The sequence below is a fragment of the Streptomyces doebereineriae genome (genome assembly GCF_031845645.1).
In the GTDB taxonomy this organism is placed as follows: Bacteria; Actinomycetota; Actinomycetes; order Streptomycetales; family Streptomycetaceae; genus Streptomyces; species Streptomyces canus.
The window spans coordinates 1-55,722 of the sequence record NZ_JAVREZ010000026.1 but is presented as its reverse complement, the minus strand read 5'-3'; the positions used below and the strand labels follow the sequence as shown (position 1 = coordinate 55,722).

Genomic DNA, 55,722 nt, shown 5'->3' with positions numbered 1-55,722 from the left:
GATCGCCTCCTTCCGCAACGTCGAAGTCGAGACATCGACGTTTGAGGAGTGGGACAACCGCGGTCGACACTTCGATGTCCTCGTGGCTGCGTCGTCGTGGCACTGGGTCGACCCCTCGATTGGCTGGCAGCGGGCGCACGACATGCTCCATCCCGGAGGCTGGATGGCGCTGCTCGGCCACGTCGTCGTCCGTCGGCCGGGAGAGCCGGAGGTGTATGCCGAGACCGCAGATCTCCACGAGCGGTTCTGCCCCGGGAACCCTGCTTGGGGTCATCCGCCACTCGAAGAAGACGTGCGCGGTACCGATGAGGGCTGGGGGTTGGTCGAAGATCCCGGAGAATTGTTCGGCCCAACGATCGTGCGCTGGTATCCGACCGTTCAGTGGTTCGACGGGGACGGCTTTGCCGATCTCCTTCGCTCGCAGTCGCTGTACCGGACCCTTGACCGCGATGTTCGCGAGCCCCTGCTCGACGCCGTCGCCGAGCGCATCCGCACGCGGCTGGGCGACCGAGCATCACGCCGTTACCTGAGCGTCCTCCGTGTCGGACAGCGCGCCCAGTGAGGTCACGGACCTGCCGCTTAACTGCTGATCTCTTCGGATTGATGTCGGGCGGCGACGCGTGGGTGGTTCCTGCGGTAGGCCGGTGGTCTCCCGCAGGCGCAGGGCTGGCGGGCTGACCGCCGAGCATGGCTGGGAAGACCAGCAGTGGGCCCTAAGTTGCGGATCGACTGCTCGTCGGCCGGAGTGTGGCGGCTGATACGTCGGCGCGGCTGGTCCTGGCAGTGGCTGGCCCAGCGGGCACTGGAGCGTGACGAGCACGCGGTCGAGCTGTGGAACAGGGAAAGATGAGGCGGGGTTCTCGATGACGCCGCCGCGGACCTCCCTGGAGTCGACGTGGCCACACGCCCGTGGTGCGGGTGCGCGGACGGTACCGGCGCCGCTGGTCGATCGCCGCCGTGGTGCTACAAGCAGGGAGAAGCATCGCGGATGATGTACCGGCCGCGCCGCCACAGCAAGCACAAGGGCACGGACGCGAGAGTACGGCGCGACCCGCCCAGCCACCCGGTGATGGTTACATCTCCCAGCGGCCGTCACGAGGGGGCCACAGAGTGAGGCGCCATGCGAGGCCTGGACCGTCTGCCGAAGGCCGATTGCCATCTGCATCTCGAAGGTGCGATGCGTCCTGCCACGCTCGAGGAGCCGGCGGGCGAGCGTGGCGAACGACCGCCGGATTCAGGCTGCTTCACCACCATTGATCAGAGTTGGTGTTCCATCCACACGAAGATCAGGCCGACGGCTCCGGTCCCGGCGCCGTAACAGGCGCCACGCAGCAGATGCGCGAGAGCGGTGCGGCGCCGTCGCGCGATCCACTTCCCGGCGGCGATCAGCCGTTCCCGGCCCGTGCGGGGCGTGTGGGGGCTAGGGTTCATGGCAGACGTCCCTTCTGTATGGCGTCCTGACGGGGAGTCCGTCCGGCCGGTGGCCTCGGAACCGGTGGCCGGGTCAAGGACTCCCCTTCTCGTTGTCGTACGAGGCCTTCAGTCAGCGGCCTTCGGTGAACTCCTGAAGGCGGGCCACGAGTTGGCGGTCGGGCCGGGCCACGATCACGGAGGAGTGCGGGGTGCGGGCGGCGAGCCGGTCGACCTCGCTCTCCAGGCGGCCGGTGGGCGCGTGGGCGCCGGATCCGTTGGCTCGCACGTAGCGGGCGAAGATCTCCAGGCCGTCGAGGAAGGCGGCGTCCGGCGGGGCGGTGTCGGCCATGGAGTGGGTGAGCTGGTGGAACCAGTGCCGGGCCCGCCGGGATTCGCCCAGGCACAGGTGGTGCAGGTGCAGGCAGTACGCGGCGGCCCGGCTGCCGGCGCCGGCGGCGAGCTGCCACCAGAACTGGGCGGACTCGGGGTGCCCGGTCAGGGACAGCAGGCAGGCGTAGACGAGGGCGCCGTCGACGTCGAGTTCGTCTTCGGTCAGCGGGCCGCGGTCGGGGCCTTCGGCGATCTTCGCGACGTGGGCGGCGGCGTCGGGTTCGTTGAGGACCCACCGGCACACCACCGCGAGGCGCTGTCCGGCCTGGGCGGCGCGGGTGACCTCGGTCGTGGGGGTGCGGCGGGAGGCGTCGGCGGCCAGCCGGCGCAGCCCCGAGGCGACGTCGGCGCCGCTGCGCGGGGCGACCGGGAGGCGGGCGCCTTCCAGGAGGTCGTTGATGGTGGTGCTCACGCTCCCACTCCCTTGTGCTTGGACTTCTTCGGTGTCTCGGGCAGGCCGAGCTTGAGGCGCAGTCGTTCCTTGGCGCGGCGCAGGTGGTGGCCGACGGTGCGGTCGTCGATGCCGATGTACCAGGCGACCTTGGCCGTCGGGTAGCCGAGCACGTAGCGCAGCACGATCACCTCGAACTGACGGTCCGGGAGTTCGGCGATCGCCTCGTACAGGCCGCTGGTCGACTCCATCTTCTGGAGCTTGTCGCGGGCCGTGACGAGCGCCGTGTCGAGGGCCTGGGCGATGGGGCCGTTGATGACGAACGCCGGCCCGCGACCCTCCGCATCGAGGCGGTTGTGGACGATCCGTCGCACGATCGCCCACGCGCCCTGTTCGAGGTTGCCCGCGCTCAGCAGCTGCGACCAGCCGGCGTGGATCTCCAGGAAGACCTCGTGGATGACCTCTTCCGCGGTCTCCCGGTTACCGAAGTGGACTTCCGCGTAGGCGTGGAAGACCTCGTGGTGCCCGAGGTAGAAGGCCTCGAAGTCCACTTCCAGGTCCAGGGGGACGAACATGGACTGCGAGAGCCCGGCGTGGCGCTCCGTCGGCGAGGCGCCCTCCGGGGCGTCGTCGTACTTCACGACCGGCTCCTGTCGGCAGGGGACATGAGCAAAGATCCTCTCCATCGAGGTCATAGGGACCCGGCGCCAACTCGCACGCGCCGAAAGGCCGTTGGGCCTGGGACCTAGCTAAGTGATTTGCCCGGCGGAACACTCACGCCCGTTTGAAAAAGACACCCAGCGTGCCCGCGCACAGGCACTGTGCAACCTTCAACAAGCGCCGCTAGTCACCCTCCGTAGCCCTCTGACCAGGCGTAACCCACCCGAAGTACGTACCGAACACGTTTACGCACACACACGGTGTTCTGCATCACACCTCACCGCGCCACCAGGGCCCGTTCTCGCGTACGCAGCCATCGGACGCTGCCCGACCTGTTCGGAGCGCGGAAGATGTGCTCGGTGAAAGTCGCCGTCTGCGGTCGACCGGGGCATCGCGCTGGACTCCCCCGCCGGAAGGCAAGACGCTTCGACGGTCATCGAAACGTTGGCACTTCACTCTGGCCGAGTCCTACGTTGAAGCCCTCCTCCGACGAGAAACGCTGAACTCGGACATCGATCCGCCACGCCCACGAGCCCCGTCCGACATCGTGGATGCGGTGGTCGTCCAGCACGATCTACCGCTTGGCTTCTACAGGGGGTTATTCCAACGTGCGCTCTCAACGCTCCCTCCTCATCTTCGTCAGTGCCCTGTCCTGTCTGTTGGCGGCGCTGTTCGCCACCGGCGGGCCGGCGCTGGCCGCCGTTCCCTCCGCCGACGGGCCCGCCGCTCGGATCGTCACGCTTCCTCCGGCGCCCGAGGGAGTAGGGCCGGCAGCATTGGCCAAGGCCGCGGTCGCGGCTTCGCCGACGACGTCTCCGGCAGTCCGGACCGAGCACGGGCCCCCAGGGTCCACGTACGCCTGTGACGCGGGCACTCTGTGCACCAACGTCTGGGATCCGACGACGAGCGACTGGAAGACCTTTTTCTTCTACAGCTGCAACCGTTACTACCTCTCCGACTGGAACGGCGAGGGCGACTACGTGAACAACCAGACCGGCAATGTGACGTCGTACTTCTACGGTCAGAGTGGCAACGTGCTGACGTCCTTCCAGCCCGGTGGCGAACCGGTGCCCTACAACTGGGATCCCGTCTGGTCCATCCGCAACTGCTGATCTCCTCCTGACACGCGGGCACGCCCGATCGCGCGAACGGAACCGCTCGGCCCGGACGGTTTGTCCGGGCCGAGCCGCGTTCGCCGCGCGGTGTCGTGGAGGCCGACGCCACAGCGGCGCACCAGCTCTACCGTCTCCGTCATCCCCTCGGGCACCGAGCCCCGTCCTCGGCCCACGGTTGGTCTGCGCGAAGCCGGCCTCCCAGCGCGACGACAGGGCGTCTCGAGTGCCCTGCTCGTCCACATCCGGGCCGCGGGGCGCGTCCGCGTGCATGCGGCGAGGGTGCCGGGCGACGTTCCGCGGGACGTCGCCCAGGCCCCTCTCGTACCGGGCGGAAGAGACGCCGGTCCGCGGGCATGCGTCGCATCACCATGGGGGGCGGCTGTTCCGGCGGCCAGGCTGCTGCATTCGCCCAGGCCCGGATGGACATCGGGGGCGAAGCGGCGGTTGAGAGCGACTCCGCGTCAGCACGCGTCCTGGCGCGCCGCGCGCGAGGTGGAGTCCAGGAATCCCACGTCCACCGGTTTCTTGACCTTGTCGGCGCGGTCTCCGGCGAAGAACACGATCGCGGTATGCGTCTCGCACACCTCCGCGCGCGGGGGCGGTGGCCCGCGGTGGCCGAGCTCAGCCATGAGGGACGACGGCGACGGGGGTACGCCCGTGATGGATGGCCGCATGGGTCACGTGGCCCAGGTGGGGTGCCGCGTCGTGCCGGTGTGCGCGCCGGCCGACGATGAGCAGCGCGGCGCCTTCGGCAGCATGCACGACGGCCTTCGCGGGAGTCTCGAGCCGGATGGCGAGGTCCGCGTCCACCTGCGGGTACTTCTCGCGCCAGCGGTGGAGAGCCTTGCTCAACTCCTGCTGCGCGTCCCGTGTCATCTCTTCGGTGACGGCGTGATCAACGCCCCAGGGCACGCGCGCGTGGAGCGGCACGCTTCGGCCGTGCACAGCCAGGAGCGGAACCTCCCTGACCGCGGCGGTGTGGAAGGCGAAGTCGAGCAGTTCGTCGGTGGATCCGTGGAGTTTCAGTGCCACGACCACACGGTTCGCCGACGTCTGCTGCGCTGTCCCGTATCCGGTACGGACCAGGACCACAGGCCGCCCCGTCCGGGCAACGACCGGCATGCTGACGTCACCCAGGAAGTAGCTCCCGACGGAGTCCATCCCCCGTGAGCCGAGCACGATCAGCTCGGATTCCGACGCCGCTTGGAGCAGAGCCTTCCGGGCGTCGTCGGCCACCAGGCTCCCGATGATGGTCAGACCCGGGTGGCTGGATTCCAGTTCCGCGCGCGCGGTGTGGACGAACCGCTTCGCCCAGTAGTTCTGATCGACTTCCGAAGGGACGCGGGCCGGTTCCGGCACCAGCAGTGGCCACGCGTGCAGCAGGCGCAGCGTGAGATTGCGCTTGTCGGCCTCGTCGGCGGCCCAGCGGGCGGCCGCGAGGCTCTCGGGTGAGCCGTCGAGGCCCACGGTGATGACTGGCTGCATGGCGGCGGCCTCCGTCTCGTACGAAGCTGGATACGACGGTGGGTGATGGTGAACGAGTCCGATGGCGTGCATGCTGCGGACGTCGCCGACATGCCGAGCGCGGTGCTTCTCTCCTTCGAGGAGTACCCCAATATCCTCCCCGGCGCATGTGGAGCCGTAGAGGGGAGGGAGAACAGGCACGTGGCACCCGCCACGAGAGGAGACAGGTGCGGTGGCGATTCCCTTGGTGGTCGGCATCGACGGATCCGAATCGAGCCTGAAGGCGGTGGACCGGGCCGCCGCCGAGGCGGCCCGGCACAGTCACGCAAGGACAAGAAATCCCACGGTGCAGCTGTCGAGCGAGGTGCTGCACGAGGACGCCGCCGCAGCCCTCGTCGACAAAGGACCCAGCGCCTTCGCGCCGGCTCTCGGGTCCAGAGGACTCGGAGAGCTCGCCGACATGCTCTCGGGCGCGGTCAGCCTGGCCGTGGCCGCCCGGACGGACTGCCCGGTCGTCCTGGTGCGCGGTGCCGCAGAGCACGGTAACGGCCGGTTGGGGAACATCGTGGCCCGGAACCCGTCGTCCAGGGCTCTCACCCCTCGGCCGGCTCCGTCGTGGTACGCCCTCGAGGCCCATCGGCGCCCGCCGTCCCAGGTGCTCGACGACGCCCTGCGCGGCATGACCCGGCGCTATCGCGACGCCCGGGCGAGTCCCCAGGTTTTCGCGTGCCCGGCGCGCCGAGCATTGCTGGACGCGGCGTCGGCGGACCTGCTGGTCGTCGGCGCACGCAGGAGACAGAGGCAGCTGGGGCCGCAGCTGGGTCTGACCAATCACGCGCTACTGCATCACGCGCCGTGCCCGTCGGGGTCGCTCCCCAGATATGGCCGACGGGACCGCGGCCTGCGGGGCTGGACCGTTTCGGCCACCGGTGGACGGGGACCGAAAGCCGGTCCGGCAGGGGCCGTCGGCCCTGTGTCCCGATCCCACTGCCGTTCGACGGTGGGAGCAGGTGGTGCGGGGCGGCCGGCGAATTGTTGGAAGGCGGGTCATGAGCACACAAGGTTCGCCGTACACACCCGGTCCGCCGCCGAGGCGTGGCGATCACGCGGCCAAAGGCAGGAACTCCCTGAGGCGTGCGTCCGACACATTCGAGTGCTGGTTGCGCCGTGTTCTGATGCTCGTTCTCGTCCTCGGGCTGCCGGCAGCAGCCGTCAGCGCGGGACTGACGGCGTACGAAGCGTCGATGCGCACTGTGCGGACCCAGGCGGCGGAACGGCACCAGGTCACAGCCCGGCTGACGTCGACCGCCAAGGGTGGCGACTGGGTGAAGCGACCGGCGCCGGTTCGCTGGACCGACCTCAACGGTGTCGTGCGGACGGGAGCGGCCCTGGTGAAGCCGGGAACTCCCAAGGGCTCCACCGTACGTGTGTGGGTGACCCGCGACGGAAAAGTCACCGATCCGCCGACGACCACGCTCAACGCGACGACCAGTGGCTGGCTGGTGGGCAGTATGGCGGCGTTCGGCGTGGCCGCCGGATCCTACGCGGTCGGGGCGGGCATGCGCCTGCTCCTGGACCGGAGAAGGTACGCGCATTGGGAAGCCGAATGGGGTCTGGTGGAACCCCGGTGGTCCGCGCGCTTCCGTCCGTGACGGATCTGTACGACGTCGACAGCGATGTCCTGCCTACGGGAGGGGATGACCGGCCCAGCCGCCTTCAGCCGATTCGTCCGCGACCAACAGGGCCGGAGGGGGCGGATCGTGCTCGCGGGTGAGCCGCTGCTGGAGGTGACCGACTCAGCCATCGGACGACGTTCGCTTCGAAGGCGCGCGCTGTCTGGTCGCGCCGGCCGGTCACCCGGTCATCGACTTCACCATGCGCCGCTCCCACGGGCCGATCATCGTCGTTGGATGCATCGCCAACTCCCCACGGAGCGCACGCGGATGGAGTTCTGCTTCCACGTGACCCTCGTCGATGACGCGACGGCAACCTTCTCCGAGGTCGGCATGGAGGCAGCAGGCCCCAACGGACCGATGTACACGCACGCGATCCTCAGCACTGGCAGCGTCATCGACCTACTGGCACAGGCCATCGTCTCGGTCTGACCGATCCGGAGCATGCCACCAGCGGGGCCCGGTGGCAGGTCACTGGCGACCCGCGGCCACGGTCCAGGCGGGCCTGCCACTCAGCGGTCGAGGCCGCGCGTCGGGTCGATCCCGCCGACGGCCGGCAGCAGTGACAGCGCGATCCGCAGCTCGAGGCTGTTCTCGTCGATGTCGCGTCCGAGCAGCTCCTCGGCCTGACGGACCCGATAGCTGACGGTGTTGGGATGGACCGACAACCGTTTGGCAGCTCCGGCGCGGTTCCGCCTGGCACTGAGGTACACCGACAATGTCTCCGCGAGACGGGCCGCGTGATCGTCCGGCTCGGCCAGCCGGCCGAGCGTCCGCGCTGTGAAACGGGCGGCGTGCTCGGGGTCGGCCGTGCACAGTGCCAGGACCGCCACGTCCCGATAGGTCGTGACCGCGGTCGCCTCGCTCGACAGGAGAGATGCGACGCGCCGGGCATGTCCCGCCTCAAGATGGGAGCGTCGGAACCCGTCCAGACTCTGACCCGGTTCACCCAGCGAGAGACAGACCCCGTCGGGCAGACCCGCTGCTGAGGAGTCGAGGACCTGGCGGGCGACTGTGTCCGCGTCGAGGGGGCGACGACCACTCGCCCAGCCGGCAACGGCCGATGATCCCAGCGGATGGGTGACACTGGACTCGACGCCGACCGAGCGGCCGACACCGGCCACGACCTCGCTCAGATACGACAGCGTGTCATGGCGGTCCGACGGACGGTCGAGCCACGCGATCATGCCGAGGTGATGACGCCCGAGGTCGTATCGTGCCCGCGCCGAGGCGGCGCCGACGTCACGCTCACGACCGGCGAGGACATCGTCGATGGTCGCCGCCCGCGAGGCCGCGGCACCCTGCAACCAGGTGTTCCGCTCGGCCTCGTGGACCTGGTCGGCGATCATGAGGGACCGGTCGACGAAGTTCATCAGGAGAATCGTGAGCAGGTCGACGGCAAGGACCAGATCCGCCGAGGAGGGCGCGGTCGCCACGACCCTGTTGAACATCCACTGCCACACGTCCTGGTGCGCGCGACGGTAGTTCTGTGTGTGGAAGGACAGCGGGACGTGCCGCCACACCGCACCCCGGATCATCGCGGCGAAGGCCGGGGGGAGCTCGATCCGCGAAGGGTCGGCACCGGTCAGGATGATCTGGGCCAGGAGACGAAGAATCTCCTCCGAGCTCGACATCGCCTCCTGCGTGTCCGGCACCTCAGTGAACAGGCCGGCCCCCTCGGCCCGGACCTTGCGGACGATCTCCTCGGACAGGAATGCCGACGACTCACGCAGCTGAAGGGCGACAGGCCGCAGCACCTCGTGCCAGACCCGCTTCGCATCGGCGTCGCGCATCGGTGCCCACTGCGGTTCCAGCTCGCTCATGACACACACCACCTGTTGTGACCACTTCACAAAGCCTTCGAAGATGTTTGGCACGTCCGGACGAGCGACCCGGAGGAAACACATCCTAGATTGCGGTGCGCGTCGCAGCCGTTCCCAGCCAGAAGGCGCACCGTACCCCGCAGCGTCGCGGCAAGGACATGCCGGGGCCGCGAACAGCCATTGAAGAGAGAGCAGCCCCGTGTCCGCATTGAACAAGGTCGTTCTGCTTGGTTCTGGGGTCGTTGGCGGCCAGATCTCCTTCCACAGCGCCTACGAGGGCAAGGCCGTCACCGTGTATGACATCAGCGCCGACGCGCTCGGTGCCCGCCGCGAGGACCACAAGACGTACGCCGCGGTCTATTCAGACCGACCTCGCAACTGCCGACGCCGGCCTGGTCATCGAGTCCGCCCCCTAGGTGCCCGACATCAAGACGGCCGTCTCCACGGACATGTCGTCGCTGCTGAAGCCGAGCGCCGTGATCGCGACGAACAGCCCGATCCCCGTGCGCAAGGAGGTGAACGGGTACATCGTCAACGCCTGGTTCATCGCCCTGGTCAACGCCGCGCAGACCCTGGTGACCGACGGCATGGGCCCGCCCGAGGACGTCGACCGCAGCTGCCTCAAGAGCGGTGCGACGAGGGGACCGCTGTCGATGATCGACCGGGGCGGCATGCAGACCAACCGCGTCCTGCCGCACCACCACCTCGACGAGGCCCGACGCTCCCTGCTCGGTGCGTCCAGCCATCTGTTCGCGAACGTGGGTCACATGCCCCGGATCGAGACGCCCGACGCGTTCGCCGACCTGGTGCGCGAGTTCCTCGGCACTGTCCCGACCGGGGGCTCGCCACGGACGCCCGCCCGCCGTCCCGGGGCGCGCCGCGCCACGCGGTGTTCGGTCTGAGGCCCCGGTCGGAGCCGCGCGACTATCAGGCGACCCGCCAACAAGTCGCCGGTGGCAAGGACTCCCACGACGAGGGCATGGAGTGTCGGTTCTTGCGGCCCTGACCATGAGGGACGCCGGCGTTCAGGTGCGCTTCATCACCTCGTGAGAGCCCTTGCCACCCCTCCATTCGGCCTATATACATTACAGACGTAAGTTAAATGACCGTAATATAACTACCCGGAGCCGCGGTCCTCGCGCCGTACCCAGTGAGGTCAGATGAAAGCGACAGAGAGCATGAAGTGGATCGACGTACCCACCCGCACGATCGACGTCGGCGGGGTGCCGTTCGCCTACCGCGAGCTCGGTCCGACCGGCGGTGTACCGGTGGTGTTCCTGCACCACCTGATGGCTGTCCTTGACGACTGGGACCCGAGGATCATCGATGGCATCGCCGCCCACCGCCGGGTGATCGCGTTCGACAACCGCGGAGTCGGCGCGTCCGGAGGATCCGTGCCGCCCGACGTCGCGGACATGGGCCGCGACGCCGTCGCCTTCATCCGTGCGATGGGGCTCGAGAAGGTCGACCTCCTCGGGTTCTCGCTCGGCGGCGGAGTCGCACAGATGGTGGCCCTGCAGGCACCCGAGCTCGTGCGCCGGATCATCCTGGCCGGGACCGGTCCGCGCGGAGGCGGCGGCATCAAGGAGATCAACAAGGTCGCGGCCGGGGCGTACGTCAAGTCCGCGCTCACCCTGCAAGACGCCCGGACATTCCTGTTCTTCCCGCGCGACGCCGAGGGCAAGCGGGCCGCGAAGGACTACCTCGCCCGACTCAAGGAACGCACCCAGAATCTCGACGAAAAGATCTCTCTGCAGGCTCGACGCGCGCAGCTGAAGGCCATCCGCGCGGCCGGACTGCACGCACCCGACGACCTCTCGGTGATCACCCAGCCGGTCTTCGTCGCCAACGGTGATCACGACCTCATGGTCGCGAGCAGCAACTCGGCCGACATGGCCCGCCGGATCCCGAACGCCCGCCTGAAGATCTACCCGAACTCCGGGCACGGCGGCGTCTTCCAGCACCACCGGGACTTCGTCCCCGAGGTTCTCGAGTTCCTCAATGACTAGGTCCGACAGGTCGATCGCCGGAAAAGTCGCCCTCGTCACCGGCGGCGGCCGGGGCCTGGGCGCGGCGACCGCACGGTCCCTGACCGCCGCCGGTGCTCGGGTCTTCGTGATCGATCTGCACCGCCCGGCTGCGGGCGAGGCGATCGACGAACGGGTCACCTACCTGACCGGCGATGTGACCGACCTCGGCGACATGACCCGAGCGGCGGAGACCGTCGTCAGGGAGGCCGGCCGCCTGGACATCGTGATCGCGAACGCAGGTGTGCTCGGGCGGGGCGTGACCCTGCGGGCGTCGTCGACTCCGCTGGTCGATCGACTCTTCGACGTGAACGTCGGGGGTGCGCTCAACACGGTCCGTGCTGCCCTTCCGGGCCTCATCGAGAACCGTGGTCGGCTCGTACTGATCTCGTCGGTCTTCGCCTTCGTCAACGGGGCCGGCGCCATCCCGTACGCGATGAGCAAAGCAGCGGTCGAGCAGCTTGGCCGTGGACTGCGGGTCGAACTCGCCGCTCATGGCGTCAGCGTCACGACCGCGTACTTCGCGGTGATCAACACAGACATGACCCGGCAGGGCCTCGACGAGGATCCAGTGGCCCAGGCGCTGCTCGACACCCAACCGAGGTTCCTACGCAAGCGCATCAGCCCCGAAGAAGCGGCGAAAGCCGTCGTCGAGGGCCTGCGTCGCCGCGATGTGCAGGTCTTCCGTCCGCGCAGATGGACCGTGGTCTCGAAGGTCCGCGGCATCATCGCACCCGGGATGGACTCCGGCCTGGCCCGTGATCGCACCATCCAGAGCATCCTCGGACGCCTCGACGCGCGTGAGGGCGAGGACTTCCTGACCACCTGATGGCTGGAACAGCAGGGTGCCCCGACTACGCACAGACCAGGAGCCTTTGATGACGAGTTCGACCCGGAACGTGTCCGGCCTACTGACCCGCACCGCGTCGGAATACCCGGCGCGCACGGCGATCGTCTTCGGTGGCGATCGGATCTCCTACGCGGAACTCGACGCGGCGTCGAACCGGGTGGCGAACCTGCTGATCGAGCGCGGCGTTCGCCCCGGCGAGAAGGTCGCCCTGTCCTGCACGAACATCCCGCAGTTCACGACGATCTACTTCGGGATCCTCAAGGCCGGCGCGGTAGTCGTGCCGTTGAACGTGCTCCTCAAGGCGCGCGAGATCGCCTACCACCTCAACGACTCCGACGCGACGGCGTACTTCGCCGTCGAAGGCAGTCCAGAGCTCCCGATCGGGCGCGAGGCATGGTCGGCCTTTCAGGCCGCCGATCGGGCCGCGCACTTCTTCCTCATCGGGAGCGGCGCAACTGTGGACGGCGTCGCCCCGGACCAGCTCTATGCTCCCGCTGTCGCCGGGCAGCCAAGGGCGTTCGAAAGGCTCGAGCGTGCCGACGACGACACTGCGGTCATCCTCTATACGTCCGGGACCACCGGGCAGCCCAAGGGCGCAGAACTCAGACACCGGAACGTGTACGACATCGCCCGAGCCGGTGTCCAGCTCTTCGAGTCGGACCCCGCGACACCCGATGTCTACCTGTGTGTCCTTCCGCTCTTCCATGCCTTCGGCCAGATGGTCATCCAGAACGGTGCCATCGGGTTCGGCGGCACACTCGTCCTGCAAGCGAGGTTCTCCGCCCGAGAGGCGCTGGAGCTCATGCTCGACCATGGCGTGACGTTCTTCGGCGGCGTACCGACCATGTACTGGGGCCTGCTGGAGGCACTCGACGACAGCGTCGACGTCGCCCGGCTGGCCGCCAACCTGCGCATCGCCGTGTCCGGTGGTTCCGCGCTTCCCGCGAAGATCCACCAAGAGTTCAAGAAACGTTTCGGTGTGACGATCCTCGAGGGCTATGGGCTCTCGGAGACGGTGGCCATCGCGTCCTTCGCCACGTACGGCGAGGAGCCCTGTGTCGGATCGATCGGCCGGCCCATCCCCGGGGTCCGGATGAAGCTCATCAACGATGACTGGTCGGAGGTGGAGGACGATCCCGGCGCGGTCGGGGAGATCGCGATCAAGGGTTACAACATCATGAAGGGCTATCACCAGCGCCCCGAGGCGACGTCGGAGGCCATCAACCAAGGATGGTTCCGCACCGGAGATCTGGCTCGCAAGGACGCGGACGGCTTCTACTTTGTCGTCGACCGGTCCAAGGACATGATCATTCGCGGCGGGTTCAACGTCTACCCGCGCGAGCTCGAGGAGGTGCTCATGGAGCACCCCGCGGTCTCCCTGGCCGCTGTAATCGGAGTTCCGCACCCAAGTCACGGAGAAGAGATCAAGGCCGTCGTCGTCAAGAAGGCCGGCGACAGTACGACTGAGGCGGAGCTGACAGCCTGGGGAAAGGAGCAATTCGCGGGCTACAAATACCCGCGCATCGTCGAGTTCGTCGACGCGCTGCCCATGACCGCCACCGGGAAGATCCTCAAGCGCGAATTGTCCTAGACGGCAGGGCCGTCTCCGGCGCCACGGGTTCCCTGCGCACTCCACATGCCTCGCGGTGTCATCCAGCCGCGTCGGTCGTCGTTCCACGGCTGCGAGGACAGCTCAGTGCTGATCCGCTGCCGTCGGCCTGGCCGCGGCCACGCTGGTGCAAGCTACTTCTCCGACAGTTCCGTGCCCGGAGTGGCCAGGCGCATACCGCGGCGGACCAACCGGGACCGAGCTGGTCATCGTGCTCGCATGGCAGGTAGAGGTCGACCAGGGCTCCGCACGAGGTGTCGTGATCGCCGTGAGTCGTGTCGACCTGCGCCAGGAGGGCATTGCCGAGAGGGACACTTACGGAGCTGTATCCGGTACTCGTACACGCCCTCGCCGCCACACTGAGCCCCGTGCCGGCCCCGGACGCCGCGCAGCCGGCAGAGGTCGCCCCGCTACCTGCTGGCCACCGAAGTACCCGCCCACTGGTACCCCTTGGTGCTGCAGCACCTCGCCGGCGAGGAGTCCGTCCGCTTCCGTCCGACCCGCTTGGCCCGCGACGACGCCTCGCTCGAGGCTCTGCTGGGCCGGCTCCTCACCGAGACGGCTGGCCTCTACGAGGAGGAGGTGCCGCGCTCCGGCTTCCGTGTCGAGCGCGGTCGGCAGTTCAGGCGGTGGCAGGACGGCTCGGCACAGGCGTGGACCACACGCCGCAAGGTGAGCGGGATCGGGGCGGGTCGAGCGGGCTGCGGTTCGATGTGCTGAATGACCTACTTCGATGTGTCTCAGGAGTCTTCGAACAGCAGGTCCTCGGGCGAGTGGGTCATCCGCACGGTCTCGCCGTTCGTGGTCTCCACGATTCGGTGCAGTCCCACGCAGCGCTCGCCCGTGGACAGGATGGAGAACCGGTCCCCCACGCCTGCCAGAAAGGCGGGGAAGCAGGCGAGCGGCAGCGTGCCGAGGTTCAGGTAGTCCACCAGGCGGCGGAACAGCTTGGGCAGGAGCACGGCGTCGTCCGTCAGTGAGGACAGGCCGGTTACCTTCACCCCGGTGAGGGTGACGTCGCTCGGCCACAGGCCCCGGCCCGCTGCCCGGGCCCCCTCGGCCGTGGTGGCCAACTCGGCGCGCAGGCTGGTGAACAGGCTGCGATAGAACGTCGGGTAGGTCAGGCCCGCGGTGACCATGTGGTGGTTGAGCGTCGTCCTCAGCAGGGCGGGGTCGACGTCGATCTCCCGGCCACTGGCCCCCGGGGATGCGCCGCGCCCCGCCAGGGCGATGCACCGGCCGTGGACGTCGGTGCCTCGGGTGAGGACGAAGCCGGGGACCGTGTCCGGGGTGGTGGCGATCACGTTCTCGCCCTCACGCTGGACCGCGGTGAAGCCGATCCAGCTCAGCAGCTCGTCGCGCGCGGCGTGGGCGAACTGCAGGGGCTGATGGACCCGGTTGGCGCCGTAGTGCGTCTCCAGTGCGTCGATCGCGTCCAGCCGCAGCTTCGCGCGGCCCGTGGCACTGTGCTCGACGGCGCGGCCGAGCCCACCGCCCACGAGGTCCCACTCGGCCGGGTCATCGGGGGTGAAGGCCACCGTGTCCCCGTCCGGCTGGGAGCCCTTGACGTCGTAGAAGCCTTTGATCAGAAGCATCGGCATGTCGACTCCTCAGGATGCCCCCCTCCATTCAATTATGCGATCGAATAGGGCATTTCGCCTTTTGTGGAGGCAGCGAACCGTCGCCGTGCCGTCAGTTGAGCGAGCCTCGACGGCACCTCCGCCCAGGGTGTCCGGGCCCGGTCGGGCAGCCGCGGGCCGGGGCGTCGGTGAGGGCGCGCAGGGCAGTGGTGAGGTTGCCGACGTCGGGGGCGTTACCGAGGCACTGGCGGAGCGCGCGCGGGACGGGCTGGTACGTGGCGCTGAAGTACAGCGTGGGCCAAGGGCACGGAGCCGAGTGCGGCTGTGGTGTACTCGCAGTCGGTGAAGGCGGGCGCCACCGTCGCCCTCCACGGACCGGTTACTCACCCGCAGATCCTTCGCGATCACCGCTGTCCTCTCACCACGGGCGAACCGCATTTCGCCGGCCTACGCAGGGATCAGCAACCGACGACAAGCCGAAGCGGTCAGTAGGACTGGTCAAGCTCCTGGCCGACGGGACCGCAGTGGCAATCCTTGCCGACGCCGGCTATCAGGGACTGGGCGCCCAGAACGGCGGCAGGATGGTGACACCACCACACCGCAAGTTCTAGCAGAACGCCCCTTCGTGGTGCGAGGAGATGCACGAGCGCCAACGCAAGGCACACTCCTCACGCCTCATCCGGCTCGAACAGGGCATCGCACGTCTGAAGAACTGGCGGGCACTGGCTCGCCTCCTCGGCCGCCGCGAGCACATGAGCGGCACCATCCAGGCAATCGCCGGACTGCTGTCCCACCAGCAGACCATGGACCTGAGCTCGACACGACAGATGTGAACACCGGCCACACCAAGTCCGCGGCGTCCCACCGCCAACCGTGCACGAGCTCGTTGGCACTCTGTTTGCCCCATACCAGACATTGCCATATGGTGGAAATAACCGATCTTTAACGCCTCGCAAAGCCGCTCACACCCCACAGAGGCGCGGCTAAGAGGATCCTGATCTCTTTGCGCATACCTGCCATTTAGGGGAAGCTCGCAGCGGGTTTTCACCCCTTACCGCAGGTGCAGTTACCTGATTCCAGCAATGTCTCCTCCGTTGAGAATTCCTGATCAACAAGTGAGAGAGGCGTCGGGAATGAAAATGAGCCTGACCGAGCTGCGCGCCCTCGCGACACAGGCAGGGTTCACCGGCAGCGACATCAAAATCGCGGCGGCCGTCGCCATGGCAGAGTCCAAAGGCGACCCAGTCGTCATCGGAGACCAGAAACTGGTCGACCACAAGTGGGGGCCGTCCATTGGTCTCTTCCAGATACGCTCGCTCAAGCACCCAGAGCAGTTCTCCCCACCGGACACACTCAGGGTTACGGCAAAGCTCAAGGATCCGCTCTACAACGCCAAGACGGCAAAGGCCATCAAAGACGCACACAACTGGAAGCAATGGTCCACGTTCACGAGCGGGGCCTACAAGCAGTACATGGACGGCGGCCCCGCCAACTTCGAGCCGTTCCCTGGTGCGTCCTTCTTCCACCCCGGAAAGAAATCGCCGATCGTCGCCGCAACGCACCGCCGGCTCGTCGCCGAAGGCTGCAACCGGTACCAGTCGAGCGCCAACGCCGACGTATGGGGCCCGGGCGATGTGAAGTCCTACGCCGCCTGGCAGCATAAGCTCGGATTCGAAGGCGCTGATGCCAACGGCTTCCCCGGCGAGACCAGTTGGGACAAGCTACATGTCCCCAACGTCTAAGACGTGAGCATAACGCGAATTGCCGTGTCGACAAGCAGCACTATCGGCCCCCACAGCGCGATTCCCTACGGCGACGTGAGAGTTCCTACCCCGGCCGAGTCGTCGAACGTAGGGCTGGCGACACAAAATTGTGGCATCTGAAAGGACTTCTTCATGCCCGAAAAGAACTTCGACCACGGGGACGTGAAGGCGGCCCTCGAGAAGACCGACACCGCCGACGGACCCGGCACCGACAGCCTCGATGCCCTTCCGGAAAGCGACTTCGTCGCCTTCGCCGAGGACGGCGTCGAGAACGACGCGGAGGCCCTCAAGTGACCGCCACCATCGCCTACGACCGTCAGGTCTCGAATCTCATCGACAAACTCAGCGCGACGGGCCACGTCACCCACAAGTCGTACAAGAAGACGTCGGTCACGCTGCACCACAACGGCGGCCGGCTTTCGCACCAGGGTGTGCTCAACGTCTGGAAGACGCGACCGGCTTCGGCCCACTTCGACGTGGACGCCGCGGGTGCCGTCGCTCAGTACGTCAAGGTGAACGAGTACGCCTGGGCCGTCGGCAACATGGCCGGCAACCAGCGCTCGATCAGCATCGAAATGGCGAACGCAACGCTCGCGCCCACCTGGACAGTCGCCGAGGCCACCTGGAAGAACTCCGCACGTCTCGCCGGCTGGCTCTTCGCCAAGGTGATCGGCGAACGCCCCAGCAAGAGCAACCTCTTCTACCACCACCACTGGTCCTCGACCGCCTGCGCCGGCCCGCACATGGACAGGATCTACGCCAAGGTCCTCGCGGCGGCTCAGGAGGCGTACGACCACTTCAAGGGTTCACACCCCGTCCCCCGGCCGGATATCGAGCCGTTCCCTGGTGCGTCCTTCTTCCACACCGGAAAGAAATCGCCGATCATCGCCGCAACGCACCGCCGGCTCGTCGCCGAAGGCTGCAACCGGTACCAGTCGAGCGCCAACGCCGACGTATGGGGCCCGGGCGATGCGAAGTCCTACGCCGCCTGGCAGCATAAGCTCGGATTCGAAGGCGCTGATGCCAACGGCTTCCCCGGCAAGACCAGTTGGGACAAGCTACATGTCCCCAACGTCTGACTGTCCTCGCTGATGGCCTTATCGAGCAGTAGCGGCTCTCGTCCACATTGCGTGGTGCAATCACTCTCCGTGCCGGCACCGTCCTGGCAGCGCCTCAGCGCGGTGACCAATGCATGTCCTGGCCGTCACGCTGGAGCTGACCCGCGAGCCAGTTCGTAGGCGAAGTCGACCGTTTCGGTGAGGCGAGCATTGGCCGTATGGCGGCCGAGTTCGGCAATGAGGTCGGCGTCGAACTCGGACGCATGATCGGCGAGCACTGAGGGCGGTAGGAACGAGGTAGACCGGATGTGGCCGGCGAGTTCGGGAATCGTCCAGTGGTACTCGACCGAGAATTCGTGGCGTCCGGCGACGTCGAACCCCGCACGGGACAGTACTTCGTGGTCTGGGTCATGCTGCCTTGCCCGGTCCCAACCGGGCGGGATGCGACCGGATGCGCCGAGGGTGTTCTGCCACGAGCGCAGCACCCTGTCGAGCGCCTGCTGCCAGTCCCGGGGTCCGACCCATGGCGAGGTTGACCAGCACAACGCGAGGCAGCCGCCGGGCTTGAGCCAGGTGCAGGCGCGCTGGGCCACCAGGGAGCGGTTCAGCCGGTGAAAGGCGTTGCCGATGACGATGAGCTCGAAGCCGCCCGGCTCGGCAGCCAGATCTTCGGCACGGGCGGTGACCACCCGGATGTGGGCTGCGCCGACGGCGTCTGCCTTGGCGCGGACCACCTCGGTCATGCCCGGTTCGGCGTCTACGGCCCAGACGTCCGTGAACCAGTCGCGCAGGGGGAAGGCGAGTTGGCCGGTGCCGCAGGCCAGATCCAGCAGGCGTCCGCGCCCTGAGGGGGCGGCTCGGCGTGCGAGGTCGGCGATCATCGCGTGGGGGTAGGGGAGCCGGAACTGCTCGTAGTATCCGGCCGTCCCCTGGTAGAGGTCGGGGTCGAATCTCACCTGGCTGTCCACGCGACCACCATGACATGGGGCAGCCCGGCCCAGGAACGTGGCCGGGCGGAAGGACCTGCCTCCGTAGGCCGTTCGTTTGTGCTTCGGTAACCCTTCGTCACGCCAGCAGGACGCGTTTCCGCAGGAGCTCGAACCCGTCGCGCCCGTACATCTGGCGCTTGAGCGTCGAAATCACGTTCGATGTGCTGGCCGAAGTGCCGGAGGCTGGGCAGTTCGGTAGTGGCGGTGGCCGCTTCGATCCAGGTCGGCAACTTGTCGCCGGGGCAGTTGGCCAGGACGGCCTTGAGATGGAGCCCGTCGCCTTCGGACAGGAACCACGACGAACCTTCCCGCCGTCAGCAGGTCACGGGGGGAGCACAGGTAGAAGCCAGGTATTCGACCTGCTCGGCACCCGCACCCCGAGCAGGCGACCCGCTCGACCGTCGTCCGAGCCTCAACCCGGACGACCGTGAACTCACCTCGCCTCGTCGAACGCCCCGAGACCGTGGCAGCGTGTCCACCCCGAGACGTCCATGGGAGGCTTCCACCATGTCCGACCTCGACAGCCAGACCGCTTATTGGGACGCCGCCGCGGCGACGAAGCGATTCACGCATCCGCTGCACACACCGTGGCTGGACACCGTCGAACGAAGCGCCGCGATCCTCGACTACGGCTGCGGCTACGGCCGAACGCTGGACTCGCTGGAGCAGCAGGGCTTTGACAACCTCTCCGGCGTCGACACATCACCGGGGATGATCGCCCGGGCCCGCAGCCTGCATCCCGCGATGCGCTTCGCGGTGCTGGACACGCCGCCGGCGCTCGCCTGCCCGGACGCGAGCATCGACGTGGTCGTGCTCTTCGCGGTGCTGACCTGCATCCCGAGCGACGACGCACAGCGGCTGCTGATCGGCGAGCTCCATCGCGTGCTCATGCCCGGCGCGCTGCTCTACCTCAGCGACCTACCGCTACAAGACGACCAGCGCAACCGTGACCGCTACGCGAGGTTCGCCGAGTCCTACGGCACCTACGGGGTGTTCGAGACCGGCGACGGCGCAGTGTGCCGCCACCATCCGAGCGACTGGTTCACCTCTCTGCTCGCCGGGTTCGAGACCATCGACACCCGACGAACCACGGTGAACACCATGAACGGCAACACATCGGCGGGTCTTCAGATCCTGGCCCGCAAGCCGGCCTCACGTCACCAGGCTCCTACCTGCTGACGCTTCAGAAGTCTCTTCTTCTCAGCGCAGTTGCTCGGCCAGTCCGACGATGATGCCCTCAGGGCCGCGGAGGTAGCAGAGCAGATAGCTGTCCTCGAACCGGGCGATCTCGCCGACGAGTTCGGCGCCGTGCGGGCGCAGGCGGGCAACGGTGTCCTCGAGGTCGTCGACGGCGAACATGACGCGGTGCGTGCCCAGAATGTTGTGCGGCCGGTTGCGCGGTCCGGCGCTGATCACCGCGGGGCTGCGGTACTTCGCCAGCTCGAGGCGGCTGTGACCGTCCGGGGTCCGGACCATCGCGATGTCACAGTGGACGCCGTCGAGTCCGGTGCACTGGTCGGCGACGAGGCCCTCGACCTCCGCCCTGCCCTCCAGCTCCATACCGAGCTCCACGAAGAACGCGATGGCGGCATCCATGTCCTCGACGACGATGCCGACGTTGTCCATCCGCTGAATCGCCATGCTGGTCTCTCTTTCTTCCTCGTGCGGCCGGGCGTGGCCGCTGATGTCCCTGGGACGGAGCCGGTGGCACGTTCTCGACATCCTCAGACCACTGCCTTCGCCGTCAAGGACCTGCCGGCCGCGCCGTATAGAGGCGCCTCGCCGTCATCCCCGTCATACGTCACCGGATCCCCCGACACGGTTGCGTCAGGGCAGCGACCCCGGCTCCTTCCCCGCCGACCTGCCGCCGTGCGGGCGCGCTCCCGCGATGCGCAGGGCGATGTCGCCGTACTGGTAGGCGAGTTGGTCGACGGAGAACTCGCCGCCCTCGTGGAACCAGCTGGCGACGCCGATGCCCATGTCGAGGATCGAGTACGAGGCGATGCGGGCGGACTGTACGTGGAAGGCGCCCTCGGCGGCGCCCTGCTCGATGAGTTCGCGGAAGCGGCGCTCGTAGTCGCTGCGGCGGCCGAGCACCCGGTCCTGGTCGGACTGGTCCAGGCTGCCGATCTCCCGGTTGCCGACGAAGGCCTCCAGGCGGTGGCGGGCGTGGTAGCGGATGTGCGCCTCCACGGAGCGGCGTAGCTGTTCCCGGACGTCGTCGGTGCCGGAGACGGCCACGATGTTGTCGGCGATGAGCTGTTCCATCGTGCCGATCATGATCTCGGCCAGCAGTTCGTGCTTGGAAGCGACGTGCTTGTAGAGGCTCGGGCCTCGGATGCCCACGGCGGCTCCGATGTCGGCCATGGTGGTGGACCGATAGCCCTGTGCGGCGAAGAGGCGAAGCGCGGCCTGCCGGATCGCCGACCGGCGGTCGGTGACGGGCGTGCCGTCGGCCCGGGCCGGCCGGTGCGGCCGCTCGTACGACCCGCTGCGGGATGCGCTGTGCGACCTGCCGTGCCCGTCGCTCTGGGCTGAGCTCACGCGAACTCCTGAAGCTACCGACCATTAGCCGTATCCGTCTGCTGTAGTGGCCAGTATAGCCGGGACTCTTGACATGCCACCCCCTTCCCCCATGTGATGGCTAATGCTCAGTAGCCAAACTCGGGAGTGAACATGCCCATCGGGTTCGAGATCGACGAGAGGCTCGCCGCCATCGCTCGGCGCACCACCGCGTTCGTACAGGACGTGGTGATACCCGAGGAGCTGGCGTGCGACGGGAACGTCCACGCCGGTCCGGAGCCACTGCGCCGCCGACTCCAGCGGGCAGCCCGCGACGCGGGGGTGTTCGCACCCCACATCGGCACGGAATGGGGCGGGCTCGGGCTCGACCTGTGCGGCCAGGCCGTGGTGTTCGAGGCGGCCGGGTACTCGCTGCTCGGGCCGCTGGCCCTGAACTGCGCGGCACCCGACGAGGGCAACACGCATCTGCTCGAAGTGGTCGCCACGGAGGAACAGAAGGAGCGTTACCTGCGGCCGCTGGCAGCGGGTGAGGTCCGGTCCTGCTTCGCGATGACGGAGCCTGCGCCCGGCGCCGGTTCCGATCCGCGCGCCCTCGCCACCACCGCGGCCAAGGTCGACGGCGGCTGGCGGATCGACGGACGCAAGTGGTTCATCAGCGGCGCCGACGGGGCCGCCTTCGCCATCTGCATGGCCCGCACCAGTGGCGGACCGGGCGACGCGGGCGGCGCGACGATGTTCCTCGTCGATGCCGACAACCCGGGCATGAAGATCGTCCGCAACATCGACACGCTGGACCAGGGGCTGTTCGGCGGGCACAGCGAGATCGTCTTCGAGGGCTGCGAAGTCGCCGACAGCGCCGTCCTGGGAGAGGTGGACCAGGGATTCACCTACGCGCAGGTCCGCCTCGGGCCCGCTCGGATGACGCACTGCATGCGCTGGCTCGGCGTGGCGCGACGGGCGCAGGACATCGCCCTGGAGCGGGCGACGGAGCGTTCGGCCTTCGGCAAACCGCTGGCCGAACTCGGCATGGTGCAGCAGCTGGTGGCCGACTCCGAGATCGACATCGAGACCAGCCGTGCGGTGCTGTGGCGGGCCTGCTGGGAACTGGACCAGGGCCGCTCGGCCGCCCAGCACACCTCGATCGCCAAGACGTACGTCTCCGAGGCGGTCAACCGGGTTGTCGACCGCTCCGTGCAGGTGTGCGGCGCGCTCGGCATCTCGGGGGACGCCCCGCTGTCCCGGCTGTACCGGGAGGTGCGGCCCTTCCGGATCTACGACGGTCCTTCCGAGACCCACCGGTGGGCCATCGCCAAGCGTGCGGTACGGGCGGCGCGGGAGCGGGTGGCCGTACGGTGACCGCGGCCGAGGCTGCCGTGGTCGGCGTCGACCTGCCCGCGCTGCAGCGGTACTTCGACCACCATGTCCCCGAGTGCGCCGGTCCGTTGAGGATCCAGTTGCTCCAGGGCGGGCGCTCCAATCTGACGTACGAGGTGACCGACGGGACGCACCGGTGGGTGCTGCGCCGGCCCCCGCTGGGGGTGCTGACCCCCACGGCACACGACATGGACCGCGAGTACCGCGTCGTCGCCGCCCTCGGCTCCACCGGCGTACCTGTCGCGCGCGCCGTGCTGTCGTGCCGGGACCCAGGGGTCATCGGCGCGCCGTTCTGCGTCGTCGACTTCGTGGAGGGGACGGTACTGCGCGACGGCGACGACGCTGCCGTACTGCCACCCGCGGAGGCACGACGGGCCGCCGACGCGCTCGTGGACGCGCTGGTGGCACTCCACTCCGTCGACGCCTCCGCCGTAGGGCTCGGTGACTTCGGTCGGCCTGACGGCTATCTGGAGCGTCAGGTGAGGCGGTGGCGCGGACAGTGGGAGAAGGTCGCCACCCGTTCGCTGCCCGAGGTGGACGAACTGCACGGCAGGCTCGCCCGCGCCGTGCCCGTGAGTGGCGCTCCTGCGATCGTGCACGGCGACTACCGCTTGGACAACACCATCCTGGCGCCGGACGGCTTCGGCCGGATCGCGGCGATCGTCGACTGGGAGATGGCCACGCTCGGTGATCCCCTCGCCGATCTCGGAATGCTCCTCATGTACTGGGATCCGACCTGCGAGCCGGTCCTCGCCGCACGCCACGTCCCGACGGCCAACCCCGGCTTCCCCACCGGCCCCGAACTGGCCGCCCGGTACGCCACCAAGTCCGGCCGCGACATCGACACCCTGCCCTACTACCAGGCCCTGGGCTGCTTCAAGCTCGCCGTCATCGCGGAGGGCATCCACGCCCGCTACCTCGCGGGACAGACCGTCGGCACCGGATTCGAGCGGGTCGGGTCCGCGGTCCCCGCGCTGCTGAGCTCAGGGCTGGAGCTGCTGCCATGACCGCAACCGCGCACACACCGAACCGAGGAGAGCCCGTGGGAGACCGACTGTCCGGACAGATCGCCCTGGTCACCGGTGCGACCGGCGGCATCGGACAGGCCGTCTCGCACCGGCTCGCCGCGGAGGGCGCGACGGTGGTGGTGACGGACGTGGACGCCGGTCGCTGCGACGACCTGGCGAAGGAGCTGACGGGTGACGGGGCGCGGGCGCTCGGACTCGCGCTGGACGTCAGCGACGAGGGGGCGTGGCGCGGCGCGGTCGAGCGGGTGGTCGCCGAGCTGGGCGGCCTGTCGGTACTGGTCAACAACGCGGGCATCGCCGAGATGCGGACGGTCGAGACGGAGACCCAGGAGTCCTGGGACAAGGTCATCGCGGTCACCCAGGGCGGTGTGTGGCTCGGCATGAAGCACAGCGGTCCCGCGATCGAACGCTCCGGCGGTGGCTCGATCATCAACATCGCGTCGATCTTCGGCACCGTCGGCGGCTTCGGCAGCCAGTTCTCGTACCACGCGGCGAAAGGCGCGGTCCGCCTGATGACGAAAAACGCGGCACTTCACTGGGCCACGCGCGGCGTCCGCGTCAACTCGATCCACCCTGGTTTCATCGAGACGCCCCTCTCCCGGGAACTGTGGCGGGGCACGCCCCGGCACACCGCCATGATCGAGGGCACCCCGATGGGGCGGCTGGGCAGGCCCGACGAGGTCGCGGGCGCGGTGGCGTTCCTTGCCTCCCAGGACGCGACCTTCATCACGGGATCCGAGCTGTACGTGGACGGCGGCTGGACGGCCCGCTGACGAAGGGTCCGTGGAAAGGTCCTCCGAAAAGGAAGGAGGGGCGCGGCGATGACCGAGCCCCTCCCCCTGTGCACGTGCCGTGTCAGCGCACACGCGTGTACTGGTTCACCCCGCCCACGAACGCCACCGTGGCGCGTCCGCGCAGCACCAGGACGTCCAGGTGGGCCGCCGTCTCGTTCACGGCGAGCATCTGGTTGAAGGCGTTGAGGTCGCCGAACGGCACCTCGCGGCGCGTCCAGCCCAGCTTGCGCGCCACCGCGTGCGCGTCGAGGGTGTCCTCGCCCAGCGCTGTCAGGCTCTTGGACAGCCGGTCGTCGTGGTGGGTGAGCAGTTCGGCGACACGGGTGTGGGCGCTGTCGGTGACCGGCCCGTGCGCGGGCAGCAGGCGGGTGTCGGCGTACCGCGTCATCAGCCGCAGCGAGTCCAGGTAGTCGGCGAGGGGGCGCCCGCCCGCTTCGGTCAGCTCGAAGCCGATGGACGGGGTGATGTGCGGAAGGACGTGGTCGCCGGCGAACAGCAGTCCGCGCTGTTCGTCCAGGAAGACCACGTGTCCCTTGGTGTGCCCGGGGGTCGGTACGACGCGCAGCTCGTTGTCGCCGAAGCGGAGCGTTTCCGCGCCGAGCCACTGGTCGGGGGCCTCCCACACGCTGGGATCGTAGCCGCCGTGGTCCATCTCCTGGATCTGTTCGGCGAGTTCGGCCGCTCCTCCCCTGCGCAGCGTCTCCAGTGAGCCGGCGGGTTCGTCGCTGCGCAGCCTGTCGAGCATCTCCAGGCCCGGCCGTTCGCCCGCGCCCAGGTAGACCCGCGAGCCCAGCAGGCGGCGCAGCTCCACGGCGTTGGTGTAGTGGTCACGGTGGATGTGGGTGACCAGGATGTGGCTGATGTCGCCGAGGTCGCGCCCGATGGCGGCCAGCGCCTCCTCGAGCGCTTTGCGCGCCTCGGGGATCGCCCAGCCCCCGTCGATCATGACGATGCCGTCGTCCTCGGCGAGGTTCTCCAGCAGATAGACGTTGACGGCGTGCAGGCCGTCGTTGGGCAGTGGCAGGGGAACGCGGTGCACTCCGGGCTGGACGGTCTGGACTCCGGCTGCGGCCCATGGGCCCTGGTCGAACCGCGCTGTCATGATTCTCCAATGCTGCTTCTGTTTCGCTGGGGATCGGACCCGGCGGGGGGTGCGGGGGTGCGACCCCGCCGGGTCTGTCCTCTGATCAGGCCGGATCGCCTTTGATCAGGCCAAGTCGGGTGTGCCCGTCCGTAGCCGTTGGGCGAGTTCGCGGGCCCCGCTGCGGTCGAGTTTGCCGACCTTGGTCTGGGGCAACTCCTCGACGTCGTACACGAACTCGGGCCACTTGGCCTTGGACAGCCCGACGCTCTCCAGGTGTCCGGTCACCTCGGCCAGGTCGATGCCGTGTCCGTCCTCGGTGACGACCAGCAGCGCGACGCGCTCGCCGAGCACCTCGTCCGGGACCGCGGCGACACAGGCCCTGGCCACCCTCGGGTACCCGGCGACCGCCCGCTCGATCTCGGTGATGTCGATGTTGCGGCCTCCGCGGATGATGATGTCCTTCTCGCGGCCCATGATGCTGACGGTGCCGTCCTCGTGGGTCAGCAGCAGGTCACCGGTAGGGAAGAAGCCGTCCTCGGTCAGTGCCGGCCGCTCGACCCGGCCGTCGCGTGCATAGCCGACGAACAGGGAGGGGCCGCGGACCTCTGCCCGGCCGGTGACGCCAGGTCCGGCCACGGCACCGTCGGGGGTCAGTGCGCGCAGGTCCGTGCCCGGGAAGGGGCGGCCATCCCTTCCCAGCCTGATCTCCTCGGGGTCGTCGGGGCGGGGTGAGGTGTGGCCGAGGCACTCCGACATGCCGAACACGCGCAGGATCTTCGTACCCAGCGACCGTTCGGCACGCGCCAGGGCGCCACGGTCCATGGGGCCGCCGCCCACGGTGATGGCGCGGACTCCCGAGAGCACGCCGGAGCCGGCCGCCTCGGCCCCCATCTGCAGCGCCATCGTCGGTACGCACATGGTCCAGCGGACCTCGGTCTCGGCCATCCGCCGCAGCGCGAGGGCCCGGTCCCACTTCGACGTCAGGACGAGCGGGCCGCCCAGCAGAAGGGAGAGGTAGATGCCGAAGCAGTAGGCGGCCGTCGACGACAGCGGCACGATCGCGGCCACCGCGTCGCCGGGGGCCAGGCCGTTGCTGTCGATCGTGCTGGCGCAGGCGTAGCGCAGGGCCTCCTCGGACTGCACCACGCCCTTGGGCCGCCCGGTCGAGCCGGAGGTCAGCCCGATGAGGACACCTCCCGACCACCGTGACACCTCACGCGGACCGGGCGTGGCACGGCAGGTCCAGCCGTCGAGCACCGTGTCCACCGGGCCCGGCAGCAGCTCGGGGAGCCCCCATTCGTCACTCGCCGAGGCCTCGGCGACGACCGCGTCGGGGCGGATGTCCTCGTAAGCCGCGGCGAACTCGGCCTGGGTGGTGTGCCGGTTGACGACCGCGAGGACCCCGCCGCGCAGTCCCACGGCCAGGGAGCCTGCGACGGTACGCCATGAGTTGTCGGCCTGGAGCATGACGGTGCCGCCCGGGCCGCCGGGGAACATCGCTTCGGCGAGCCGGCCGGCCTCGGCGAGCAGCTCGCGCGCCGTATGACTGCCCTCGTCGTCGATGACGGCGACGAAGTCCGCCTGCTCGGCCCTTTGTTGGAACTCCCGCACTACCTGTCGCATCCCGCTTCCTCGCTACGCTGGCCGAACTCCATGAAGAACGATGTGTTGAACGCTGTGGTGCATGCCCCACGCATGCCGGACTGAGGGAACCGAAGGACGGTCTCAGCCGCCGAAGAGCTGCGCCTCGTGTCCCATCACCGCGATGCGGCGGCCTTTCATGTCCCCGACCTGCGCGATCGCGTCCGCCCACTCCTGGCTCGCGAGGGCCTTCTTCAGGTCCTGCGGGGAGTCGAAGCTGAGCACGGAGATCCCGTCCCAGCCCTCCGAGCGCGGCTCCAGCGCCTGGTCGATCTCGGTGTGCCGCCAGGCGCGAAGCCCGGGCAGGCGGTAGGTCAGTTCCGCGTGGTCGCCGCGCCACCAGTCGATGAACTGCTCGTGCGTCCACTCCGGGGGCCTGGCGGCCAGCAGGACGAGGTTGTACATGACGGTCCTCCGTGGGTGTCCGGTCGAAGCGGAGATTGGCGGGTCCAGTCGCAGCCGGCCCGGTGGGTTCAGGTGAAGCGGATCTCGGACGACCGGCCGATCAGCAGGCGCTGCAGACGTCCGTGGTCGTCCACTCGCCCCGCGGCGACGAAGCTCGCCTCGGGCACTCCCCCGCGTCGCACCTCGCCGAGGAAGAGCTCGTCCTGGCCGAGGGTGGTCGCGGACAGGAGGTGGTGGGTGCGGGTGCCCTTCTCGCGCTGTTCGAGATAGCCGACGAGGGCGGCACGGTCCCCGGCGAAGTCGGTCGCGTTGCCGTCGCCGGTGGAGAACAGGATGGAGAGGGTGAAGTCGTCGCTGATCAGGTCGAGAATCCGGGTCGGTTCGTCACTGTCGAGGATGTCGAACCAGGCGGTGAGGAAGGGTGCGGGGGCGGCGTCGGTGGAGGTGTCGGTCATGTCGGCTCCCGGGGATGGGTGGGTGGCTGCCGGGGTGGGCGCGGCTAGTCCGGCCGGTCGATGAGGTCGTAGGTGGTGCTGAAGTACGACTGGTAGCGGGCCATGCGCCCGTCGGGTGTGACGACGGCGGCCGAGAGGAAGGAGCCGACGGTCTTCCCGGACTCGGTGACCACCCCGTACACGGTCTCCAGATCGCCGTCGGAGCTGTGCCGGAGGATTTCGTGTCCCCTCTCGACGGCGTTGCGGCCGGCGATGTAGGCGGCGAAGTCGTCCCTGGAGGTTCCCGTCGCCTCGCGGCCGGGCAGGGCGATCAGGAATCGGAAGTCCGGCACAAGGAGTTCGAGTGCCTGACGAGGGTCGTCACTGTCCATACGGGCCATGTAGTCGCGGATTACGCCGGCCATGGGAGTCCTCTCCAAGCGGGGAACGGCTGTTTCAATCGCGGGCGGGATCAGTCGCGATCGGGGATTCAGTCACGGGAGGGCGGGGTGAAGAAGTCACCCTGTGACTCCCAGCGGCCGTCCCTGACGACGACCTTCTGTACGTCACGGGTGCCGAGATGGTGCTCCGGGGAGAAGTTCAGGACCGGTGCGACGCCGGTGTCGACCGCTCGGGCCTTCTTGTACGCGGCGGCCAGTGCCTCGGAGGTGATCGGGCCGTCGATGGTTTTGGCGATCTCGACGAACGCCTTGGCCGCTGCCCAGCCCCACAGGGTGATGAAGTCGGCCGGCTGCCCGCGCTCGTACTTCGCCATCGCGGAGCGGAACTCCTTGATGGCCGGGTCGTCGTCGTTGGGTGACTTCACCAGTTGCACCGCCTTGACACCTTCGGCCGCCTTGCCCGCGAGGGTGAGGGTGGACTGTGCCGCGACCGGAGCGTAGCCGTACACGGGTGTCGACAGCCCCTGCAGCTTGGCTTCCTTCAGGTAGGACGCGGCCTCGGCGGCGGCGAGGATCACCACGACGGCGTCGGGTTTCTCACGCTTCACCTTGCTGATCACCGGGCTGTAGTCGGTGGTCTGGAACTTGACCGACAGGCTTTTGACCCGGACGGACGGATCGGTCTTGCGGGCCGCCGGACCGATCTCCTTGGCGACGTTCACGAACGCCGCGGGGTCGCTGTGCACGACGAGCACCTTCTTCGCCCCGTCTTGCGCCGCCCACTGGCCGAGCGCCGATGCCTGGTCCTCGTAGAGGGTCTGCATGCCGAACAGGCCGTCGCGGGTCGGCTGGTACCAGGACGCGTCTCCGCCCAGGGTGTTGAGGACGGGGACCTTCGACTGCTCGAGTACGAAGGGGAAGGTGGCCTGGGACTGCGCGGTGCCGTTGGTGGCGACGATCGCCACCACTCCGTCCTGGTCGACGAGCCGGCGGGCGATCTGCACGGTCTGCTGCGGATCGAAGGCGTTGTCCTTGACGACCCAGTCGATCTTGCGTCCGTTGATCCCGCCCCGGGCGTTGACCGACTTGAAGTACGCGTCGGCGCCGGCTCTCTCGGGGATGCCGAACGAGGCGACGGCTCCCGTGAGCGGGTACCAGGCGCCGATCCTGATGACGTCGTCCCGGGCCGCGGGACCTTGGGTGCCGCAGGCGCTCGCCGCCAGGGCGAGCAGGGCGGTGGCTGCGGCGATGAGCGAGCGTGTCATGCGTCGTCGCAAGACCCCTCCTCAGATCAACCTGAGTTAAGTTCAGTTCAGTTTGGATTTTAATCCCGCGGAAACAGCCCTGGCAATGGCTCGTCACGTACCGAGAAAGCAGTGCGGCCCTCCGACGGGGTGTCCGTCGGAGGGCCGCGAGGTGCGGTGACCGCTCAGCGCGTCAGGAGGCGACCATCCGGACGCAGGCGCCCTCGATCAGCTCGCTGACCTCCGAGAGCGGGGTCGGTCCTGACGGCCGGTACCACCGCCACACGCTGACGATCAGCCCGAGCACACTCGATCCGAGCAGCTGTGCGTCACGCAGCGGGAAGGAGCCTTGGGACATGCCCTTGACGAGTAGATTCGTCCAGTCCCGTTCGACGACCTGGACCAGCTGGCGGGCCGCGACCCGTTCGTCCTCCTCGCGCTTGGACCTGCGTGAACCGGACAACAGATCCATGTGGTTCTGCAGGATGCGCATCTGCAGGACCTCCTGCGGTGACACGTCGTAGGCCGCGCGGACCGCTGCTCGCAGCGCCTCGACGGGGTCCGCGGCGTCCTTCGTCGCCTCCACGAACCGGTCGTGGGAGCGCTGCAGTTCCACCCGCATGATGGTGAGCAGGCAGTGGGTCTTCGACTCGAAGTAGTGGTACAGCGCCGTCTGCCCGATGCCGACGCGCTCCGCCACCGTCGACCACTTGGTGGCCTCGAAGCCGGTCTCACCGAAACAGTCCACCGCGGCCGTGAGAATGGCCGCGCGCTTGGACCGCGGTCCCGCCTCCGGTTCAACGATCCTCGTCATGCTCCCTCTCCATGGCCGTCACCCACCGTGTCCGTACCCGAGAGTAAACCCAAGTTGAACTCAGTTGCCAATCAGATCCGGTCAGAGGCGTCGAGCACGGCCGGTCAGAGGCGTTCGAGCACGGTCGCGTTGGCCATCCCGCCGCCCTCGCACATCGTCTGCAGACCGTAGCGTCCGCCGGTCCTGCGCAGCTGGTGGACGAGCGTGGTCATCAGGCGGGCGCCCGTGGCGCCGAGCGGATGACCGAGTGCGATCGCCCCGCCGAAGGCGTTGACCCGCTCCGGGTCGGCGCCGATCTCCTTCTGCCAGGCGAGGACGACGGAGGCGAAGGCCTCGTTGATCTCGACCAGGTCGATGTCGTCGACCGACAGGCCCGCCCTGTCCAGGACCTTCTCAGTGGCCGGGATCGGGCCGGTCAGCATGTGGATCGGGTCGGAGCCGACCACCGCCATGGTGTGTACGCGGGCCAGGGGGGTCAGGCCGTGGCGGCGAACCGCGTCCTCGGAGGCGATGAGCAGGGCGGCGGCTCCGTCGGAGATCTGGCTGGCGACGGCGGCCGTCAGCCGCCCGTCCTCGGTGAGGGTCTTCAGTCCCGCCATCTTCTCGAGCGTGGTGTCGGCGCGCGGGCCCTCGTCGGCGGAGAGTCCGAAGGCCGGGGTGATCTCCTCGTCGAAGGCTCCGCCGGACTGCGCGGCGAGGGCCCGCTGGTGGCTGGTGAGCGCGAACCGTTCCATGTCCTCGCGGGAGACGCCCCATTTCTCGGCGATCAGCTCGGCGCCACGGAACTGCGACACCTCCTGGTCGCCGAACTGTTCGCGCCAGCCGTCCCCCGCGAAGGGACTGCCCATCCCCGCCTGTTCGCCGACGAACATGGGGCTGGCTATCGGCACCAGGCTCATCACCTCCACCCCACCCGCGACCACCAGGTCGGCGGCGCCGGAGCCGACGGCCTGGGCGGCGAAGTGCACGGCCTGCTGGGAGGAGCCGCACTGGCGGTCGATGGTGGTCCCGGGTACGTGCTGGGGCAGCCCCGCCGACAGCCAGGCGGTGCGGGCGATGTTTCCGGTCTGGGCCCCGATCTGACTGACACAGCCGAAGTACACGTCGTCGACCGCGTCCGGGTCGGCTCCCGTACGTTCCAGCAGGGCACGCAGCACATGGGCGCCGAGATCGGCCGGGTGCACGCCGCTGAGCGTGCCCTTGCGGCGGCCGACCGGGGTACGGACGGCCCCGACGATGAATGCTTCCGACACAGTGGGCTCCCTTGGTTCGGGGGACGAGTTGAGTGATCGTTCGAAGGATCAGAGTCTGGACGGGATACGCGTGAAGTCGGGCGCCCGCTTGTCGAGAAACGCGGCAACGCCCTCGCGGCCCTCGTCCGAGGCGGCCGCGGCAGCGAGCGCAGTGGCCTCGTCGTCGAGATGCCGGGCGAGATTCGCGGTCTGACCGGAGGCGACGAGACGGCGGGTGACGCCGAAGGCCGAGGTGGGGCCGCGGCGCAGGGCCTCGGCGGTCCGCTCGGCCTCGGCGATCAGTTCCCCGGACGGGACGACACGGCTCACCAGACCGATCGCGACGGCTTCCGCAGCCGGTACACGGCGGTTCGTCAGCAGCAGCTCCACCGCCCGCTTGGGTCCGACGAGGCGGGGCAGCTGCCAGCTCACCCCGGCGTCCGGCGAGTAGCCGATGCCGGTGTACGCGGCGGTGAACGTGACGTTGTCGGCCGCGAGCGTCACGTCGGCGGCCGCGGCAAGGCCGATGCCCGCGCCGGCGACGGCACCCTGGACGGCGGCCACCATGGGCGCGTCGATCGAGGCGAACGTGCGCAGGGCGTCGTGCAGCGCGTCGGTCACCGCCACGAGGTGTTTCTCCAGAGCCTCGCCCGTCAGCCGGGAGAACTCCCTGAGGTCGCCGCCGACGCAGAAGGACTTCCCCTCACCGGTGAGCAGCACGGCCCGTACGGCCGCACGTTCGCAGGCCCGTGCCGCGTCGAGAAGCCCGCGCGCCGTCGCGAGGTCGATGGCGTTGCCCGCGTGGCCCCGGCGCAGGGTGACGCGGGCGAGGCCGTCGTCCTGGATCTCTACGCCGACACTCGCCGCGGCGTCCGCTGCACGCGGGCTGAGGCTCGTCGTAGGGCGATCCGCGGCACCCGGACCGGCATCCGCCGACACGCGGTCCCCCGCGTCCGGTCCGTTGCCCGCCACCGCACGATCCGCGACACCTCGGCCAACGCCCGCCCTAGCGCCATCCGCGACACCCGGACCGACACCCGCCGACACGCGGTCAGGTCCGTTGCTCTCCACCGCGGGGTCCCTCGCACCCGGTCCGGCGCCCGCCGTCGCGCGGTCCCCCGCACCCGATCCGGCGCCCCTCACCGCGCGGTCCATCCGCCGTCGACGGTCAGGACCTGGCCGGTGCAGTACGAGGACGCGTCCGAGGCCAGGAACAGCAGCGCGCCGTCGAGTTCATGGCCGTCGCCGCCGCGGTGCAACAGGGTGTTGCGTTCGACCCAGCGGCTGGAGCGTTCGTCGCCGAAGAGGTCTGCGGTCATCTCGGTGCGGAACCAGCCCGGGGCGAGTGCGTTGACGCGTGTTCCGCTACGGCCCCACTGTCCGGCCAGCTCACGGGTCAGGCCGATCAGGCCGGCCTTGGACGCGGAGTAGCTCGCGCCCCCGAGGGGTGCGGCCGAGACCAGGCCGAGGATGGAGGAGACGTTGATGATGCTCCTGCTGCCGCTCGCCGGGGCCGGGGCCTCGGCTGTCAGCCGGGCCAGATGGAATGGCGCGGTGAGGTTGACGCCGAGGACGTCGCTGAAGGCGTCCGGGGATTCGTCCTCGGCGCGGGTCTCGCCGGACGTCGCGGCGTTGTTGACGAGGATGTCGATACGGCCGGTGGTGGTCAGCGCCGTCTCGATGAGCCTCGTACGGTCGGCCTCGAGTGCGACGTCGCAGGCGACCGGGTGGATGCGCGCGTCGGAGTCGGCGAGTTCCTTCAGCCGGTCGACGCGGCGGGCGGCGGCGAACACGGTGGCGCCGGCCTGCGCGAGGACGCTCGCGAACCGGGCGCCGAGGCCGGAGGACGCGCCGGTGACGATTGCCGTCCTGCCCTCCAGCGAGAAGAGGTCACCGGCGGGTCGCGGCGCGCTCACTCGTCCACCCCGATCGGCAGCGCGGTCGCGCCCCCGTCGAGCACGAGGGTCTGGCCGGTCATCCAGGAGGAGGCGTCGGAGGCGAGGAACAGTGCCGCGTTCGCCACGTCCTCCACCGTGCCCAGGCGCCGCATCGGCAGCTTGGCGGTGAGGACGGTCTCGCGGACCTCCCAGACCGCACGGGCCAGTTCGGTCTTGATCAGGCCGGGGGCGATGGCGTTCACCCGTGCGCGCGGCCCGAGTTCGTAGGCGAGCTGCCGGGTCATGTGGAGCATGGCCGCCTTGGTGGCGTTGTAGTAGCCGATGTGCGGGTCGACGATCAGTCCGCCGACGGAGGCGATGTTGACGACCGCTCCGCCGTGCTCGGCCATCCAGGCGCGCCAGGCGCAGCGGGTCCAGGCGATCATCCCGTACTGGTTGACCCGTACCGTCTTCTCCGCCCGCGGCAGATCGAGGTCCAGCAGGTCGCCGTGGTACGGGTTGGTCGCCGCGTTGTTGACGAGGATGTCGACGCGGCCGAAGCGGGCCATGGTCTCGTCGACGCAGGCCTCGGCCTGGTCGGGCTCGCCGGCGTTGGCCACCATGGTGTGGACGTCGCCGTCGCCCTTGACGCGCAGCAACTCCTCGCGTGCCTCGGCCAGTCCGGCCGCCTTCCGTGCCGCTATGACCACGTGCGCGCCGGCCGCCCGGTAGGCGGTGGCGATGCCGAGGCCGATGCCGCGGGATCCGCCGGTGATGACGGCCACCTTGCCGTCGAGGGTGTTGGCGCTCACGCTGCCCCTGCCTTCGTGTCGAACGTCTGCCGTTCCGTCTTCGGAGCGGCCGTCTGTCGTTCGGCCTTCGGATCGGTTTTCTTGTACCGGGCGAGTTCCTGGCGGGCGACCGTGCGCAGGTGCACCTCGTCGGGCCCGTCGGCGATCTTCAGTGCCCGGGTGATGGAGAACAGCCGGGCCAGTACGGTGTCGTCGCTGACCCCCGCCGCGCCGTGTGCCTGGACCGCGCGGTCGACCACTTTGTGGGCGACCTCCAGCGCCGCCACCTTGATCGCGGCGACCTCCATCCGGGCGGCGGCGTTGCCGACGGTGTCCATCAGCCAGGCCGACTTCAGCACCAACAGCCGCAGTTGTTCGATCTCGATACGGCTGCGGGCGATCCACTCGCGCACCACGCCGCGATCGGCGAGGGGCCCACCGAAGGCGACACGCTCGGTGGCGCGTTCGCACATCAGTTGAAGGGCGCGCTCGGCGAAACCCACGGCGCGCATCGCGTAGTGCATGCGTCCGGGGCCGAGCCGCCCCTGGGCGATGGCGAATCCGTCGCCCTCGCCGCCGAGGATGTTCTCCACGGGCACGCGGACGTCCTCGAAGAGCACCTCGCCGTGGCCGCACCGGTCGGTGTAGCCGAACATCGGCAGGTCGCGCAGGACGGTGACGCCCGGTGTGTCGCGGGGAATGAGCAGCATGCTCTGCTGGCGGTAGGTGGGCGCGTCCGGGTCGGTCTTGCCCATCAGGATGATCAGCTTGCAGTCGGGGTCGAGGATCCCGGAGGTGTACCACTTGCGGCCGTTGACCACGTAGCTGTCGCCGTCGCGGGTCATGCGGGTGCGGATGTTGCGGGCGTCGGAGCTGGCGACCTCGGGCTCGGTCATCGCGAAGCAGGACCGGATCTCGGCCTCCAGCAGGGGCCGCAGCCAGCGTTCCTGCTGGGCGGGGGTGCCGTACAGCGCGAGCAGTTCCATGTTGCCGGTGTCGGGCGCCGAGCAGTTGAACACCTCGGGGCCGATGATGGAGCGGCCCGCCAGTTCCATGAGGGGTGCGTATTCGAGGTTGGTGAGTCCCGCGCCCCAGTCGCCGTGCGCCATGAAGAGGTTCCACAGACCCTCGGCGCGTGCCTTCTCCTTCAGCTCGGTCATCACCGGCGGCAGCGCGTGCGGGTCGTCCGCCTCGGCCAGCTGCCGGTCGTAGACGGCCTCCGCGGGGAAGACGTGCTGTTCCATGAACGACCGCATACGGTCCTGGAGTTCACTCGCCCGGGGCGAGAATCCGAAATCCACGAGTTGCTCCTCATGCTGGGGTGTGCCTGGCGGGTCCGGGTCAGCCGAGGATGTCGCGCGCCGTGCGGATCATCGCGGCGATGGTGGGCGGCAGTCGCTCCTGGTCCGGGTCGTGGTGCTTGCCCTCGCGGTGCCGGCGCAGGTTGTGGCCCATGATCGCGGCCATCTTCATACGGCCCAGGGCACGGAACCAGTCCATCGCGGGCAGCGCGGGGCCGCCATCGCCGTAGGCGTCGAGGAGTTCGGCCTCGGTCGGCAGGCCGGGTACGGCGCGGCCCAGTTGTGGGAAGTTGCGGTGGTCGGTGAACAGCAGGAACCAGCCCAGGTCGATGCGTGGGTCGCCGACGCTCCAGATCTCCCAGTCGACGACCGCCACCGCGCGCTCGCCGACGCACAGCACGTTCCCGAGCCGGAAGTCGCCGTGCAGCAGCACCGGCGGGAGCCCGTCGGGCACGTCGTCGGCGAGGCGCTTGAGCAACTCCTCGCCTCCCGGCCGCAGTTCGGACAGTACGGCGTGCAGGGTGCGGCTCCACCGCTCCAGCTCGCCGGCGGCGTCGAGTGGTTCGGGCGCGTCGAGACCGGGTGTGTCGATGTCGGTCTCGTGCAGCCGCCGCAGCACGGAGGCGATCTGCAGCATGCGCGCCCGGGCCGTGGCGGCGGGTACCTCGGGTTCGTCCAGGACGGGTTCGACGGCCTCTCCGGCGGCGAAGTCCATGGCGAACCAGGCCGGTTGGCTCTCGTCTAGGGCGGTGACGCCCGGCACCGGCACCGCGGTTGCGGCGAGCGCGCTCAGGACCCGTGCCTGGCGCAGCACGTCGTTGCGCCCGACGGGCCGCTGCCCGGGAGGCACGGCCTTGATGACGTACGCCGCCTCGCCCACGGTCACCGAGTACGTCAGCCCGGAGTGGCCGCCGGGCAGGGTCCTCAACTCGCCCACGGGCGCCCCCGGATGGCGGCGGGTGAGAGCGTCACGGACGCGTGCGGCCAGCTCCGACACCTGCGTGGCCGTGCTCATCGGACGGGCTCCTTGGGCAGGCCGAGCACACGCTCGGCGAGGATGTTGTGCTGGATCTCGTCGGTACCGCCCGCGATGCTGTACCCGGGCGCGCCGAGCAGGTGCTCGGTCCAGGCGTAGGTGCCCCACTCCCCCGTGTCGGCGACGAGGCGCGGGCCGAGCAGCTCGGACACCAGGTCGCTGGTGCGGCGCATGGTCTCGGTGGCGTACAGCTTGCCGACCGAGGCCTCGGCTCCGGGTTCGCGTCCGGCGACGAGGGCGCCGGTGACCCGCAGGCCGATGAGCCGCTGCACGAGGGCGCGCAGGTAGAGGTCGGCGGCCTGGCGCTGTTCGCCGCCGGTGAGCGGGCGGGGCATGTTCCTGGCCAGGTCCAGGGCCCGGTCGGCGTTGTCGAGGCCCAGGTTTCCGGAGTCGAGCCGTTCTGCGGCCAGCACACTCAGCGTGACCCGCCAGCCCTCGCCGACCGGTCCGAGCCGGTCGGTGTCGGGCACGATCACGTCGTCGAGGTAGACCTCGTTGAAGCTGGCCCCGCCGGTCATCTGCTGGATGGGCCGTACGGTCACGCCCGGCGCGTCCATGCGCACCAGGAAGACGGTGATGCCGGCGTGCTTGCGTACGTCCGGGTCGGTGCGGCACACCGCGACCCCCCAGGTCGCGACTCCGGCCCCGGAGGTCCACACCTTGTGGCCCCGCAGCACCCAGTGGTCCCCTTCACGCACCGCTTTCGTCCGCACCGCGGCGAGGTCGGATCCCGCCTCGGTCTCGGAGAAGAGCTGGCAGGCCAGCTCGTCCGTGCGCAGCATGGGGCGCAGCCAGCGCCCCTTCTGCTCGTCGGTGCCCCAGATGCCGATCGCGGGGGCGACGAGCTGCTGGGTCACGGGGAAGATCTCGGTGCGGTGCGGCACGTCGAAGGCCGCTTCCTCGGTGCGGTAGAGCTGCTCGTAGTACGCGGGCAGCTCGCGGCCTCCGTACTCCTTCTGCCAGTTGAGGGCGCCCCAGCCCTGGTCGTACCGGGTGCGTTCCCATTCCTGGGTGCGGGCGGTGTGCTCGCGTTCCTGCTGCTCAGTCCAGTTCTCGAACACGGCGACGGAGTCGGAGCCGCTGCCCCATGCCCCGTCGGCCGTGTGCGGGCGGGCGACCGTGGCGAGCCACTGGCGGGCCTGCGTGCGGAACTCGTCGGGGTCCGGGATACCGCTCATTGCCTTCCTCTCCTTCCTCCGTCGCGGAGCCCTCCGCTACGGATCCTTCCGTCGCGGATCAGCGGGACAGCACCGTGCAGGCACTCACGCCCGGGGCGCCGTACACATGGGTGAAACCGACCCTGGGTCCGCCCTGGACCTGGCGCTCGCCGGCCCGGCCGCGCAACTGCTGGACAACCTCGTAGACCTGGCGCAGTCCCGAGGCGCCGATGGGTTCGCCGTTGGCGATGCAGCCGCCGTCGGTGTTGACCGGCAGGGCTCCGCCGATCTCCGTGGCGCCAGAGGCGATCAGCCGCTCCTGTTCGCCGTTCTCGCAGAACCCGCACTCGGCCATGTGCATGATCTCGGCGCCGCTCTCGGTGTCCTGGAGCTGGCACACGTCCACGTCCCCGGGACCGAGCCCCGCCTCCTCGAAGGCGGCGGCGGAGGCGTCGCGGCTGACGCTGGTGAGCTCGCCCCCGGGGATCCAGGGGCTGAACACCTCGAACGAGCCGAAGCGGCGGGTGCGTACGGCCGCCGAGCGCAGGGTGACCGACGGGCCGTCCAGGGTGCGGGCGACCTCGGGCGAGCACAGGACGAGCGCGGCGGCGCCCGCTCCCGGCGAGCAGAACATGAAGCGGGTCAGGGGATCACTGACCATGCCGGAGTCGAGGATCTCCTCGGCCGACACCGGCTTGCGCCGCCATGCCTCGGGGGTCAGCCCTCCGTTGCGGTACGCCTTCTCGGCGACCAGGGCGAGGGTTTGCGGCGTGATGCCGTGGTCGTGCATGTAGCGCTGGATCTTCATGCCGAAGAACTGGGTGGTCACCATCAGTCCGTCGCTGCCGTACTCGGCGCCCAGTCCCCAGTCCTCGGGGCGTGGGTCGAAGGCGCCGCGCGGGTGTTTGTCGAAGCCAACGGCGAGGACGACATCAGCCATGCCGGAGCGGATAGCGTTCACGGCGGAGACCAGGGCGCTGCCGCCGGTCGCGCAGCCGTTCTTGACGTTGACGAACGGCAGCCCGGTGAGGCCGAGTTGGGCCACCAGGGTGTCGGCGAGCCCAGCGCTGTCGCTGCCGCCGAACGCCGCTCCCACCCGCGACCACTCGATTCCGGCATCCGCCAGAGCGCAGTTCACCGCTCCGACGGCCAGTTGGCGACCGCTTGCCTCCGTGCGGCCGAACGGGGTGCGACCGGCACCGCAGATCAGGACGTCGGCGCTCATGCGCTCCCCTTGTGGCCGGTGGTGGGGCGGGCCCGCGGAACGCCTTCACCCGCGGTCACCGTGAGGGGCATGCCGATGCGGACCTCCTCGAAGTCGTCGACGTCCAGGACGGCGGCCACCCGTACGCCGTCCGGCAGTTCGACGTAGCCGAGCGCGAACGGTACGAAGCCGCCCGGTGGGGCCTGGTACGGCGGTGACTTGGGGGCGTAGCGCTGCACCGTCCAGGTCCACAGGGTGCCCGCGCCGGACAGGGCCGCCGGGTCGGCCGGCCCTCCGCAGCGCGGACACGCGTCGTCCGCGGGGTAGACCGACACCGAGCAGCCGGAGCAGCGTGAGCCCTGGAGTGCGGTCGCCGGACTGCGCGGATCCGTGGCCATGCGGATCAGCGCCCCTGCCACTTGGGCTCGCGCTTCTCCAGGAACGCCGAGACACCCTCGGCGGCATCCTCGGAGTTGAGCGCCACGCCCACGGCGAGGTGCTCCATCACCATCAGCGACTGGGTGTCGGCGTCCAGGCTGCGGTCGATGGTCATCTTGGTGAGCCACATCGTGAACGGGCTCTTGTCGGTGAGGTCACCGATGAAGTCCTCGACCGTCTCGTCCAGCTTGTCGGCCGGGGCGGACTTGTTGATCAGGCCGAACTCGGCGGCCTCGATGCCGGACAGCAGCTTGCCCGTGAGCATCAGCTCCTTGGTCTTGCGGATGCCGATCATGCGCGGCACGCGGTAGATCGGGCCCGCGCCGCCGAACAGCGAGCGGCGGATGTGGAAGTCGCCGATCTTGGCATCGTCCACGGCGATCGCGAAGTCGCAGGAGATCATGATCTCGAAGCCGCCCGCGGTGACGTAGCCCTCCAGGACCGCGACCGAGGGGGTCTTCATCGAGTAGAGCCGGTCGCAGACCTTCGCGGACTTCACCGCGACGTCGATGGCGTTCGACTTGCCGACGAAGTCGGCCTTCAGGCTGTCGAGGTCGAACCCCGAGCAGAAGGTGCCGCCGCGGCCGCGGAACACCAGGACCCGCAGCTCGGAGTCCTCGTCGACCTCGGTGATGATCTCGTCGAGTCGGTCCAGGATCGGCACCGTGACGCAGTTCTTCTTCCACGGTCGGTTCAGCCAGACGCGGGCGACGTGACCGTCACGCTCGAACTGGATTTCGTCTTCCACTGCCATCTCAGATCCTCCAAACTGAACTGAATTCACTACGAGTCTGCGGAGGGGATGATCCACTGTCAACCCCCTTGCCGAGATTGCCCCGGAGGACATCCGCAGGTCCGCCGACTCAGCTGCCGCTACCGCCCGGAATGTCCACGAGGACCTTGAGCCGTCGCGCGTCCCGGACGTCGTGCAGCCCGGCGATGGTGTCGCGGAGGGGGATGCGGTCGAGCCAGCTGTCCGTCGGGTAGTAACCGCGCGCCATGTACTCGATGACCCGCTCGAAGACCCCGTCCGGGTAGGCCTCACAGCCGAGCAGGGCGAGCTCGGCCAGGCGCACCACGGACGCGTCGATGGCCACCGGGCCGGAGTACAGGGCCACCATCACCACCGGCGCCCGGGCAGCCAGCGAGCGGATGGCGGCGTTCAGCGCGTCGGCCCGGCCCGAGCATTCGACGGCGGCGTCCACGCCACGGCCGCCAGTGAAGGCCATCACCTCCGCGGCCACGTCGACCGCGCCGGGGTCGAGAACCCGGGCCCCATACCGTTCGGCCGCCGCACGGCGGGCCGGCGAGGGCTCGACCATCAGCACGTCCTCGACACCGTGCGCCTTGAACGCGAACAGCGCACCCATCCCGACCGCGCCCGCGCCCGTCACCAGCGCGCTGCCACCGCGTGGCAGGCCGGCCCGCTCCACCGCGTTCAGAGCCACCGCCATCGGCTCCACCAGGGCACCCTGCTCCAGCGGGACACCGTCCGGGAGTTGATGCACCGAGTCGGCCGGCACGGTCACGTACTGGGCGAGGCCGCCGCCCGGGGCGGTCACGCCGATCGCCGCCAGGTCCTTGCACAGGTGGGACAGCCCCGACGTGCAGCGCGGACACACTCCGCAGGTGCGGATCGGCCGTACGCAGACCCTGGCGCCGGGCGCGACCCGGTCGACCCCTTCCCCGCAGGTCACCACGGTCCCGGCGAACTCGTGCCCCAGAGTCTGCGGGAGGGTGGCGCCGGTGAGCGGGTTGGGCACGTGCGTGGCTCGCGGCATCTCGAAGTACTCGTGCACATCGGTGCCGCAGATCCCCGCGTACGCCACACGGATCTTCACCTCGCCCGGTCCCGGCTCGGGCTCGGGCATCTCCTCGATCCGCAGATCCTTGGCTCCGTACAGCCTGGCGGCCAGCATGCTTCCTCCTCGGTGTCGGTCCCGTACGACACTCCTGAGGTTGCCACTGAACTGAACTGACTTCAATAGAACGCTTGAGGCCCTCACCTACTTCGGTTCAGTATCGTTGCCGCCGCCGATCAACGGGGTGGGGCAGCCCCGTTTCGGCCGAGCGGGCCTTGTCTAGCCGTTGTTGCCGCCATCCGGCCGACAACATTCGGCCCGGCGGCCGGCCGAGACGCACACCGCCGCGAGCTCGCGGACGCCATCCGTGCAGGGGAACACTGGCCGCAAGCGACGTGCCTACCAGGAGACGTCCAACCCTGGCGGACGGTCTGCGGGTTGCCCGCCCGCTGGGCAGCAGCCGGGGTGGTCGGGCAGATCCGCGATCGCCGAAACGGCTTGATCCGCCGTGAGATGGCGAAGCATCAGCGGCCTGCTGAGGGTCAGTCGCCGCCGCCACGTCGGCGACCGCCGCCTTCGACGCGCAACATCACTGGCATGCCGCCTGGCTCAGACGCCATCGGGCAGGCGGTGAGCATTGCTGGAAGGCGACCGCTACGGCCCCACCCGCGCCGGCCGTTGTCCCGTCGGTCTGCACCGCGACAGGAGCGTGAGGGTTGGCCGCCGGAGCGCCGTCCCCAGCTGTCTTGCCGCTTCAGGAACATGGCGACCCTGCCGTCTCCCGCGACTCAGCCGCAGGCCCCAGGGCGGTCGGTCTTCGCCACCACCTCGCGGCCTTGCCGCAGATACCGCTCGTACGCCGAGTCGGATCCCTGGAAGGAAGAGCCCGGCGGAGCCTCGACGATCTCTTCAACTGCCGGACATCGTAGAAGGAGCTGTGCCGATGGCCACCGTGCGAAGGGCGAAGCGGATCGCGGCACAGGCGTCCGACGGCTTCTGCCCGGCCCGCTTACGAGAACGGTCGTTCGGCGGCGATCAGTCAGCTGCGCTGCGGGATCAGATGCTCCTCATCGGGGAATTGGCGGACCCGCCCCAGAAGGGGAGTTGCCAGGACGGATGCCCCCGGTGAACGACGCTATCCACCCACAGGACCAGAGCCTTTATCGGCTGTTTCCTTTTCACGACTTTCGTAATTGCACGGTCAACCATTCGGTGTTGTTGACGCTTTCAATCGACTGCGGTTGACGCTGTTTTCCACCCGAGCTGCCAGATGTGGGCAGTTGGCCAAGTGGTCGCCTACCGTGGAAGAGATCCTTCATCGCAGACGCACGTCGAGGATCACACTCCTTGAACTTTCCCAACCAGGCTTCGGGTAGTGGAGAGGAGGTGTTACGACATGCGTGCTTACGAGCGTCCGACGCTGACCCCGATCGGCTCTTTCCGTAAGACCGGCATCGGCTTCAGGGATGGACCGGAGAGGTTCTGGTTCTTCAGGAGGAGGTTCTTCTGATCCGCCCTCCGTTCCCGGGCACTCGGCACGGAATCTGACCGGTCCTGTCCGAGTGCCTGGAAAGAGACAGGCGGCGGTGGCGCTGAGTGCGGCTCCGCCGCCCAGGTCCATGGAGCACCGGGTTGCACGGCGTCGAGGAGAAGCAGGGGCACAGGCATGGTCGGTTTTCCTGATTCCGAGGGGGCACGGGACTGGTTCGTCGTCCTCCCGGACTGTGCTTCGACGGTCCGGATCAGCGCCGCGCTCCGCCGCCGGGCGCTCCAGGAGGTCATCCACCCATCGGGGCGGCCCTGGCTGCTCGGCCGCTGGTCTTCCGGCATCATGACGGTTGGTGAGGCAGGGCAGGTGAAGATCGCGGTCGTAGGTGAACACGCCGTCACCGCCGACCGGCTCACCACAGCGGCCGACCGGACCCACACCGTCGCAGGCCTCGATGAACTGGCCCGCGGCATGGTCGGGAGCGCTCATCTTGTCGCCTCGGTCTCCGGACGTGTGCGGGTACAGGGGGGTGTGAGCGGCGTTCGACGCGTCTTCCACGCCAGGATCGGTGACGCCACGGTGGCCTCGGACCGGGCCGATGTCCTCGCCGGCCTACTCGACGCGGAGGTCGACGAGCAGCGTCTGGCGGTCCGCCTGCTGAATCCTTTCCCCCCGCACCCGCTGGCGGGCGCACCGGTGTGGCGGGGAGTGAGCGCCCTGCAGACCGGCCATTACCTGGCGCTCGACGCGGACGGCCTGGGACGGCCCGTCGCGTGGTGGGCCCCTCCGGAGCCGGTGGTACCGATGGCCGAGGGCGCACCGGCGTTCCGTGATGCGCTGTCGGCCGCGGTGGAGGTCCGGGTCCGGGGCCGGGACCTGGTCAGCTGCGATCTGGGCGGGCTGGACTCGACTTCGGTGTGCGCCCTGGCCGCCCGCGGCGGGGCGAAGGTCGTCGCCTACACGGCCGACGGCCTCGACCCCCTGTGCGACGACGTGACCTGGGCGCGCCGGACCGTTGCCGGACTGCGCCAAGTCGATCACCACATCATCGCCGGAGACCAGTTGCCGATGGTCTACGAGGGCATCAGAGACGCGGACGATCTCTTCGACGAGCCGTGCCCGGCCGCGATGCATCCCAGCCGGTGCCTGGTCATTCCGCGGCTGGCCGCGACACTCGGCTCAACGCTGCACCTGACGGGCTTCGGCGGGGACGAGTTGCTCGCCGGCTCGCCGGCACACCTGCACACGCTGATGCGCGCCCAACCCATGACCGCGATGCGGAACGTACGTGGGTTCGCCGCCCAGGGCCCATGGCTGTACCGGGAAACGCTTCGGCAGCTGTGGGACAACAGCGCCTACCGGGCGTGGCTCACCCGGGCCGGCGACCGGCTCACCGCCGTCCCGCCCCCGTTGGAGACACCCGCGCTGGACTGGGGGACACCGCCGCGGCTGCCCCCGTGGGCGACGCCGGACGCCGTCGAGGCCGTACGAGAGCTGATCCGCTCCACGGCCCGTACCACCGAACCGCTGGCGGAAAGACGAGGACAGCACGTCGAGCTGGAAGCCATGGGCAGTAATTCCCGCATGTTCCGGCAGGTGGGTCAGATGGCCGCCCACGCGGGGCTCACCCTCGCCGCCCCCTACTACGACGACCGCGTGATCGAAGCGGGCCTGGCAGTGCGGCCGCAGGACAGGGTCACTCCCTGGCGGTACAAACCACTCATCGTCGAGGCGATGCGCGGGATCGTTCCCGACGGGAGCCTGACCCGCCGTACCAAGGACGAGGGCTCCTACGAGGCCGAGGTGGGAATGCGGGAGCAACGGGCCGAACTGCTGGCCCTTTGCGAGGACTCCCGGCTGGCCCGGCTGGGCCTGATCGACGCGGACGTGCTGCGCGAGACGTGCAGTCGACCGCTGTCCCCGACCCTGCCGTTCGACGCGCTGTACCAGACCGTGGTGTGCGAGATGTGGCTGCGCACCCTGGAAACCGCCACCACCTATGTTCCGGGCTGATGGAGAGGGCAATGACATTCAAGCTGCGTGAGGGCGTGCTCACGGCGGAGACAGACTACGGAATCGTGCTCCTCGACGAGGCCCACAACCAGTACTGGACGCTCAATCCCAGCGCCGCCATCGCCCTGCGGACCCTGTTGGACGGTGGCACGGAAGCCGACGCCGCACAGACGCTCACCGAGGAGTACACGGTGGACACCGACACTGCGCACCAGGACGTCCGGGACTTGGTCGGCGGACTGAACTCGGCGGGCCTGGCCGAAGGGAACACCGGCGACGGCGCGAAAGCGAGCACCGACCGCCCACCGCTCCGGCCGACGAAGCGCCGAGTGCACGGCCGATGGCCGCACGTACGCGGCCGGCAGCAGAGGAACAGCCGATGACCTCGCCGGAGGCCATCTCCCACGACCCGCACTCGGTGCCCCTGCGGCACCGGATCACGGTCCGGCTTGCCGTGGGCGCCGCGCGGCTCCTGGCCCACCAGCAACCCCGGCACATACGTGCCGTGCTGGAGTTGCTGCGCCGGGGCGCCCGTCCGGCCACCGTCGACCGGACCCGGCACGCGCGGGACTCCGTCGTCGCGGTCAGTCTGGCGTGCGCGGGACGGGAAGGGTGCCTGCCCCGGTCCCTGGCCACGATCCTGCTGTGCCGCCTCCACGGCCAGTGGCCCACCTGGTGCGTGGGCGTACGGCGCCTGGCGCCCTTCGGCGCGCACGCCTGGGTGGAGGCGGAGGGGGTGCCGGTGGGAGAGGAGCACCCGCCCGACTACTTCCGCCCCCTGTTCACCGTGGAGTGCGCACCCGGTTCCTCCAGCCGCGAACCTCGTCCCGTCAGCCGTGAGCCGGCAGTCCATGACGCGCCAAGCGACGGATGAGTGGGGCCGGGCCGGCCCACGGGACGTCCTGCGCCTTGTCCGCGGGCACGGCCGGTGGATCTGCCTCGCCGTGCTGCTGACCCTGTGTGCCTCGGCGCTGAGCCTGGCCCAGCCGCTGATGGTCAAGCGGGTGATCGAGGCGACCACTTCGGGCGGCTCGATCGGGTACGTCCTGGCGCTGCTCGTCGTGGTCTTCCTCGCCCAGGCACTGGTGCAGGGCCTCGCCCAGTTCGTCCTGTCCCGGACGGGAGAGGGGATCGTGCTGGGGGTCCGGCTCGGGCTCATCAGCCATGTGCTGCGGCTGCCCATGGCCGTGTACGACCGCCACCGCATCGGCGATCTGATCTCGCGCACCAGCACCGACAGCACCACCCTGCGGCTGCTCGTCGCCGAGGGCTTCACCGAGGCGGTGACCGGCGCCATCGGGCTGATCGGCGTGGTGGCGCTGATGATCTGGCTCGACTGGCTGATGTTCCTCGTCGTCCTGGGCATGGTGATGATCGCCGCCGTGATCGTCGCCTCCGTGCTGCGCGGCATCGAGGCGGCATCGTTGTCCACCCAGCGCGCGACGGGCACGATGACCGCTGATCTGGAGCGCGCACTCGGGGCCATCCGTACCGTCCGGGCCAACCGCGCCGAGCAGCGCGAGTCCGACCGCATCGCAGGCGGCGCCAGGTCGGCCTACACCGGAAGCGTACGGATGGCGAAGCTGGACGCGATGGTGACACCGGCGATCCAGCTGGCCGTGAAGGGATCGTTCATCGTCGTGCTCCTCATCGGCGGCATGCGGGTCGCCGACCGGCAGGGGTCGATCGCCGACCTCGCCGCCTTCCTGCTGTACATGATCTATCTGGTGGAGCCGATCGGCACGCTGTTCCAGTCCCTCAGCACCATGGAGCAGGGCATGGGCGCGTACCGCAGGGTCACGGAAGTAATGACGCTGCCCACCGAGCAGGACACCGTGCCCCGGCCCGTGACTCCGGCGACGTACCGGGCGCGCAGCGACGGAGGACGGCCGCGAGCACCCGTGCTGGAATTCCGGGACGTGTGGTTCGGCTACGCAACGCGGCGCCCCGTCCTGCGCGGCGTGACCTTCGAAGTACCGGAGCACTCCCATGTCGCCCTGATCGGCAACTCGGGGGTCGGAAAGTCCACCGTCTTCGCATTGATCGAGCGGTTCTACGACCCGGATCGCGGCCGGATCCTCTTCGACGACCGTGACATAGGGACGCTCGGCCGGGCCGACCACCGGGCCCGGGTCGGCCTGGTGGAGCAGCATGCCCCGGTGCTGTACGGCACGCTGCGGGAGAACCTGACCTACGCCGTCCCGGACGCCGGACAGGACGAGCTGGACCGGGTGGTCGAGCTGGCGCACCTCACCGACCTGGTCGACCGTCTCCCGCAGGGCCTGGAATCCGACGCCGGGGAGCACGGCATGGCGCTCTCCGGTGGCGAGCGCCAGCGGATCGCGATCGCCCGTGCCCTGCTGACCCGGCCACGCCTGCTGCTGCTGGACGAGCCGACCGCTCATCTGGACGCGGTCAGCGAAGCGGCGCTCCGCAGGTCGATCCGGGAGACCTCGCAGGAGTGCACGCTGCTGGTGATCGCCCACCGCATGTCGACCATCCGCGCCGCGGACCGGATCGTCGTGCTCGACGAGGGCCGCGTGGTCGCCACGGGCACCCATGATGAACTGCTCGGTGGCAGCGAGCAGTACCGCCTGCTCTCACGCGCCCAGGAAACGGACATCCTTTCCGGTTAGCCGGTGGCCAGGCAGATGACCGGCCGGCGCCTCAGCAGGACATCCTCCGGCGCGAAGAGCAGGCTTCCGTCCAGCCTGATGCCTGTCATCAGCCCAGCACTCCGTCCGGCGTTCACTGGTTTCGTGATCGAGTCGGTGGTGCACGGCGGCTCAAGGTGGATTCGCCGCGACCGCCTCCGCAGCCGCACGTCCCTCCGCGAGGGCGTGCGCGATGCGGCGCGGTACGACGCAGTCGCCGATCGCGCGGACGGTCTGGCCGTCGGCCGCGGTGAAGTCCGGGCGTCGCGGGCGGCGTTCGCCGACGGTCACCAGGATGTCGGCGGCGAGGGTCGTCTCGTGGCCGTCCATGACGTTGCGCAGGCGCAGTTCGCCGGCCGTCGTGGCCGTCACAGTGTTCATCACGGCGATGCGGAGCGGCGCGCCGGTGAGGCGGTTCATCAGCTGGGTGCGGTTCTCCGGTGACAGGCCCGTCGCGAACCCGGTGCCGGGGGTGATGACAGTGACCTCGCGAGCACCCGCCGCCAGCGCGCTCTCGACGGCGCTGATGCCCTGCCACCAGCCGAAGCCGTCATCCAGGACTGCCACCCTTGGCGCACGCGGCACGATGTCGTCGTACTGGTCGAGGAAGAACGTGCTGGTGAGCGTGCGCAGCTCGCCCGGCACGGGGACGACCATCTCCTCGGCGCCGGTGGCGAGCACGAGTTGGGCGTACTCGGCCAGTTCGGCGGAGGTCACGGACGTACCGAGCCGCACGCGCACACCGAGGTCGGCGAGCTGGTCGCGCTGGTAGGCGACGAGCTTCTGCCAGCCGGAGCGGTGCGCGGCCAGGGCAGCGAGACGCGCCTGGCCGCCGGCCTCCCGGGCACGGTCGTAGACGAAGACCTCGGCGCCGGTACGGGCGAGGGCCATGGCGCACTCCATGCCCGCGGGTCCCGCGCCGAGAACGGCGACCGATCCGGTGCGGGACCCGCGCCGGGTCAGCAACAGCGGCACTGCCGGGCGGGACGCGGTGCCCGGCGGGCCGAGCTCCGGGTTCACCGAGCACGATCCGGTGGGCTCGAAGGTCCGGCAGCCCTCGTTGCAGCCCGTGCAGGGGCGTACGGAGCGCTCATCGCCCGCGATCACCTTGCGGGCGAAGTCCGGGTCCGCCATGAAGGGCCGTGCCATGCCCACCAGATCGGCCCCCGAGCACAGTGCCCGCTCGATGTCGGCCACCGACCGGAACCCCTGGCTGATCAGCAACGGCACCGCCACCGCCGTACGCAGCCGGGCCACCGACTCCAGCAGGGGCGGGCTGGTGGTGGCCATGCCGGGGACGTAGGTGTTGCGGGCGCCGGTGGTGACGTTGGCGTAGGTGAAGGGCGATGCCTCGTGCAGGCGCGGAAGCAGCTCGGTCAGGTCGTCCAGGCCGAGCCCGGAGTTGTCGCCGGGTTCCACCGACACCCGTACGCCGATGGGGAGTCGGCCGATCTCGGTGCGGATGGCGTCGATCACCTGGGCGAGCAGCGCGATCCGGTCGCCGTACTCGTCGTCGCGGGTGTTGTTGACGCGGGAGAGGAACTGGGCGAGCAAGTAGCCGTGGCCCGCGTGCAGTTCGACACCGTGAAAGCCGGCCCGCACACTGTTCGCCGCCGAGACGCGGAAGGCGTCGACGACTCGGCGCACTTCGTCCGTGCTCAGCGGGTGGGGTGCGGTCGCCTCACGGGGGGAACGGACGGCGGCGGCGGAGACCGGCGGGTAGTAGGTGCCCGCGCCGAGGGTCTCGCGGCCGAGGTGGACGAGCTGTGCGATGGCGACGGCGCCGCCGTCGGTGATGGTCTCGGCCCGGCGGCGTACGGCGTCCTTGATCTCGGGGCGCCATGCCTCGGTCAGGTAGCGCTGCGGCAGGGTCGACTCGGGGGCCACGGCGGTGCCCCCGGTGATCACCATCCCGGCGCCGCCCCGCGCCAGTCGCCGCCAGTAGGACGCGTCGGCGTCGGTGGGGGCGCCGTCGGCGACGGCGGCGATGGCGTGGGCGGTGGCGACCAGGCGGTTGCGGAGGGTGAGATCACCGAGGGTCAACGGCGTGGCGAGGGTGAGGGCAGTGCTTCGCGTCATGGGGCTCTCCGGGCCCCGTCAGGCCGCGGGTCGCGTGGTGAGGCCGACGAGTTCGGCAAGCCGGGTGCGGTGCTGGTCCGCGGTGCCGAACAGCACCTCGCTGCTGCGTGCCCTGCGCACGTACAGGTGTGCCGGGTGCTCCCAGGTGAAGCCGATCCCTCCATGCAGCTGGACGTATTCGGCCGTGGCCAGGCGGTAGGTCTCGGAGCAGACGGTGGCGGCGGCGCTCGCGGCCACCGGCAGTTGCGGTGACGCGAGGGACACGCAGGCGGTCGCGTACGCGGATGCCGAGCGTGCTGCTTCCAGGGCGACCAGCACGTCGGCCAGCCGGTGCTTGACCGCCTGGAAGGAACCGATGGGGCGCCCGAACTGCTCGCGCTGGGCGACGAATTGAACGGTGGCGTCCAGCGCGTGGCCGCTGCCGCCGACCTGCTCGGCGGCGAGCGCGGCCCGCCCGGCGTCGAGTGCCGCCGTCACCTCACCCGACTCGCCCACGGGTGTGGCCGGTGCGCCACGGAACTCCACCAGCGCCTGACGGCGCGTCTCGTCCAGGACACGGCGAGGTGTCCGCGGGCAGGTGTCCTCGGCCGGCTCGCAGGCGAACAGCCGGGTGCCCTCGGGGGTTTGGGCCCGGACCACGATCAGGTCCGCGCCGGCTCCGTCCAGTACGAAGTCGGCCGCCCCGCGCAGCACCCACCCCGGCCCGCTCCGCTCCGCGCCGACGCCGGGCTCGGCCTCGTCGAACCCGGCCACCGTGGCGGTGAGCGTGCCGTCCGCGATCCGCGGCAGATAGCGCGCGCACGCCTGCTGGTCCCCGCTGTTCAGCAGGGCGTGCGCGGCGAGGACCACCGTGGGGAGCAGCGGCGCGCAGTACAGCGCACGCCCTGATTCCTCCAGTGCCACGGCCAGTTCGGCGAAGGTGAAGCCGGACCCGCCGAACTCCTCGGGAATCGCCAGGCCATGCACCCCGATCTCGCCCGCGAGCCGCGCCCACAGCGTCTCGTCGTGTCCGCGCGGGGTCGCCAGGTGCTTGCGGACGTCCTCGGGACCACTCTCCTCCGTGAAGAAGTCCCGCAGGACCGTGCGCAGTTCCCGCTGTTCCTCGGTCTCGGACAGCAGCTGAGGGTCGATGTCGGGGTGACGGTGGTGCATGGGGTCTCCATCGTGCTCGGGTGGCGGAGAGGGGGTGGGCAACTGGACGATGACTGAGGTCAGTTGGCGGAGCCACGCGTCCCGGGTCCGGTTCCGTGCGGAACGTTCCTGGTGACCGACTCGGGAAGCTCTTGGCTCGGGTCGATCGAGATCGTCTTCGTCTGCAGGTACTCCTCCACGGCGTAGGGACCGTGCTCGCGGCCGATCCCCGACTTCTTGAATCCGCCGAACGGCGAGCCCAGGTCGGCTGCGAACGTGTTGACCGAGAACGTGCCGGTGCGCACGCGTCGGGCGACCTCGAAGCCGTGTGCCGCGTCCGCCGTGAACACGGATCCCGCCAGCCCCAGGTCACTGTCGTTGGCGATACGGATGGCGTCGTCCTCACCTCGGTGCGGGATGAGCGAGGCGACGGGCCCGAAGATCTCCTCTCTGGAGACCCTCATGTCGTTGTGGGCGTCCGTGACGAGTGTCGGCTCGTAGTACCAGCCGCGCTCCAGGTGCGACGGGCGGCGGCCACCGTAGGCGATCGTCGCGCCCTCCTTGCGTGCCACATCCACGTAGTACTCGACGCGTTCCCGCTGGCGGGAGGTGACCAGCGGTCCGACCACGGTGTCGGCTTCCATGGGGTCGCCGACCTTGAGCGACGCGAAGCCGTCGGCCAGGGCCTCCGCATAGGCGCGGTACTGGGACTCGGGGACCAGGAGTCGCGACAGGGCGACGCAGCTCTGGCCCGCGTTGGTGCCGGCGGTGGCCCCGACGAGGGTGGGCAGCACGTCCTCCAGCTTCGCGTCCTCGAGCACGATGGCCGCGGACTTGCCACCGAGCTCCAGCACGCACGGCCGGACGAGCTCTCCGCAGGCCGCGGCGATCTTGGCGCCGACCTCGGCCGAGCCGGTGAAGCTGACCATGTCCACACCGGGGTGACGCACCAGGTACTCGGACTCCGGGGCACGCGCCGCCACGATGTTCAGGACACCGGGCGGCAGGCCGATCTCCTCACAGATCTCACCGATCACGAAGATCGCCAGCGGGTTGGGTTCGGTGACCTTGACGATGACGGTGCAGCCCGCGACCATCGCCGGCCCGGCCTTCTGGCCGATCGCCGGGAGCGCGAAGTTGTACGCCGGGAAGCTGGCGACCACGCCGACGGGCTCCTTGACGACCAGGCTGGCGCCCGCCATGGGGATGATGCTGCCTCCTGCCGACTTACCGGCGAGCGAGGAGAGGTCGCTGATGCGCACCTCGGCGGTCTGCAGGCTTCGTCCGATCTCGGCGGCGTAGTTGAAGCTCATGACGGGCGACACCGCCTGGTAGACCTGCGACAGGAACAGCGTGCAGCCGAGTTCTTCGGTGATCAGCTCGGCGAGCTCGGTCTGCCGCCTCTCGATCCCGTCGGCCAGGCGCGAGAGATAGCCCGCTCGCTCCGCGGGGGTGAGCCGGGGCCACTCCCCTTCGTCGAACGCGCGCCGGGCCGCGGCGACCGCGGCGTCGATGTCCTCCTTCGAGGCGGCCGGGACGCTCCCGATGCGCTGCTCCGACCTCGGGGAGATCACGTCGAAGTGGTCCGTGCCCGAGGCCGCTCTCCACGCCCCGTCGATGAAGAAGGCCTTGTGATCGATCGTTGTCATTGGAGTCCCTTCGTGGATACCCCCGGCTTCAACTGGGGGAGAAAACGAAATCCCTGGGGATCAGAGCAAGGAGCTGACCGGCAGGTTTGGTCTCTACCTGCGGTCTGGCTAGTTTGTGGGCGTGGCGGCGAACCTTACGAAGCGGGCGTTCAAGTACCGCTTCTATCCGAGTGATGCGCAGGCAGCAGAGCTGTCGCGCACCTTCGGGTGCGTGCGGAAGGTCTACAACCTGGCACTCGCCGCCCGTACTCAGGCGTGGGCGCGGCAGGAACGGGTCAACTACAACCAGACCTCGGCGATGCTGACCGCGTGGAAGAAGACCGAGGAGCTGGCGTTTCTCAATGACGTGTCGTCGGTGCCGCTGCAGCAGACGCTGCGGCACCTGCAGAGTGCGTTCACCCACTTCTTCGCCAAGCGAGCCAGGCACCCGCGCTTCAAGTCGCGCAAGAAGTCTCGGAAGTCGGCGGAGTACACCGCCAGCGGGTTCCGCTTCCGCGACGGCCGGCTGACCCTGGCAAAGATGGCGGACCCGCTGGACATCGTGTGGTCCCGGCCGCTGCCCCAGGGAGTCAAACCGTCCACAGTGACCGTGTCGCAGGACTCGGCCGGACGCTGGTTCGTCTCGATGCTGTGCGAGGACCCCAGTGTCAAACCGCTTCCCGCCACGGATGCGGCGCTCGGCATCGATGTCGGCCTGGACCACCTCCTGACCCTCTCCACCGGGGAGAAGATCGCCAACCCCCGGCACGAACGCCGCGATCGGGCCCGAATCGCCAAGGCCCAGCGGGAGTTGTCCCGCAAGGCTCCGGGTGACGGCGCGAACCGGGCAAGAGCCCGGCGCAAGATCGCGAAGGTCCACGCGAGGATCGCCGACCGGCGCCGGGACCTGCTCCACAAGCTGACCACTCGACTCGTGCGTGAGAACCAAACGCTCGTGATCGAGGACCTGACCGTGCGCAACATGGTCAAGAACCACAGGCTCGCCCGGGCCATCTCGGACGCAAGCTGGAGCGAGTTCCGCTCCATGCTGGAGTACAAGGCCGCCTGGTACGGGCGAGAAGTGATCGCGGTGGACCGCTTCTTCCCCTCCTCCAGGCTGTGCTCCGACTGCGGCACTGTGCGGGAGAAGATGCCGCTCAGTGTCCGTAAGTGGACGTGCCTGTGTGGTGCGGCCCATGACCGGGACGTGAACGCGGCGAAGAACCTTCTGGCCGCCGGGCTGGCGGCGTCTGTCTGTGGAGCTGGTGTAAGACCTCAACGGAGTTCTCCGGGCGGGCAGTCGGCGATGAAGCAGAAAACCTCACGGCGCGAGCCGTAGGAAACCTCCTCGTTCACGAGGCGGAGGAAGTCAACTTTGGCTCCTGCGAGGTGAGATGGATGATGGTCGTGATGTGCTCCAACAGCATGGCCAAGTGCAATGCGTTGGTTCGGTGGCGGTGTCCGCGGCCGTGAGGCCGAAGACGAGGGCCGCGGCGAGGCCGCCCGCGTACGCGCGGTGCCACAGGCCGCCGGTGTCCGATCCGGCGGCGAGGAGTCCCGGGATCGGCCGGCCGTCTTCGCCGAGCACGCGGGCCTGGTCGTCGATGCACAGGCCGTGGAAGGGGAAGGTGATGGCGGGCGCCGTCTCGATGACGTAGTACGGCGGTTCGTCCATTGGCAGGGGGTCCAGTTCCCGGCCGGGCGAGGGCGCCGATCCTGCCGAGGCGTGCTCGTTGAACAGCTTGACGGCGTCGCGGACGGTCTCGCCGTGGTAGCCCCATTCCTCGGGCAGGTAGGCCAGTTCGTCGAGGTCCTCGGCGAGTCCGACACGGCCGCCGCGCTTGCTCGCGAGGGCGAACTTGTCGACGGCGACGGCACCCTCGACGTACGAGCCGGTGATCCAGTCGCGGAAGACGCGGGCGTCGGCGATCAGGAGGCCGCGGCTTTCGGGCTGGTCGAGCAGTGCCATGGCCGTGAGGTGGTCGCCCAGCGTCTCGTCGACGAACCGCTCGCCCCGCAGATTGAGGAGCAGGGCGTGCTCGCTGTAGTAGAGCGACATGTCGACGAAGTCGGCCGGGTCGGCGAACGGGATGCCGCTGGGAATGAGGTGACCGTAGAAGCCGGCGTCGTCGTGACCGGTCGCCGCGCCGGCCCGGGTGGCCAGCCGGTAACCGCCGCCGCGGCTGTGCGGATTGGAACGGAGCTGCATCCTGTCGGCGTGGGGGTGCACGTGCGCGGTACGGAGGGCGAGGTCGCCCTGGAAACCGCCGGTCGCGACGAGTGTGGTGCGGGCGCGCACATGGCTGCGGGTGCCGTCGGCCGCTCTCAGGTCGGCTCCGACCACGGCTCCCCGCTCGACCACCAGCCGTTCGGTGTCGGTCTCCAGCAACAGTTCGCCGCCGCCTTCGACGATCAGTCGCCGGCAGGTGTCGATGTAGTGGTTGGTGTCGAACTGGTGCCCGCGGCCGAAGCTGAGAACGCGTTGTGCGTCCTTGGCCTCCACGCCGACGGAGTGGATCCAGGAGATGCCGTCGGCGAAGCGGTCGACCAACGCGCGCTTCAACTCGCGGTCTCCGCGCGGATTGTGCTGGTCCATGACCTCGTGGCTGGGGGCGGTCCACGCGTAGCCGGCGAAGCGTGCCGAGCCGCCGACATCCGCGCCGATCTCGACGATCGTGACGGACAGGCCGCTTCGGACGGCACGGGCGCCGGCGGTCAGCCCCGCCATTCCCGCACCGATGATCAGCAGATCCACGTCGTCTGTGCGCACGCCACTCTCCTCAGGGGCAAAGGGAAACCTCGCTACGGGATCCGGGCTGTGTCAGCCCTGTGGGACAGGTACGGCGGCATCGTCCTCCCCGTCGAAGTAGGCCTGTTCGGCGCGGGTGAGGAAGGTCGGGTCGGCGGGTTCGCCACGGACCGCGATGCCGCCCTCGTGCAGCACGACGACCTCGTGGCAGGCGGACGCGGCGCGGCCGAGGGACTGCTCCAGCAGGACGATCGTCATGCCCTCGCGGGCGAGGCGGCCGATACGGGCGTACACCTCGTCGGTCATCGCGGGGGACAGTCCGAGCGCCGGTTCGTCGACGATCAGCAGGTCCGGCTGTGCCATCAGGGCGCGGGCGATCGCCAGGACCTGCTGCTCGCCTCCGGAGAGCCCGGCGGCAGGGATCCCCATGCGTTCGCGCAGTCGTGGTGGCAGCCACTGCGTGGTCTCCGCGAGCCGCGCTCGCAGCTCGGCCCCGCGGATGCCGGCGGCGTAGGCGGCGACCTCCAGGTTCTCGCGCAGGGACAGTGTCTTGAAGAGGGCGCGGCCTTCGGGCACCAGCGCGGTGCGCAGGTC

Annotated in this window: 56 protein-coding genes and 2 pseudogenes (1 of these 58 only partly in view); 25 read left to right on the top strand and 33 right to left on the bottom strand. The window is 69.3% G+C overall.

Features of this window, described 5'->3' with window-relative positions:
- On the top strand, positions 1–562 hold the 3' portion of the coding sequence (locus RNB18_RS44810; RefSeq protein WP_311719901.1) for a class I SAM-dependent methyltransferase. Its footprint begins 305 nt before the window's first position; the window shows 562 of its 867 coding nt (coding positions 306–867); its start codon lies beyond the left edge, outside the window; the stop codon is at positions 560–562.
- A gap of 118 nt (positions 563–680) precedes the next feature.
- Positions 681–1,030: pseudogene (locus RNB18_RS54215) on the top strand (helix-turn-helix domain-containing protein); the annotation flags it as partial.
- A gap of 227 nt (positions 1,031–1,257) precedes the next feature.
- On the opposite strand, the gene RNB18_RS44795 reads toward RNB18_RS54215, so the two are convergent.
- The 3 genes from RNB18_RS44795 to RNB18_RS44785 all read right to left on the bottom strand — a co-directional run bounded on the left by RNB18_RS44795 (position 1,258) and on the right by RNB18_RS44785 (position 2,835).
- Positions 1,258–1,431 (bottom strand): hypothetical protein, encoded by a 174-nt coding sequence (locus tag RNB18_RS44795; RefSeq protein ID WP_311719899.1) that lies wholly within the window; start codon positions 1,429–1,431, stop codon positions 1,258–1,260.
- Positions 1,432–1,543: 112 nt separating this feature from the next.
- Positions 1,544–2,215, bottom strand: a complete 672-nt coding sequence (locus RNB18_RS44790; protein ID WP_311719898.1) for a hypothetical protein — start codon at positions 2,213–2,215, stop codon at positions 1,544–1,546.
- Positions 2,212–2,835 (bottom strand): RNA polymerase sigma factor, encoded by a 624-nt coding sequence (locus RNB18_RS44785; protein ID WP_311719897.1) that lies wholly within the window; start codon positions 2,833–2,835, stop codon positions 2,212–2,214. The genes RNB18_RS44790 and RNB18_RS44785 overlap by 4 nt, the downstream gene beginning before the upstream one ends.
- Before the next feature lie 627 nt (positions 2,836–3,462).
- Here RNB18_RS44785 and RNB18_RS44780 point away from each other — a divergent pair.
- A complete protein-coding gene (locus RNB18_RS44780; protein ID WP_311719896.1) occupies positions 3,463–3,966 on the top strand; it encodes a hypothetical protein in 504 nt (167 codons plus the stop codon).
- Between the two features lie 464 nt (positions 3,967–4,430).
- Here RNB18_RS44780 and RNB18_RS53940 read toward each other — a convergent pair whose 3' ends face one another.
- Together RNB18_RS53940 and RNB18_RS44770 are read right to left on the bottom strand one after the other, a co-directional pair.
- On the bottom strand, positions 4,431–4,598 hold the full coding sequence (locus tag RNB18_RS53940; RefSeq protein ID WP_394817773.1) for a hypothetical protein: 168 nt from the start codon (positions 4,596–4,598) through the stop codon (positions 4,431–4,433).
- On the bottom strand, positions 4,591–5,454 hold the full coding sequence (locus RNB18_RS44770; protein WP_311719895.1) for a universal stress protein: 864 nt from the start codon (positions 5,452–5,454) through the stop codon (positions 4,591–4,593). The genes RNB18_RS53940 and RNB18_RS44770 overlap by 8 nt, the downstream gene beginning before the upstream one ends.
- A gap of 1,028 nt (positions 5,455–6,482) precedes the next feature.
- Between RNB18_RS44770 and RNB18_RS44765 the strand changes: the two genes are divergently transcribed.
- The 3 genes and pseudogenes from RNB18_RS44765 (at position 6,483) to RNB18_RS44760 (ending at position 7,538) form a co-directional block, all read left to right on the top strand.
- Positions 6,483–7,085, top strand: coding sequence for an Rv1733c family protein (locus RNB18_RS44765; protein ID WP_449657649.1), 603 nt, complete (start codon positions 6,483–6,485; stop codon positions 7,083–7,085).
- Positions 7,040–7,329: pseudogene (locus RNB18_RS53935) on the top strand (hypothetical protein); the annotation flags it as partial. The gene RNB18_RS44765 and the pseudogene RNB18_RS53935, both read left to right, overlap by 46 nt.
- Before the next feature lie 14 nt (positions 7,330–7,343).
- A complete protein-coding gene (locus tag RNB18_RS44760; RefSeq protein WP_311719892.1) occupies positions 7,344–7,538 on the top strand; it encodes a hypothetical protein in 195 nt (64 codons plus the stop codon).
- Between the two features lie 80 nt (positions 7,539–7,618).
- Here the strand turns inward: RNB18_RS44760 and RNB18_RS44755 are convergent, their stop codons facing one another.
- Positions 7,619–8,929 carry a PucR family transcriptional regulator gene (locus RNB18_RS44755; RefSeq protein ID WP_311719891.1) on the bottom strand — a complete coding sequence of 437 codons (1,311 nt, stop codon included), beginning with the start codon at positions 8,927–8,929 and terminating at the stop codon, positions 7,619–7,621.
- A gap of 416 nt (positions 8,930–9,345) precedes the next feature.
- Between RNB18_RS44755 and RNB18_RS44750 the strand changes: the two genes are divergently transcribed.
- The 5 genes from RNB18_RS44750 (at position 9,346) to RNB18_RS44730 (ending at position 14,135) form a co-directional block, all read left to right on the top strand.
- Positions 9,346–9,831 (top strand): 3-hydroxyacyl-CoA dehydrogenase family protein, encoded by a 486-nt coding sequence (locus tag RNB18_RS44750; protein ID WP_311719889.1) that lies wholly within the window; start codon positions 9,346–9,348, stop codon positions 9,829–9,831.
- Positions 9,832–10,089: 258 nt separating this feature from the next.
- A complete protein-coding gene (locus RNB18_RS44745) occupies positions 10,090–10,938 on the top strand; it encodes an alpha/beta fold hydrolase (protein ID WP_311719888.1) in 849 nt (282 codons plus the stop codon).
- Complete coding sequence (locus tag RNB18_RS44740; RefSeq protein ID WP_311719887.1) at positions 10,931–11,785, top strand: SDR family NAD(P)-dependent oxidoreductase; 855 nt, start codon at positions 10,931–10,933, stop codon at positions 11,783–11,785. Before RNB18_RS44745 ends, RNB18_RS44740 begins: the two co-directional genes overlap by 8 nt.
- A gap of 49 nt (positions 11,786–11,834) precedes the next feature.
- Positions 11,835–13,397 (top strand): long-chain-fatty-acid--CoA ligase, encoded by a 1,563-nt coding sequence (locus RNB18_RS44735; RefSeq protein ID WP_311719886.1) that lies wholly within the window; start codon positions 11,835–11,837, stop codon positions 13,395–13,397.
- 468 nt (positions 13,398–13,865) lie between these two features.
- Positions 13,866–14,135: a hypothetical protein gene (locus tag RNB18_RS44730; protein WP_311719885.1), complete on the top strand. Its 270-nt coding sequence runs from the start codon at positions 13,866–13,868 to the stop codon at positions 14,133–14,135.
- Positions 14,136–14,155: 20 nt separating this feature from the next.
- Here the strand turns inward: RNB18_RS44730 and RNB18_RS44725 are convergent, their stop codons facing one another.
- Positions 14,156–15,016 carry a nuclease gene (locus RNB18_RS44725; RefSeq protein WP_311719884.1) on the bottom strand — a complete coding sequence of 287 codons (861 nt, stop codon included), beginning with the start codon at positions 15,014–15,016 and terminating at the stop codon, positions 14,156–14,158.
- Positions 15,017–15,633: 617 nt separating this feature from the next.
- Between RNB18_RS44725 and RNB18_RS44720 the strand changes: the two genes are divergently transcribed.
- From RNB18_RS44720 to RNB18_RS44705, 4 genes are all read left to right on the top strand, one after another.
- Positions 15,634–15,828: a hypothetical protein gene (locus tag RNB18_RS44720; RefSeq protein ID WP_311719883.1), complete on the top strand. Its 195-nt coding sequence runs from the start codon at positions 15,634–15,636 to the stop codon at positions 15,826–15,828.
- A gap of 306 nt (positions 15,829–16,134) precedes the next feature.
- On the top strand, positions 16,135–16,737 hold the full coding sequence (locus tag RNB18_RS44715; protein ID WP_311719882.1) for a peptidoglycan-binding protein: 603 nt from the start codon (positions 16,135–16,137) through the stop codon (positions 16,735–16,737).
- A 153-nt stretch (positions 16,738–16,890) separates the two neighbouring features.
- A complete protein-coding gene (locus RNB18_RS44710) occupies positions 16,891–17,052 on the top strand; it encodes a hypothetical protein (RefSeq protein ID WP_311719881.1) in 162 nt (53 codons plus the stop codon).
- Positions 17,049–17,837, top strand: coding sequence for a peptidoglycan-binding protein (locus RNB18_RS44705; protein WP_311719880.1), 789 nt, complete (start codon positions 17,049–17,051; stop codon positions 17,835–17,837). The genes RNB18_RS44710 and RNB18_RS44705 overlap by 4 nt, the downstream gene beginning before the upstream one ends.
- Positions 17,838–17,962: 125 nt before the next feature.
- Here RNB18_RS44705 and RNB18_RS44700 read toward each other — a convergent pair whose 3' ends face one another.
- On the bottom strand, positions 17,963–18,784 hold the full coding sequence (locus tag RNB18_RS44700) for a class I SAM-dependent methyltransferase (RefSeq protein ID WP_311719879.1): 822 nt from the start codon (positions 18,782–18,784) through the stop codon (positions 17,963–17,965).
- 528 nt (positions 18,785–19,312) lie between these two features.
- Here RNB18_RS44700 and RNB18_RS44695 point away from each other — a divergent pair.
- Positions 19,313–19,984 (top strand): class I SAM-dependent methyltransferase, encoded by a 672-nt coding sequence (locus tag RNB18_RS44695; RefSeq protein WP_311719878.1) that lies wholly within the window; start codon positions 19,313–19,315, stop codon positions 19,982–19,984.
- A 21-nt stretch (positions 19,985–20,005) separates the two neighbouring features.
- Here RNB18_RS44695 and RNB18_RS44690 read toward each other — a convergent pair whose 3' ends face one another.
- Positions 20,006–20,446, bottom strand: a complete 441-nt coding sequence (locus RNB18_RS44690) for a VOC family protein (RefSeq protein ID WP_311719877.1) — start codon at positions 20,444–20,446, stop codon at positions 20,006–20,008.
- Positions 20,447–20,632: 186 nt separating this feature from the next.
- On the bottom strand, positions 20,633–21,349 hold the full coding sequence (locus tag RNB18_RS44685) for a TetR/AcrR family transcriptional regulator (protein ID WP_311719876.1): 717 nt from the start codon (positions 21,347–21,349) through the stop codon (positions 20,633–20,635).
- A gap of 132 nt (positions 21,350–21,481) precedes the next feature.
- Between RNB18_RS44685 and RNB18_RS44680 the strand changes: the two genes are divergently transcribed.
- From RNB18_RS44680 to RNB18_RS44670, 3 genes are read left to right on the top strand one after another with little or no spacing between them, the layout of a single operon-like run.
- Positions 21,482–22,684, top strand: coding sequence for an acyl-CoA dehydrogenase family protein (locus RNB18_RS44680; protein WP_311719875.1), 1,203 nt, complete (start codon positions 21,482–21,484; stop codon positions 22,682–22,684).
- Positions 22,681–23,709 carry a phosphotransferase family protein gene (locus RNB18_RS44675; RefSeq protein WP_311719874.1) on the top strand — a complete coding sequence of 343 codons (1,029 nt, stop codon included), beginning with the start codon at positions 22,681–22,683 and terminating at the stop codon, positions 23,707–23,709. The genes RNB18_RS44680 and RNB18_RS44675 overlap by 4 nt, the downstream gene beginning before the upstream one ends.
- Before the next feature lie 35 nt (positions 23,710–23,744).
- Entirely contained in the window at positions 23,745–24,503 is a 759-nt protein-coding gene (locus tag RNB18_RS44670; RefSeq protein ID WP_311719873.1) for an SDR family NAD(P)-dependent oxidoreductase, read from the top strand.
- Positions 24,504–24,585: 82 nt separating this feature from the next.
- Here RNB18_RS44670 and RNB18_RS44665 read toward each other — a convergent pair whose 3' ends face one another.
- The 18 genes from RNB18_RS44665 to RNB18_RS44580 form a co-directional block, all read right to left on the bottom strand.
- Positions 24,586–25,626 carry an MBL fold metallo-hydrolase gene (locus tag RNB18_RS44665; protein WP_311719872.1) on the bottom strand — a complete coding sequence of 347 codons (1,041 nt, stop codon included), beginning with the start codon at positions 25,624–25,626 and terminating at the stop codon, positions 24,586–24,588.
- A gap of 105 nt (positions 25,627–25,731) precedes the next feature.
- Positions 25,732–27,231 carry a class I adenylate-forming enzyme family protein gene (locus RNB18_RS44660; protein ID WP_311719871.1) on the bottom strand — a complete coding sequence of 500 codons (1,500 nt, stop codon included), beginning with the start codon at positions 27,229–27,231 and terminating at the stop codon, positions 25,732–25,734.
- Positions 27,232–27,333: 102 nt separating this feature from the next.
- Positions 27,334–27,654 carry an EthD domain-containing protein gene (locus tag RNB18_RS44655; RefSeq protein WP_057614575.1) on the bottom strand — a complete coding sequence of 107 codons (321 nt, stop codon included), beginning with the start codon at positions 27,652–27,654 and terminating at the stop codon, positions 27,334–27,336.
- Between the two features lie 68 nt (positions 27,655–27,722).
- Positions 27,723–28,109, bottom strand: a complete 387-nt coding sequence (locus RNB18_RS44650) for a hypothetical protein (RefSeq protein ID WP_266395054.1) — start codon at positions 28,107–28,109, stop codon at positions 27,723–27,725.
- A 44-nt stretch (positions 28,110–28,153) separates the two neighbouring features.
- The gene (locus tag RNB18_RS44645) at positions 28,154–28,513 is read right to left on the bottom strand and encodes a nuclear transport factor 2 family protein (RefSeq protein ID WP_311719870.1); all 360 of its coding nucleotides are present in this window, start codon (positions 28,511–28,513) and stop codon (positions 28,154–28,156) included.
- A gap of 65 nt (positions 28,514–28,578) precedes the next feature.
- Positions 28,579–29,754: an ABC transporter substrate-binding protein gene (locus RNB18_RS44640; protein ID WP_311719869.1), complete on the bottom strand. Its 1,176-nt coding sequence runs from the start codon at positions 29,752–29,754 to the stop codon at positions 28,579–28,581.
- A 172-nt stretch (positions 29,755–29,926) separates the two neighbouring features.
- Positions 29,927–30,547, bottom strand: a complete 621-nt coding sequence (locus RNB18_RS44635) for a TetR/AcrR family transcriptional regulator (RefSeq protein ID WP_311719868.1) — start codon at positions 30,545–30,547, stop codon at positions 29,927–29,929.
- Positions 30,548–30,651: 104 nt separating this feature from the next.
- A complete protein-coding gene (locus RNB18_RS44630; RefSeq protein ID WP_311719867.1) occupies positions 30,652–31,800 on the bottom strand; it encodes an acetyl-CoA C-acetyltransferase in 1,149 nt (382 codons plus the stop codon).
- 48 nt (positions 31,801–31,848) lie between these two features.
- Positions 31,849–32,625, bottom strand: a complete 777-nt coding sequence (locus RNB18_RS44625; protein WP_394817774.1) for an enoyl-CoA hydratase-related protein — start codon at positions 32,623–32,625, stop codon at positions 31,849–31,851.
- A gap of 293 nt (positions 32,626–32,918) precedes the next feature.
- Entirely contained in the window at positions 32,919–33,695 is a 777-nt protein-coding gene (locus tag RNB18_RS44620; RefSeq protein ID WP_311719865.1) for an SDR family NAD(P)-dependent oxidoreductase, read from the bottom strand.
- Positions 33,692–34,468: an SDR family oxidoreductase gene (locus RNB18_RS44615; RefSeq protein WP_311719864.1), complete on the bottom strand. Its 777-nt coding sequence runs from the start codon at positions 34,466–34,468 to the stop codon at positions 33,692–33,694. The genes RNB18_RS44620 and RNB18_RS44615 overlap by 4 nt, the downstream gene beginning before the upstream one ends.
- The gene (locus RNB18_RS44610; protein WP_311719863.1) at positions 34,465–35,748 is read right to left on the bottom strand and encodes an acyl-CoA dehydrogenase family protein; all 1,284 of its coding nucleotides are present in this window, start codon (positions 35,746–35,748) and stop codon (positions 34,465–34,467) included. Before RNB18_RS44610 ends, RNB18_RS44615 begins: the two co-directional genes overlap by 4 nt.
- A 40-nt stretch (positions 35,749–35,788) precedes the next feature.
- A complete protein-coding gene (locus tag RNB18_RS44605; protein ID WP_311719862.1) occupies positions 35,789–36,763 on the bottom strand; it encodes a phosphotransferase family protein in 975 nt (324 codons plus the stop codon).
- Positions 36,760–37,962: an acyl-CoA dehydrogenase family protein gene (locus RNB18_RS44600; protein WP_311719861.1), complete on the bottom strand. Its 1,203-nt coding sequence runs from the start codon at positions 37,960–37,962 to the stop codon at positions 36,760–36,762. Before RNB18_RS44600 ends, RNB18_RS44605 begins: the two co-directional genes overlap by 4 nt.
- Before the next feature lie 58 nt (positions 37,963–38,020).
- The gene (locus RNB18_RS44595; protein ID WP_311719860.1) at positions 38,021–39,166 is read right to left on the bottom strand and encodes a thiolase family protein; all 1,146 of its coding nucleotides are present in this window, start codon (positions 39,164–39,166) and stop codon (positions 38,021–38,023) included.
- Positions 39,163–39,564, bottom strand: coding sequence for a Zn-ribbon domain-containing OB-fold protein (locus RNB18_RS44590; protein ID WP_394817772.1), 402 nt, complete (start codon positions 39,562–39,564; stop codon positions 39,163–39,165). The genes RNB18_RS44595 and RNB18_RS44590 overlap by 4 nt, the downstream gene beginning before the upstream one ends.
- Positions 39,549–40,337 (bottom strand): enoyl-CoA hydratase/isomerase family protein, encoded by a 789-nt coding sequence (locus RNB18_RS44585; protein WP_311719859.1) that lies wholly within the window; start codon positions 40,335–40,337, stop codon positions 39,549–39,551. Before RNB18_RS44585 ends, RNB18_RS44590 begins: the two co-directional genes overlap by 16 nt.
- Before the next feature lie 109 nt (positions 40,338–40,446).
- The gene (locus RNB18_RS44580; protein ID WP_311719858.1) at positions 40,447–41,502 is read right to left on the bottom strand and encodes an alcohol dehydrogenase catalytic domain-containing protein; all 1,056 of its coding nucleotides are present in this window, start codon (positions 41,500–41,502) and stop codon (positions 40,447–40,449) included.
- Positions 41,503–42,781: 1,279 nt separating this feature from the next.
- Between RNB18_RS44580 and RNB18_RS53930 the strand changes: the two genes are divergently transcribed.
- The 5 genes from RNB18_RS53930 (at position 42,782) to RNB18_RS44560 (ending at position 47,523) form a co-directional block, all read left to right on the top strand.
- Positions 42,782–42,895: a keywimysin-related RiPP gene (locus RNB18_RS53930; RefSeq protein WP_394817771.1), complete on the top strand. Its 114-nt coding sequence runs from the start codon at positions 42,782–42,784 to the stop codon at positions 42,893–42,895.
- A 156-nt stretch (positions 42,896–43,051) separates the two neighbouring features.
- Entirely contained in the window at positions 43,052–44,887 is a 1,836-nt protein-coding gene (locus RNB18_RS44575) for a lasso peptide isopeptide bond-forming cyclase (RefSeq protein WP_311719857.1), read from the top strand.
- An 11-nt stretch (positions 44,888–44,898) separates the two neighbouring features.
- Positions 44,899–45,270 (top strand): lasso peptide biosynthesis PqqD family chaperone, encoded by a 372-nt coding sequence (locus tag RNB18_RS44570; protein ID WP_311719856.1) that lies wholly within the window; start codon positions 44,899–44,901, stop codon positions 45,268–45,270.
- The gene (locus RNB18_RS44565) at positions 45,267–45,761 is read left to right on the top strand and encodes a lasso peptide biosynthesis B2 protein (RefSeq protein ID WP_311719855.1); all 495 of its coding nucleotides are present in this window, start codon (positions 45,267–45,269) and stop codon (positions 45,759–45,761) included. The genes RNB18_RS44570 and RNB18_RS44565 overlap by 4 nt, the downstream gene beginning before the upstream one ends.
- Complete coding sequence (locus RNB18_RS44560) at positions 45,739–47,523, top strand: ABC transporter ATP-binding protein (protein ID WP_311719854.1); 1,785 nt, start codon at positions 45,739–45,741, stop codon at positions 47,521–47,523. Before RNB18_RS44565 ends, RNB18_RS44560 begins: the two co-directional genes overlap by 23 nt.
- Before the next feature lie 150 nt (positions 47,524–47,673).
- Here RNB18_RS44560 and RNB18_RS44555 read toward each other — a convergent pair whose 3' ends face one another.
- From RNB18_RS44555 to RNB18_RS44545, 3 genes are read right to left on the bottom strand one after another with little or no spacing between them, the layout of a single operon-like run.
- Positions 47,674–49,620, bottom strand: coding sequence for an oxidoreductase (locus RNB18_RS44555; RefSeq protein ID WP_311719853.1), 1,947 nt, complete (start codon positions 49,618–49,620; stop codon positions 47,674–47,676).
- A gap of 18 nt (positions 49,621–49,638) precedes the next feature.
- The gene (locus RNB18_RS44550; protein WP_311719852.1) at positions 49,639–50,772 is read right to left on the bottom strand and encodes an acyl-CoA dehydrogenase family protein; all 1,134 of its coding nucleotides are present in this window, start codon (positions 50,770–50,772) and stop codon (positions 49,639–49,641) included.
- A gap of 59 nt (positions 50,773–50,831) precedes the next feature.
- On the bottom strand, positions 50,832–52,400 hold the full coding sequence (locus tag RNB18_RS44545) for an aldehyde dehydrogenase (protein WP_311719851.1): 1,569 nt from the start codon (positions 52,398–52,400) through the stop codon (positions 50,832–50,834).
- A gap of 121 nt (positions 52,401–52,521) precedes the next feature.
- On the opposite strand from RNB18_RS44545, the gene RNB18_RS44540 reads away from it, so the two are divergent.
- Positions 52,522–53,718 carry an RNA-guided endonuclease InsQ/TnpB family protein gene (locus RNB18_RS44540; protein WP_311719850.1) on the top strand — a complete coding sequence of 399 codons (1,197 nt, stop codon included), beginning with the start codon at positions 52,522–52,524 and terminating at the stop codon, positions 53,716–53,718.
- 30 nt (positions 53,719–53,748) lie between these two features.
- On the opposite strand, the gene RNB18_RS44535 is transcribed toward RNB18_RS44540, so the two are convergent.
- Positions 53,749–55,149, bottom strand: a complete 1,401-nt coding sequence (locus RNB18_RS44535) for an FAD-dependent oxidoreductase (RefSeq protein WP_311719849.1) — start codon at positions 55,147–55,149, stop codon at positions 53,749–53,751.
- 51 nt (positions 55,150–55,200) lie between these two features.
- Positions 55,201–55,722 (bottom strand): ATP-binding cassette domain-containing protein (locus RNB18_RS44530; protein WP_311719848.1); only part of this gene is annotated, 522 nt, incomplete at its 5' end.

Excerpts from the sequence above, each read along its gene's own strand:
- RNB18_RS44795 (WP_311719899.1), bottom strand. The coding sequence starts at position 1,431 with ATGAACCCTAGCCCCCACACGCCCCGCACGGGCCGGGAACGGCTGATC.
- RNB18_RS53940 (WP_394817773.1), bottom strand. The coding sequence starts at position 4,598 with ATGGCTGAGCTCGGCCACCGCGGGCCACCGCCCCCGCGCGCGGAGGTG.
- RNB18_RS44770 (WP_311719895.1), bottom strand. The coding sequence starts at position 5,454 with ATGCAGCCAGTCATCACCGTGGGCCTCGACGGCTCACCCGAGAGCCTC.
- RNB18_RS44765 (WP_449657649.1), top strand. The coding sequence starts at position 6,483 with ATGAGCACACAAGGTTCGCCGTACACACCCGGTCCGCCGCCGAGGCGT.
- RNB18_RS44760 (WP_311719892.1), top strand. The coding sequence starts at position 7,344 with ATGCATCGCCAACTCCCCACGGAGCGCACGCGGATGGAGTTCTGCTTC.
- RNB18_RS44755 (WP_311719891.1), bottom strand. The coding sequence starts at position 8,929 with ATGAGCGAGCTGGAACCGCAGTGGGCACCGATGCGCGACGCCGATGCG.
- RNB18_RS44745 (WP_311719888.1), top strand. The coding sequence starts at position 10,090 with ATGAAAGCGACAGAGAGCATGAAGTGGATCGACGTACCCACCCGCACG.
- RNB18_RS44740 (WP_311719887.1), top strand. The coding sequence starts at position 10,931 with ATGACTAGGTCCGACAGGTCGATCGCCGGAAAAGTCGCCCTCGTCACC.
- RNB18_RS44735 (WP_311719886.1), top strand. The coding sequence starts at position 11,835 with ATGACGAGTTCGACCCGGAACGTGTCCGGCCTACTGACCCGCACCGCG.
- RNB18_RS44725 (WP_311719884.1), bottom strand. The coding sequence starts at position 15,016 with ATGCCGATGCTTCTGATCAAAGGCTTCTACGACGTCAAGGGCTCCCAG.
- RNB18_RS44720 (WP_311719883.1), top strand. The coding sequence starts at position 15,634 with ATGCACGAGCGCCAACGCAAGGCACACTCCTCACGCCTCATCCGGCTC.
- RNB18_RS44715 (WP_311719882.1), top strand. The coding sequence starts at position 16,135 with ATGAGCCTGACCGAGCTGCGCGCCCTCGCGACACAGGCAGGGTTCACC.
- RNB18_RS44710 (WP_311719881.1), top strand. The coding sequence starts at position 16,891 with ATGCCCGAAAAGAACTTCGACCACGGGGACGTGAAGGCGGCCCTCGAG.
- RNB18_RS44695 (WP_311719878.1), top strand. The coding sequence starts at position 19,313 with ATGTCCGACCTCGACAGCCAGACCGCTTATTGGGACGCCGCCGCGGCG.
- RNB18_RS44690 (WP_311719877.1), bottom strand. The coding sequence starts at position 20,446 with ATGGCGATTCAGCGGATGGACAACGTCGGCATCGTCGTCGAGGACATG.
- RNB18_RS44680 (WP_311719875.1), top strand. The coding sequence starts at position 21,482 with ATGCCCATCGGGTTCGAGATCGACGAGAGGCTCGCCGCCATCGCTCGG.
- RNB18_RS44665 (WP_311719872.1), bottom strand. The coding sequence starts at position 25,626 with ATGACAGCGCGGTTCGACCAGGGCCCATGGGCCGCAGCCGGAGTCCAG.
- RNB18_RS44660 (WP_311719871.1), bottom strand. The coding sequence starts at position 27,231 with ATGCGACAGGTAGTGCGGGAGTTCCAACAAAGGGCCGAGCAGGCGGAC.
- RNB18_RS44655 (WP_057614575.1), bottom strand. The coding sequence starts at position 27,654 with ATGTACAACCTCGTCCTGCTGGCCGCCAGGCCCCCGGAGTGGACGCAC.
- RNB18_RS44650 (WP_266395054.1), bottom strand. The coding sequence starts at position 28,109 with ATGACCGACACCTCCACCGACGCCGCCCCCGCACCCTTCCTCACCGCC.
- RNB18_RS44645 (WP_311719870.1), bottom strand. The coding sequence starts at position 28,513 with ATGGCCGGCGTAATCCGCGACTACATGGCCCGTATGGACAGTGACGAC.
- RNB18_RS44640 (WP_311719869.1), bottom strand. The coding sequence starts at position 29,754 with ATGACACGCTCGCTCATCGCCGCAGCCACCGCCCTGCTCGCCCTGGCG.
- RNB18_RS44635 (WP_311719868.1), bottom strand. The coding sequence starts at position 30,547 with ATGACGAGGATCGTTGAACCGGAGGCGGGACCGCGGTCCAAGCGCGCG.
- RNB18_RS44605 (WP_311719862.1), bottom strand. The coding sequence starts at position 36,763 with ATGAGCACGGCCACGCAGGTGTCGGAGCTGGCCGCACGCGTCCGTGAC.
- RNB18_RS44600 (WP_311719861.1), bottom strand. The coding sequence starts at position 37,962 with ATGAGCGGTATCCCGGACCCCGACGAGTTCCGCACGCAGGCCCGCCAG.
- RNB18_RS44595 (WP_311719860.1), bottom strand. The coding sequence starts at position 39,166 with ATGAGCGCCGACGTCCTGATCTGCGGTGCCGGTCGCACCCCGTTCGGC.
- RNB18_RS44585 (WP_311719859.1), bottom strand. The coding sequence starts at position 40,337 with ATGGCAGTGGAAGACGAAATCCAGTTCGAGCGTGACGGTCACGTCGCC.
- RNB18_RS44580 (WP_311719858.1), bottom strand. The coding sequence starts at position 41,502 with ATGCTGGCCGCCAGGCTGTACGGAGCCAAGGATCTGCGGATCGAGGAG.
- RNB18_RS53930 (WP_394817771.1), top strand. The coding sequence starts at position 42,782 with ATGCGTGCTTACGAGCGTCCGACGCTGACCCCGATCGGCTCTTTCCGT.
- RNB18_RS44575 (WP_311719857.1), top strand. The coding sequence starts at position 43,052 with ATGGTCGGTTTTCCTGATTCCGAGGGGGCACGGGACTGGTTCGTCGTC.
- RNB18_RS44570 (WP_311719856.1), top strand. The coding sequence starts at position 44,899 with ATGACATTCAAGCTGCGTGAGGGCGTGCTCACGGCGGAGACAGACTAC.
- RNB18_RS44565 (WP_311719855.1), top strand. The coding sequence starts at position 45,267 with ATGACCTCGCCGGAGGCCATCTCCCACGACCCGCACTCGGTGCCCCTG.
- RNB18_RS44560 (WP_311719854.1), top strand. The coding sequence starts at position 45,739 with ATGACGCGCCAAGCGACGGATGAGTGGGGCCGGGCCGGCCCACGGGAC.
- RNB18_RS44555 (WP_311719853.1), bottom strand. The coding sequence starts at position 49,620 with ATGACGCGAAGCACTGCCCTCACCCTCGCCACGCCGTTGACCCTCGGT.
- RNB18_RS44550 (WP_311719852.1), bottom strand. The coding sequence starts at position 50,772 with ATGCACCACCGTCACCCCGACATCGACCCTCAGCTGCTGTCCGAGACC.
- RNB18_RS44545 (WP_311719851.1), bottom strand. The coding sequence starts at position 52,400 with ATGACAACGATCGATCACAAGGCCTTCTTCATCGACGGGGCGTGGAGA.